Source organism: Massilia sp. HP4 (genome assembly GCF_005222695.1).
In the GTDB taxonomy this organism is placed as follows: domain Bacteria; phylum Pseudomonadota; class Gammaproteobacteria; order Burkholderiales; family Burkholderiaceae_D; genus Telluria.
Genome location: NZ_STGG01000034.1, coordinates 1 through 57671 on the forward strand (window position 1 = coordinate 1; position 57671 = coordinate 57671).

General features: G+C 65.3%; 47 protein-coding genes, 5 tRNA genes and 1 pseudogene (1 of these 53 running past the window's edge). 46 read left to right on the top strand and 7 right to left on the bottom strand.

What is annotated here, in order from left to right; all coding sequences use genetic code 11:
- Positions 1 to 605: dihydroxy-acid dehydratase (locus E8M83_RS12550; RefSeq protein WP_170976782.1), on the top strand; the 605-nt coding region annotated here is incomplete at its 5' end.
- A gap of 4 nt (positions 606 to 609) precedes the next feature.
- Here E8M83_RS12550 and E8M83_RS12555 read toward each other — a convergent pair.
- Both E8M83_RS12555 and E8M83_RS12560 read right to left on the bottom strand, forming a co-directional pair.
- Positions 610 to 4371, bottom strand: coding sequence for an AAA family ATPase (locus tag E8M83_RS12555; RefSeq protein WP_137173698.1), 3762 nt, complete (start codon positions 4369 to 4371; stop codon positions 610 to 612).
- Entirely contained in the window at positions 4368 to 5636 is a 1269-nt protein-coding gene (locus tag E8M83_RS12560) for an exonuclease SbcCD subunit D C-terminal domain-containing protein (RefSeq protein ID WP_137173699.1), read from the bottom strand. Before E8M83_RS12560 ends, E8M83_RS12555 begins: the two co-directional genes overlap by 4 nt.
- A 362-nt stretch (positions 5637 to 5998) precedes the next feature.
- Here E8M83_RS12560 and E8M83_RS12565 point away from each other — a divergent pair, with 362 nt between their 5' ends.
- The 9 genes from E8M83_RS12565 (at position 5999) to E8M83_RS12605 (ending at position 18626) form a co-directional block, all read left to right on the top strand.
- On the top strand, positions 5999 to 6571 hold the full coding sequence (locus E8M83_RS12565; RefSeq protein WP_137173700.1) for a hypothetical protein: 573 nt from the start codon (positions 5999 to 6001) through the stop codon (positions 6569 to 6571).
- Between the two features lie 79 nt (positions 6572 to 6650).
- Entirely contained in the window at positions 6651 to 9317 is a 2667-nt protein-coding gene (locus E8M83_RS12570) for a DUF349 domain-containing protein (protein ID WP_137173701.1), read from the top strand.
- The gene (locus E8M83_RS12575) at positions 9314 to 9772 is read left to right on the top strand and encodes a molybdenum cofactor biosynthesis protein MoaE (RefSeq protein WP_137173702.1); all 459 of its coding nucleotides are present in this window, start codon (positions 9314 to 9316) and stop codon (positions 9770 to 9772) included. The genes E8M83_RS12570 and E8M83_RS12575 overlap by 4 nt, the downstream gene beginning before the upstream one ends.
- A complete protein-coding gene (crcB, locus tag E8M83_RS12580; protein ID WP_170976783.1) occupies positions 9757 to 10143 on the top strand; it encodes a fluoride efflux transporter CrcB in 387 nt (128 codons plus the stop codon). The genes E8M83_RS12575 and crcB overlap by 16 nt, the downstream gene beginning before the upstream one ends.
- 76 nt (positions 10144 to 10219) lie before the next feature.
- Positions 10220 to 12829, top strand: coding sequence for an ATP-dependent chaperone ClpB (clpB, locus tag E8M83_RS12585; RefSeq protein ID WP_137173703.1), 2610 nt, complete (start codon positions 10220 to 10222; stop codon positions 12827 to 12829).
- 352 nt (positions 12830 to 13181) lie between these two features.
- Positions 13182 to 14480, top strand: coding sequence for an isocitrate lyase (gene aceA / locus E8M83_RS12590; protein WP_137173704.1), 1299 nt, complete (start codon positions 13182 to 13184; stop codon positions 14478 to 14480).
- A gap of 127 nt (positions 14481 to 14607) precedes the next feature.
- A complete protein-coding gene (gene rlmJ, locus E8M83_RS12595; protein ID WP_137173705.1) occupies positions 14608 to 15864 on the top strand; it encodes a 23S rRNA (adenine(2030)-N(6))-methyltransferase RlmJ in 1257 nt (418 codons plus the stop codon).
- Positions 15865 to 15998: 134 nt separating this feature from the next.
- Positions 15999 to 17285, top strand: a complete 1287-nt coding sequence (locus E8M83_RS12600; protein WP_137173706.1) for an EAL and HDOD domain-containing protein — start codon at positions 15999 to 16001, stop codon at positions 17283 to 17285.
- 132 nt (positions 17286 to 17417) lie between these two features.
- Positions 17418 to 18626, top strand: coding sequence for a TonB family protein (locus E8M83_RS12605; protein ID WP_170976784.1), 1209 nt, complete (start codon positions 17418 to 17420; stop codon positions 18624 to 18626).
- Between the two features lies 1 nt (position 18627).
- Here E8M83_RS12605 and E8M83_RS12610 read toward each other — a convergent pair whose 3' ends face one another.
- Together E8M83_RS12610 and E8M83_RS12615 are read right to left on the bottom strand one after the other, a co-directional pair.
- Complete coding sequence (locus tag E8M83_RS12610) at positions 18628 to 19377, bottom strand: SAM-dependent methyltransferase (RefSeq protein WP_137173708.1); 750 nt, start codon at positions 19375 to 19377, stop codon at positions 18628 to 18630.
- Positions 19378 to 19393: 16 nt separating this feature from the next.
- Positions 19394 to 20008, bottom strand: a complete 615-nt coding sequence (locus tag E8M83_RS12615) for a Maf-like protein (protein ID WP_137173709.1) — start codon at positions 20006 to 20008, stop codon at positions 19394 to 19396.
- 85 nt (positions 20009 to 20093) lie between these two features.
- On the opposite strand from E8M83_RS12615, the gene E8M83_RS12620 reads away from it, so the two are divergent.
- From E8M83_RS12620 to E8M83_RS12765, 30 genes are all read left to right on the top strand, one after another.
- Complete coding sequence (locus tag E8M83_RS12620; protein WP_137173710.1) at positions 20094 to 20603, top strand: DUF177 domain-containing protein; 510 nt, start codon at positions 20094 to 20096, stop codon at positions 20601 to 20603.
- 239 nt (positions 20604 to 20842) lie between these two features.
- A complete protein-coding gene (rpmF, locus tag E8M83_RS12625; RefSeq protein ID WP_005666806.1) occupies positions 20843 to 21025 on the top strand; it encodes a 50S ribosomal protein L32 in 183 nt (60 codons plus the stop codon).
- Positions 21026 to 21247: 222 nt separating this feature from the next.
- Positions 21248 to 22324, top strand: coding sequence for a phosphate acyltransferase PlsX (plsX, locus tag E8M83_RS12630; RefSeq protein ID WP_137173711.1), 1077 nt, complete (start codon positions 21248 to 21250; stop codon positions 22322 to 22324).
- A gap of 20 nt (positions 22325 to 22344) precedes the next feature.
- A complete protein-coding gene (locus tag E8M83_RS12635) occupies positions 22345 to 23331 on the top strand; it encodes a beta-ketoacyl-ACP synthase III (protein WP_137173712.1) in 987 nt (328 codons plus the stop codon).
- A gap of 45 nt (positions 23332 to 23376) precedes the next feature.
- On the top strand, positions 23377 to 24312 hold the full coding sequence (fabD, locus tag E8M83_RS12640; protein WP_137173713.1) for an ACP S-malonyltransferase: 936 nt from the start codon (positions 23377 to 23379) through the stop codon (positions 24310 to 24312).
- 17 nt (positions 24313 to 24329) lie between these two features.
- Positions 24330 to 25067, top strand: a complete 738-nt coding sequence (fabG, locus tag E8M83_RS12645; RefSeq protein WP_137173714.1) for a 3-oxoacyl-ACP reductase FabG — start codon at positions 24330 to 24332, stop codon at positions 25065 to 25067.
- A gap of 182 nt (positions 25068 to 25249) precedes the next feature.
- Positions 25250 to 25489, top strand: a complete 240-nt coding sequence (gene acpP / locus E8M83_RS12650; protein ID WP_005666812.1) for an acyl carrier protein — start codon at positions 25250 to 25252, stop codon at positions 25487 to 25489.
- A gap of 31 nt (positions 25490 to 25520) precedes the next feature.
- Positions 25521 to 26768 (top strand): beta-ketoacyl-ACP synthase II, encoded by a 1248-nt coding sequence (fabF, locus tag E8M83_RS12655; RefSeq protein WP_137173715.1) that lies wholly within the window; start codon positions 25521 to 25523, stop codon positions 26766 to 26768.
- Positions 26769 to 26890: 122 nt separating this feature from the next.
- A complete protein-coding gene (locus E8M83_RS12660) occupies positions 26891 to 27415 on the top strand; it encodes a protein YgfX (protein ID WP_137173716.1) in 525 nt (174 codons plus the stop codon).
- Between the two features lie 31 nt (positions 27416 to 27446).
- Positions 27447 to 28049 carry an RNA polymerase sigma factor RpoE gene (rpoE, locus tag E8M83_RS12665; protein WP_137173717.1) on the top strand — a complete coding sequence of 201 codons (603 nt, stop codon included), beginning with the start codon at positions 27447 to 27449 and terminating at the stop codon, positions 28047 to 28049.
- Between the two features lie 57 nt (positions 28050 to 28106).
- Complete coding sequence (locus tag E8M83_RS12670; protein ID WP_137173718.1) at positions 28107 to 28418, top strand: sigma-E factor negative regulatory protein; 312 nt, start codon at positions 28107 to 28109, stop codon at positions 28416 to 28418.
- Between the two features lie 163 nt (positions 28419 to 28581).
- Complete coding sequence (locus E8M83_RS12675; RefSeq protein WP_137173719.1) at positions 28582 to 30039, top strand: DegQ family serine endoprotease; 1458 nt, start codon at positions 28582 to 28584, stop codon at positions 30037 to 30039.
- Complete coding sequence (locus E8M83_RS12680) at positions 30036 to 30323, top strand: glutaredoxin family protein (protein ID WP_137173720.1); 288 nt, start codon at positions 30036 to 30038, stop codon at positions 30321 to 30323. Before E8M83_RS12675 ends, E8M83_RS12680 begins: the two co-directional genes overlap by 4 nt.
- 236 nt (positions 30324 to 30559) lie before the next feature.
- Positions 30560 to 32353 carry a translation elongation factor 4 gene (lepA, locus tag E8M83_RS12685; protein WP_137173721.1) on the top strand — a complete coding sequence of 598 codons (1794 nt, stop codon included), beginning with the start codon at positions 30560 to 30562 and terminating at the stop codon, positions 32351 to 32353.
- Positions 32353 to 33282 (top strand): signal peptidase I, encoded by a 930-nt coding sequence (gene lepB / locus E8M83_RS12690; protein WP_137173722.1) that lies wholly within the window; start codon positions 32353 to 32355, stop codon positions 33280 to 33282. The genes lepA and lepB overlap by 1 nt, the downstream gene beginning before the upstream one ends.
- A gap of 12 nt (positions 33283 to 33294) precedes the next feature.
- Positions 33295 to 33696 carry a DUF4845 domain-containing protein gene (locus E8M83_RS12695; protein WP_137173723.1) on the top strand — a complete coding sequence of 134 codons (402 nt, stop codon included), beginning with the start codon at positions 33295 to 33297 and terminating at the stop codon, positions 33694 to 33696.
- Between the two features lie 73 nt (positions 33697 to 33769).
- Positions 33770 to 34546, top strand: coding sequence for a ribonuclease III (gene rnc, locus E8M83_RS12700; RefSeq protein ID WP_373995048.1), 777 nt, complete (start codon positions 33770 to 33772; stop codon positions 34544 to 34546).
- Positions 34543 to 35439 carry a GTPase Era gene (gene era, locus E8M83_RS12705; RefSeq protein WP_137173725.1) on the top strand — a complete coding sequence of 299 codons (897 nt, stop codon included), beginning with the start codon at positions 34543 to 34545 and terminating at the stop codon, positions 35437 to 35439. The genes rnc and era overlap by 4 nt, the downstream gene beginning before the upstream one ends.
- Before the next feature lie 15 nt (positions 35440 to 35454).
- Positions 35455 to 36249: a DNA repair protein RecO gene (gene recO, locus E8M83_RS12710; RefSeq protein ID WP_137173726.1), complete on the top strand. Its 795-nt coding sequence runs from the start codon at positions 35455 to 35457 to the stop codon at positions 36247 to 36249.
- Positions 36250 to 36259: 10 nt separating this feature from the next.
- Positions 36260 to 37033 carry a pyridoxine 5'-phosphate synthase gene (pdxJ, locus tag E8M83_RS12715; protein ID WP_137173727.1) on the top strand — a complete coding sequence of 258 codons (774 nt, stop codon included), beginning with the start codon at positions 36260 to 36262 and terminating at the stop codon, positions 37031 to 37033.
- Positions 37034 to 37453, top strand: coding sequence for a holo-ACP synthase (gene acpS, locus E8M83_RS12720; protein ID WP_137173728.1), 420 nt, complete (start codon positions 37034 to 37036; stop codon positions 37451 to 37453).
- Complete coding sequence (uvrC, locus tag E8M83_RS12725; RefSeq protein ID WP_229491505.1) at positions 37453 to 39426, top strand: excinuclease ABC subunit UvrC; 1974 nt, start codon at positions 37453 to 37455, stop codon at positions 39424 to 39426. Before acpS ends, uvrC begins: the two co-directional genes overlap by 1 nt.
- Before the next feature lie 220 nt (positions 39427 to 39646).
- On the top strand, positions 39647 to 40225 hold the full coding sequence (gene pgsA, locus E8M83_RS12730) for a CDP-diacylglycerol--glycerol-3-phosphate 3-phosphatidyltransferase (protein WP_137173729.1): 579 nt from the start codon (positions 39647 to 39649) through the stop codon (positions 40223 to 40225).
- Between the two features lie 87 nt (positions 40226 to 40312).
- A tRNA-Gly gene (locus E8M83_RS12735) sits at positions 40313 to 40388 on the top strand.
- Between the two features lie 67 nt (positions 40389 to 40455).
- Positions 40456 to 40531: transfer RNA gene (locus tag E8M83_RS12740), tRNA-Gly, on the top strand.
- Between the two features lie 48 nt (positions 40532 to 40579).
- Positions 40580 to 40655, top strand: a tRNA-Gly gene (locus tag E8M83_RS12745).
- 30 nt (positions 40656 to 40685) lie between these two features.
- Positions 40686 to 40761, top strand: a tRNA-Gly gene (locus E8M83_RS12750).
- Positions 40762 to 40836: 75 nt separating this feature from the next.
- A tRNA-Cys gene (locus E8M83_RS12755) sits at positions 40837 to 40910 on the top strand.
- Positions 40911 to 41647: 737 nt separating this feature from the next.
- On the top strand, positions 41648 to 42139 hold the full coding sequence (locus E8M83_RS12760; RefSeq protein WP_229491506.1) for a MarR family winged helix-turn-helix transcriptional regulator: 492 nt from the start codon (positions 41648 to 41650) through the stop codon (positions 42137 to 42139).
- A gap of 66 nt (positions 42140 to 42205) precedes the next feature.
- On the top strand, positions 42206 to 43624 hold the full coding sequence (locus E8M83_RS12765) for a serine hydrolase (protein WP_170976785.1): 1419 nt from the start codon (positions 42206 to 42208) through the stop codon (positions 43622 to 43624).
- A gap of 61 nt (positions 43625 to 43685) precedes the next feature.
- On the opposite strand, the gene E8M83_RS12770 is transcribed toward E8M83_RS12765, so the two are convergent.
- Positions 43686 to 44567: a LysR family transcriptional regulator gene (locus E8M83_RS12770; RefSeq protein WP_137173732.1), complete on the bottom strand. Its 882-nt coding sequence runs from the start codon at positions 44565 to 44567 to the stop codon at positions 43686 to 43688.
- Positions 44568 to 45021: 454 nt separating this feature from the next.
- Here E8M83_RS12770 and E8M83_RS12775 point away from each other — a divergent pair, with 454 nt between their 5' ends.
- Positions 45022 to 45267, top strand: coding sequence for a hypothetical protein (locus E8M83_RS12775; protein ID WP_137173733.1), 246 nt, complete (start codon positions 45022 to 45024; stop codon positions 45265 to 45267).
- 147 nt (positions 45268 to 45414) lie between these two features.
- On the opposite strand, the pseudogene E8M83_RS12780 reads toward E8M83_RS12775, so the two are convergent.
- Positions 45415 to 45552, bottom strand: a pseudogene (locus tag E8M83_RS12780) (EAL domain-containing protein); the annotation flags it as partial.
- 765 nt (positions 45553 to 46317) lie between these two features.
- Between E8M83_RS12780 and E8M83_RS12785 the strand changes: the two are divergent.
- From E8M83_RS12785 to E8M83_RS12810, 5 genes are all read left to right on the top strand, one after another.
- The gene (locus E8M83_RS12785) at positions 46318 to 47520 is read left to right on the top strand and encodes a hypothetical protein (protein WP_229491507.1); all 1203 of its coding nucleotides are present in this window, start codon (positions 46318 to 46320) and stop codon (positions 47518 to 47520) included.
- Between the two features lie 484 nt (positions 47521 to 48004).
- Complete coding sequence (locus E8M83_RS12795; RefSeq protein WP_137173735.1) at positions 48005 to 49441, top strand: glycoside hydrolase family 30 beta sandwich domain-containing protein; 1437 nt, start codon at positions 48005 to 48007, stop codon at positions 49439 to 49441.
- Between the two features lie 262 nt (positions 49442 to 49703).
- Positions 49704 to 52439, top strand: coding sequence for a TonB-dependent receptor (locus tag E8M83_RS12800; protein ID WP_137173736.1), 2736 nt, complete (start codon positions 49704 to 49706; stop codon positions 52437 to 52439).
- Between the two features lie 11 nt (positions 52440 to 52450).
- Entirely contained in the window at positions 52451 to 53914 is a 1464-nt protein-coding gene (locus tag E8M83_RS12805) for a glycoside hydrolase family 30 beta sandwich domain-containing protein (protein WP_137173737.1), read from the top strand.
- A gap of 40 nt (positions 53915 to 53954) precedes the next feature.
- A complete protein-coding gene (locus tag E8M83_RS12810) occupies positions 53955 to 55055 on the top strand; it encodes a LacI family DNA-binding transcriptional regulator (RefSeq protein ID WP_137173738.1) in 1101 nt (366 codons plus the stop codon).
- Here the strand turns inward: E8M83_RS12810 and E8M83_RS12815 are convergent.
- Positions 54973 to 57671, bottom strand: partial view of an ankyrin repeat domain-containing protein gene (locus E8M83_RS12815; RefSeq protein WP_137173739.1) — the 3' portion only. The gene runs 10 nt beyond the window's last position; only the last 2699 of its 2709 coding nucleotides appear in the window; its start codon lies off the right edge, out of view; it ends in the stop codon at positions 54973 to 54975. The two genes, E8M83_RS12810 and E8M83_RS12815, sit on opposite strands and share 83 nt — an antisense overlap.

Here is a 57671-nt window from a genome sequence, read left to right on the forward strand (position 1 = left end):
ACTTCGCGATCATGAAGACCAGCGTGATCTCGCCGGCCTTCCGCGCGCGCTATCTGGCCAATCCGGGCCACGAGAACTGCTTCGAGTGCAAGGTGGTCGTGTTCGACGGCTCGGACGATTACCACCACCGGATCAACGATCCGAGCCTGGGCATCGACGAGTGCACGATGCTGGTGATCCGCGGCGCCGGCCCGGTCGGCTGGCCCGGCTCGGCCGAGGTGGTCAATATGCAGCCGCCCGACCACCTGATCAAGGAAGGCATCATGAACCTGCCGACCCTGGGCGACGGCCGCCAGTCGGGCACCTCGGACAGCCCGTCGATCCTGAATGCCTCGCCCGAAAGCGCGGCCGGCGGCAACCTGGCGCTGCTGCGCACGGGCGACGTGATTCGCGTGGACCTGAACCACGGTCGCTGCGACGTGAAGCTGTCGGATGAAGAGCTGGAAGCGCGCAAGCAGGAAACGCCGCCGGCGATTCCCGCCAGCCAGACGCCGTGGCAGGAGATCTACCGCGCCACGGTCGGCCAGCTGCATCGGGGCGCCTGCATGGAACTGGCCTTGCCTTACCGCGGTGTGGCGCACGATATGCCACGCCACAACCACTAAGGCTTTACTCCACTACTACCGTACTGCTACCACCGCCGGCGGGTCGCACCAGCACCTTGGTCGCGATCCGCTCGGTCATCTCCTGCACGTGCGAGATCACGCCGACCTTGCGGCCCATCGACTGCAGGGCGTCGAGCGCATCCATCGCCACGCCCAGCGTCTCGCTATCGAGGCTGCCGAAGCCCTCGTCGATGAACAGCGATTCGACCCGCACCCGGTTCGACGACAGCGAGGCCAGGCCCAGCGCCAGCGCCAGCGACACCAGGAACGATTCGCCGCCCGACAGCGAGTTCACCGAGCGCACTTCGCCGCCCATGTCCTGGTCGCGCACCATCAGCGCCAGCGACGGCATGCCCTGGTAGCTGACCCGCTCCAGGCGGTAGCGCCGCGCCAGTTGCTTCAGGTGTTCGTTGGCATAGCCGAGCAGCACGTCCAGCGTGAACTGCTGGGCATAGTTGCGGAACTTCTTGCCGTCGCTGGAACCGATCAGCTCCGACAGCTTGCCCCAGCGCTGCTCGAGCGCCTGCTGGCGCTCGATCTCGGCCAGGCTGGATTCGGCCTGGCGGCGCCGCTCGTCGTCCTGCATCGCGCGCAGGCGCAGCGCGGTCGCCGCTTCGATCGCGGCCTGGCGCTCGACGACCAGCGCGTCGAAGCTGGCTTTCACGGCCTCGACCGGCTGGCCATCCGGCGGGCTTGACGCCACGTGCACCGCGCGCTGGGCGCGCCGTTCGTTGAGGATGGCGGTAGCGTTGCCGACCTGGGTCTCGATGGCAGTCAGGGCGCTCCTCTCCTGCGCCAGCCAGGCGGCGCCGACCTGCAGCAGGCGCGCCAGTTCATCGGTGTCCCCGATTTCGTCCAGTTCCTGGTCCAGGCCGTCGGCCTGGCGGCGGTAGTCTTCGAGCCAGTCGGCCAGGGCCGCACTGGCCGCGGCGCCGGCCCCGTCGAGCTCCAGGATGCGCTCGGATAGCTGGGCCAGCGCGGTGCGGGCACGGGTTTCGGCCTGCGTCGCCTCGTTGGCGGCTTGCTGGCGCGCCGTTACCTGCGCGCGCGCGCCACTGACGGCGACGGTCAGTTCGCGTTCTACCTCGGCTGCAGCGCGGCCCTGCCACAAGGTGGCGCGGGTCGCGCGTTTCGCGGCCAACTCGCCGTCGATGCGCTCGAACTCGGCCGCCAGCCGGGCGCCCGTCGCGTCGATCTCGGCGATACGTGCCTGGGCCGCTCCGGCCTCGACTTCCAGGGTCGCGATCGCGGCGGCGCTGCGGGCCTGGACCTCGGTCTGCTCGCGCCATTGGGCGGCCTCGGCTGCACGCGCCTGGCTCCAGCCGGCAGTGTCGCGGCGCCATGCCGCCTGCCAGCCATCGCCGTGGGCGGCGGCCATGGCGGGATCGAGTTCGGCGAGCAACGCATCCAGTTGCGCGCCCGCCGCCTGTTGGCCGGCGTCCAGGGTTTTCAATTCGTTCTGCAGGCGGGCGGCGGCTTCGCGCTCGGCCTCGGCATTCTGGCGCAGCCTGGCCAGCACCGACTGGGCGCCGTCGACTTCACGCTGGGCCGCATCGCGCGCATTGGCGGCAGCGCGCCATGCCTGTTCGCGCTGCGCGAGCGCATCGAGGGCAGCGCGCAAGACGCCGCGTTGCGCGCCGAACCAGTCGCTGCATTCCTGTTCGCCCGGCGCCTCGGTTGCCAATGGATCGGCATCCCAGGCGTCGGCCAGGGCGGCAATGCGCAGATCGATCGCCGCGCGGTCTTGCGAAAGCGCGGCCAACCGCTCCCTGGCGGCGGCGAGGGCGGCGCCCTGGGTCGCCTGCAGCGCGCCATTCTCGCGCACCCGCATGCGGCAGCCGTCGACTTCGGCCCGCAGGCCCGTCAACATCGCCTTGAGCGTCGCATCCTGGTGGGCGTAGGGATGGTCGAGGGCGCCGCACACGGGGCAGGGGTCGTCGTCCACCAGGTTGGCGCGCAGTTGCTCCACATTGGCGGCGCAGGCCAGTTCGGCCGCGCTCAGCGAGCGCTCGGCCTGCGCCATCGCCGCCTCCAGTGCCGGCGCGGCGCCGCGCGCCTCCTGCAGGGCGCGTTCGGCGCCTGCCGCGCCGGTCGCGGCGCGCTCGGATTCGCGCGCCACGCCGGCCAGCGTCTGGCGCGCCGCCGCCAGATCGAGCCAGGTGCGCTCAAACGCCGCCAGCCGTTCGCGGCGACCCTCGAGTTGCCGGCGTTCGGCGCCGATCGCTTCGGCGTCGAAGCCTTCGAGCGCCGCCATCGCCGTGCGCCGGTTCGCTTCCAGGGTGTCGAGGCGCTCGATCGCCTGGGCCAGCGCGCCCGCCGCTTGGGCATCGCGCCCGAGCGCCTGGTCGGCCGCCGTGCGGGTCGCGATCAGCGCCGTTGCGCCGGCGGCGAGCGCGGCTTGCGCCTGGTCGGCCTGGCGCAGCAGGCGTTCCCATTGCTGCCAGCCGGTGGCCACGGCTTCGTGCCGGGACTGGGCCGCCAGCCAGGTGGCGGCGGCGTCGCGCTGGCCGCGTGCGCGCGCCAGCTCGTCCGACTTGGCCCCGTGCTGGACGCGTGCCTCGCGCGCCTGCTGGCGCGCCGCTTCCAGCGCATTCCTGGCCTGGGCATGGCCGGGGGCGAGCGTGTCGAGCGCCGCATCCAGCGCCTTGGCCTGGTCCAGTTGTGGAGCGGCGGCGCGCAGCTGCTCGTCAACGGCGTCCAGGCGCGCGATGGCGGCGTCGACTTCGCCGCTGCTGGTGCGGCGCAATTCGAGCGCCGCCGCCAGCTCGGCTTCCAGCTTGGCCACCGAGGACTGGGCCTGGCGCCGCTCGGTTTCCAGGCGCTGGACTTCGACCGCCAGCGGGCGCGCCGGTTGCACCGCTTCCAGCGTGGCCAGGCGCTGGCGGCGTTCCTGCGCTTCCAGGCGTTGGGCATTGGCGGCGGCCAGCGCTTCCTCGGCCTGGGTTTCGCTGCGCTGGAGCTTGTCGAGTTCGTGGTGCCAGCGCAGCAGCTGTTCCAGCAGGGCGTGGCGGCTGTCGAGCGCCTCGCGCGCCGCATCGGCTGCGCAGCGCTCGGTGTCGAGTTGTACGCGTTCCTCGGGCGCGAGCGGCGCCGCGTTCTCCAGCTTCGCCTGCAGCGCCTGGGTGCGCTGCTGTTCGAGCTTGTAGCGCTCGAAGGCGCGGCGCGAGATCTCGCTGTAGATCGTGGAGCCGGTCAGCGTTTCGAGCAGCTCGCCGCGTTCGTTCTCGTCGGACTTCAGGAAAGCCGAGAACTCGTTCTGGGCCAGCAGCACTGCGCGCGTAAACTGGTCGAACGACAGGCCGACGCGCTGGACGATCTCGGCGGCCGATTCGGTATTGGTGCCGCCCAGCGGGGCCAGTTCGGGCAGGCGATGCAGGGTGACCTTGACCGGCTGCAGCGCGCCGCTGGGCTTTTTGTGCGACCGGCGTACGGCCCAGCGCGCGCGGTAGCGGCCATCGTCGCTGCCGACGAAATCGACCTCGGCCCAGCCCTCCGCCGCGCCGCGGCGCAGCAAGGTGCGCGGATCCTGGGCCGTCACCGTGTCTTCGCCGACGTCCGGCAGGCGGGTGCTCGACCGCTTCAAGAGGCGCGGTGTGTCGCCGTACAGCGCCAGGCACAGGGCGTCGAGCAGGGTGCTTTTTCCCGCGCCGGTCGGGCCGCTGATGGCGAACAGGCCGCAGGAGACCAGCGGTTCGGACTCGAAGTCGACCGCGAACTCGCCTGCCAGCGAAGCCAGGTTCTTGCCGCTGATGCGCAGGATCTTCATCGCGCGTCTCCTTCCACGGCGTGGAACAGTTCGGCGAACGAATCGATCTGCTCGGGCGGCGCTTCGTCGCCATATCGTTGCCGCCACAGGCGGCGGAAGATATCGTCCGGCTGCAGCTGCGCCAGCTGGTCGAGGCTCAGCGCCTCGGGTTCGTCGGATCCGGCCACCAGCTTGCGGGTCGGCTCGATCTTGGCCAGGCGGACCGGCTTGCCGGCCACGACCGCTTCGACACGCCCGCGCAGGCCCGGTTCGGGGCCGTCCAGCAGCACCCGCACCTCGAGATAGGGCCAGGCCTGCTCTGGCAGTCCGGGGTCCAGTTCCAGGCTTTCCAGCGCCGCCAGTGCTTCTTCCAGCGGGGCCGGGGAGGCCGGCACGCGCAGCAGCTGCACCGGGCGCGGCACGAACAATGGCGTGATGGCGCCGGCCTTGCCGCCCTCGAGATCGATGCGCAGCACCTGGTGCCGGTAGTCGACTTCGGAAAACGACAGCGGCAGCGGGCTGCCGCTATAGCGTACGTGTTCCAGGCCGCCGACGCGCTGGGCCAGGTGCAGGTGGCCCAGCGCCGCATAGGCGATGCCCGGGTCGAACATGCTGACCGGCAGGGCTTCGCTGCCGCCGATCACGATGCGGCGCTCGGAGTCGACCGATGGTTCGCCCTTGGCCATATGGCAGTGGCCCATGGCGATGATGGGTTGCCCGGCCGCGGCCCGCTCGCGCGCCAGCGCATGCGCCTGGCGGTACAGCAGGGCGGTGCCGTGCAGGTAAGGGTCGCGCGGGCCTTCGCCGGCCGCTTCCTCGCCTTCGGCGCGCAGGCGCGGCAGGTCGCCGGGGCGCAGGAAAGGCACGGCCAGGCACCAGGCCGCGACCTTGCCGTCGCGGTCGTGCAGCGGCACCAGCAGGCGTTCCAGGTCGATCTCGCCATCGCCGCGGCGCAGGACATTGCCGACCACGATCGTCCCGTGCGCTTCGAGCAGCGGCGCCGGCGCTTCGAGCCGGCCGGGCGAATCGTGGTTGCCGGCGATGACCACCACCTGCAGCTGCGGCACGCGCGCCCTGGCCTGCTGCAGGAAGCGGTACAGCTGGCGCTGGGCGCTCGAGGACGGATTGGCGGTATCGAAGATGTCGCCCGCGATCAGGAGCACGTCGATGCGCTCTTCGACCAGGGTGTCGGCCAGCCAGTCGAGGAAGCACTGGTGTTCGTAGGTCCGGTCGTGATTGTGCAGGGTCTGGCCGAGGTGCCAGTCGGAGGTGTGCAGCAGCCGCATGAGAGACTCGAGAAAAGTGAAACGACAAATCGGCGCCTACTATAGCGCAGCCTGCGGCTGGGCTGCTGGAGAAACCATGTGACGCGGCCGAAACAGGCGGCGCGCGCCGGCTTTCAGTAGCATGTTGAAGGGACATTTGGTACAGGAAATTAACCCCGCCTGACCTCGCTCGCATTGTGAAATCGGGTTTGAGCAATGTCAAACCCGCCTACCTCCTTCTCTCTACACTACGAAGTTCTTGTCGGCCGGCGCCAGACCAAACCAATAGCCGGCCACCCCCTATATAAAGCATCCCCGGCCGCCCCAGGCGTGGACAGTCCACGCCCGCCGGAGGAGCGACGAGAGCATCTAGAGGAGACACCATGCTGACATCAACCTATACGCTGGTCGCCTTGTCCGTCGAGCAGGCTCGCACGCGGATCGAGGTGCAGGCCTTGCTCGAACGCTGGCGCCCCGGCGCCTGGTGGGGCGAGCCGCCCGCCATGCGCCAGTACGAACAGGCTTGCGACGCCCTGCGCCAGGTCAGCGAATCCTGCCACTGGCGCAAGCTCGACAAGTTCGTGCTGCCGGCGTTGCGCCGCCGCGGAGAGGATGCCGCCAGGCTGGTGGCCGAGCTGGATGGATTGAGCCGGCAGGCGTGTGACGCGCGCCAGGCCGCCCAGGCCGCCGCCCTCGAGGGCGATCCCGGCTGCCTGGCGGCGCTCGAGCGTTGCTGCCAGCTGCTGCTCGAACGCCTCGAGCGCGAAGAGCGCGAACTGCTGCCGTTGGCGCGCACCATGATCCCGGGCGAGACCTGGTTCGCGATCGCCAACCAGATGCTCGCGCATGACGCCCACCAGAACGAGAACCGGGGCGCGGGCATGGCGGCGGCACGCGGCATGCCGCCGCAGGAGCTTTCTTCAAAGCAAAATCACGCCTTGCCGGTGGTAAATTAGGGAGGACGGCCGGCCCGTGCATGCCGATCGATACCGTGGTTCTTTGCTATGATGGGAGTTTTGGAAGTGCGATTTCATCATGTTCGAATTCCTATTCAAGCGGCAGGGCGGGAAATCGGCCGCATCCGGCGCCAAGCCTGCCGCGAAGGCCCCCGCCGCGGCGGTCGGCAGCGCCAGGGCTGGTTCGGGCAAGTCGGGCAATGCCGGGTCGACTGCGGCGCCTGCGCATGACGCGCATGCCGCCCGTGATGCCCGTGCAGCCCTCGCCGACGCCCGCGAACGCCAGGCCGAACGGCTCAAGCAACTAGGCGCCGACGAAGCGGCCGTTGTCGATTTTCTCCTCCAATCCGAATTCTCCGAGCTGCGCCTCGCCGCGGCCGAGCTGGTCCACGGACGCGAACAGCTCGAGCGCGTGCACACGGCGATGCGCAACGTCGACCGCCGCGTCGCCAAGCTGGTGCAGGGCAGGCTGGACGCGATCCGCCACCACGATGCCGAACTGCGCCGCGGCCAGGAAGCCCTGTCCCAGGCCAGGACGCTGCTGGGCGAGGCCCTGCTGACGCCGAACCACGTTGCCGAGCTCGACCGCAAATGGTCGGTCATCCGCGCCCCCGGGCTGGCGCCCGAGTTCGACGCCGTGCGCGCCGAACTCGGCCAGCGACTCGCATCGCAGGTCGCCTTGCAGCGCGCCATGATCGACCGCCTGGCCGTGCTGCGCCAGCTGGAAACGGGCGGCCTGGATGCGGCCGCGCTGGCCGCACGCCTGACTGCCTTGCAGCAAGAGCAAGAAGCCGCGCTGGTCGATCCCGGCCACGCTTCGCTGCCACGCGCGCTGGTGGCCGAATTCGCGACCGAACACGCACGCCTGGGTGCGAGCCTGGCTGCGAGCCTGGCGACGCTCGAGCAAGACCAGGCCGCGCTCGCCGCACGCGAGGCCGCGCTGGCCGCATGGGAAGCCCAGGTCCCTGCCGAGCTCAAGCCCGATACGCTGCGCAAGGAGTGGCAGCGCCTGCCGGCCTTGCCGTCGAACGGCGCCGGCGCCGCCCTGGAGGCGCGCTTCGCGGCGCTGCGCGCGGCCTTGCCGCCCGAGCCGCAGAAACGCACATCGGCGCCCGCCGCGGTGAAAGAGGGCTCCAGGCCGGCCGCGCGCGGCGCCGACCAGGCCTTCCTCGACAATATGGACGCGCTGGAGGCCGCCTTGCAACAGGGTTCGCTCGGCACCGCCGCCGAGCTCGACAAGGCACTGAAGGAAGCCAAGGACAAGGGCACGCGCCTGTCCACGCCGCAGGCCGACCACCTGGCCCATCTGCGCGCCGAACTCAAGCGCTTGTCGGACTGGGCGCGCTGGGGTGGCAACGTATCGCGCGAAGAATTGATCAAGACGGTGGAGTCGCTGCCGGCCCAGGGCCTGGCGATGGCCGAGCTGGCCAAGAAGGTGGGCAGCATGCGCGAGCGCTGGAAAGCCCTGGACAGCCTGTCCGGATCGGCGCCGCGCAGCCTGTGGGAGCGTTTCGACGCCGCCTGCAGCGCCGCCTACGCGCCGGCCGCGGCCCACTTCAGGCAATTGGCCGATGAACGCCACAGCAATGCGGCGCGCGGCCAGGCCCTGGTCGAGGAAGCCCAGGCCGAGGTGGCGCGCCTGGCGTCGAACGAAGCCGACTGGAAGCATGTGTCGGGCACCGTGCAGCGCCTGCGCACCGCCTGGAGCCACCTGGGCGCGGTCGACCGCAAGGAAAAGAAGCGCCTCGACACGCTGTTCTCCGAGGCCCTGACCACCTTGCAGCGACCATTGGAAAACCAGCGCAAGGTCGAGATCGCGGTGCGCGAGCAGCTGATCGAAGAAGTGCACAAGCTCGACCCGCACGAGCGCCACGCGGTCGACCTGCTGCGCGAACTGCAGGCGCGCTGGCAAGAACATGCGCGCGCGCTGCCGCTCGAGCGCAAGGCCGAGCAGGCGCTGTGGCAGCGCTTCCGCGGTGCCTGCGACGCGCTGTTCGCGGCGCGCAAGGAACACGCGCACGCGGCCGACAGCGAACGGCGCGCCCACGAGGTGGCCAAGGAGGCCGTGTGCGAGCGGCTCGAAGCCGCCGCGGCAGAGGCCACGCCTGCCAACGTCGGCAAGCTGCTGCGCGAAGCGGCCGCCGAATGGCAGGCGATCGGCCCGGTGCCGCGCGCCCACGAGGCGCGCATCGACAAGCGCTACCACGCCGCGATCGCCAGCGTGCAGCAGCATGCCGGCGCCGCGCGCCGCGCCCAGGATACGGCGCTGGCCGGGGCCGTGCGCGACAAGCTGCGGCTGGTGCAGGCGCTCGAGACGGCGCTGGCCAATCCCGACGCCCACACCCAGGCCGCCGACTGGCGCGGGCGCTGGGATGCCTTGCTGCCGCTCGAGGGCGGCTATGAGCCGATCCTGCAGGCGCGCTTCGTCACCGCGCTGGCGGCGCTCGAGGCGTCCGAAGGCGAGCGTGCGGCGTACGTGCGCCAGATGGAAGGCAACCGCGAACGCCTGCTGAACGAGCTGCTGCGCCTCGAGATCGCCGCTGGTATCGACAGCGGCGCCGAGTTCGCGCGCGAGCGCCTGCGCCTGCAGGTCGAGGTGCTGCAAAGCTCCCTCAAGTCGGGCCAGAAGCCCGGCGCGCACACGGCCGAACTGCGCGCGCTGCTGGCCCTGCCGGCCGTGCTCGACGTACGCACCGAAACGCGCATCGAACATTTGCTGCTGCGCCAGCCGAAGGACCATCCATGAACGAAGTACGGGTACAAGCCGGGGATTTCGACCTCGGCCTCGAAGTGGCGCGCCTGCGCGCGAACGATGCGCGCATCGGCGCGGTGGTGTCCTTCGTGGGCACCGTGCGCGACCTGAACGACGGCGCCCGTGTGTCCGAGATGGAGCTCGAACACTATCCGGGCATGACCGAAAAGTCGCTCCAGGAGATCGCGGCGCGCGCATGCGCGCGCTGGCCCCTGTACGGCACCCTGGTCGTCCACCGCGTCGGCCCGCTGGCGCCGCTGGACCAGATCGTGCTGGTGGCCTGCAGCGCCGCCCACCGGGGCGATGCCTTCGCGGCCTGCGAGTTCATCATGGACTATCTCAAGACCGACGCGCCGTTCTGGAAGAAAGAGCAGACACCGGATGGCGCGCGCTGGGTCGACGCCCGCGTCACCGACGACAGCGCCCGGGCCAAGTGGGAAGCTCGCTGAGTTTCGCCGCGGTCGGCCTGGGCGCCGCCCTTGGCGCCTGGCTGCGCTGGGGCTTCGGTCTCTGGCTGGGCAGCCTGCACGGCTTCGTGCAGGTCGGGACCCTGGCCGCCAACCTGCTCGGCGGCTTTCTGGTCGGCCTCGCGCTCGGCTTCTTCACTGCCCAGCCGCAGCTGGCGCCCGAGTGGCGCCTGTTCATCGTCACCGGCTTCCTGGGCGGCCTGACGACCTTCTCCAGCTTCTCGGGCGAGTCGGTGACCCTGCTCCAGCGCGGCGAAGTCGGCTGGGCGTTGGCGCACACGGCGCTGCACCTGTTCGGTTCGCTCCTGCTGTGCGCGGCGGGCTTTGCGACCTGGCGCGCGCTGCGTGGCTGAGTTGCGCATCTTGAAAAGTGTCTTGCCGATCCCTATCTTGTTCTCGAACTAAGAACAACCTCTAGGGAGCAACACCATGCGGCAAGACAAATTGACGACCAAGCTCCAGGAAGCCCTGGCGGATGCCCAGAGCCTGGCGGTCGGCAACGATAACCAGTACATCGAATCCATCCACCTGCTGGCGGCCCTGCTGAACCAGGACGACGGCGCTCCGCGCTCGCTGCTGCAGCGCGCCGGCGTCAATGTCGGCGCGCTGGGCAATGCCCTCAAGCTGGCGCTCGAGCGCCAGCCGAAGGTCACCGGCGCCGGCGGCAACGTCCAGGCCGGGCGCGACCTGATGGCGCTCCTGAACCTGTCCGACCGCGAGGCACAGAAGCGCGGCGACCAGTTCCTGTCGTCCGAGATGGTGCTGCTGGCGCTCAGTGACGACAAATCCGACGCCGGCCGCCTGGCGCGCGAGAACGGCCTGGCCCGCAAGTCGCTGGAGTCGGCCATCTCGGCCGTGCGCGGCGGCGAGTCGGTCAATTCGCCCGAGGCCGAAGGCCAGCGCGAAGCGCTCAAGAAGTACACGCTCGACCTGACCGAACGCGCGCGCGCCGGCAAGCTCGACCCCGTGATCGGCCGCGACGATGAGATCCGCCGCGCGATCCAGGTGCTGCAGCGGCGCAGCAAGAACAATCCGGTGCTGATCGGCGAACCGGGCGTGGGCAAGACCGCCATCGTCGAGGGCCTGGCCCAGCGCATCGTCAACGGCGAGGTCCCCGATTCGCTCAAGGGCAAGCGCGTGCTGTCGCTCGACATGGCGGCGCTGCTGGCGGGCGCCAAGTTCCGCGGCGAGTTCGAAGAAAGGCTCAAGAGCGTGTTGAAAGAGCTGGCGCAAGATGAGGGCCAGACCATCGTCTTCATCGACGAGATCCACACCATGGTCGGCGCCGGCAAGGCCGAAGGCGCCATGGATGCCGGCAATATGCTCAAGCCCGCGCTGGCGAGGGGCGAATTGCACTGCGTCGGCGCGACCACGCTCGAGGAGTACCGCAAGTACGTCGAGAAGGACGCCGCGCTGGAACGCCGCTTCCAGAAGATCATCGTCGACGAGCCGAGCGTTGAGGCGACCATCGCCATCCTGCGCGGCCTGCAAGAAAAATACGAGCTGCACCACCAGGTTGACATCACCGACCCGGCGATCATCGCCGCGGCCGAGCTGTCGCATCGCTATATCACAGACCGATTCTTGCCCGACAAGGCGATCGACCTGATCGACGAGGCGGCGGCCAAGATCAAGATCGAGATCGATTCCAAGCCCGAGGTCATGGACCGTCTCGAACGCCGCATGATCCAGCTGAAGATCGAGCGCGAAGCCGTGCGCCGCGAGACGGACGAAGCCTCGCAGCGCCGCCTGGAGCTGCTGGGCGAGGAAATCGCGCGCCTGGAGCGCGAGTACAACGATTATGAAGAAGTGCTGAAGGCCGAGAAGGCGGCGGTGCAGGGCACCACCCATATCAAGGAAGAGATCGAGCGCATCCGCTACCAGATGGAAGAAGCGCGGCGCCAGAGCAACTGGCAGCAGGCGTCCGAGCTGCAGTATGGCCGCCTGCCGGAGCTCGAAGCCCAGCTGCGCCAGGCCGAGGAAGCCACGGCGCGCGCCCACGCCGATGGCCAGCAGCCCAAGCTGCTGCGCACGCAGGTGGGGGCCGAGGAAATCGCCGAAGTGGTGGCGCGCGCGACCGGCATCCCGGTGGCGCGCATGATGCAGGGCGAGCGCGACAAGCTGCTGCACATCGAGGACGAGCTGCACAAGCGCGTGGTCGGCCAGGACGAGGCAATCGAGGCGGTGTCGGATGCGATCCGCCGTTCGCGCGCCGGCCTGTCGGATCCGAACCGCCCGTACGGCTCCTTCATGTTCCTGGGGCCGACCGGCGTCGGCAAGACCGAGCTCTGTAAAGCGCTGGCGGCCTTCCTGTTCGACACCGAGGACGCCCTGATCCGCATCGACATGAGCGAATTCATGGAGAAGCATTCGGTGGCCCGCCTGATCGGCGCGCCGCCGGGCTATGTCGGCTACGAGGAGGGCGGCTACCTCACCGAGGCGGTGCGCCGCAAGCCGTATAGCGTGATCCTGCTCGACGAGATCGAGAAGGCGCATCCGGACGTGTTCAACGTGCTGCTGCAGGCGCTGGACGATGGCCGCATGACCGATGGCCAGGGCCGCACCGTCGACTTCAAGAACACGGTGATCGTGATGACCTCGAACCTGGGCTCGCACCGGATCCAGTCGATGGACACCGACGAACCGGCGGTGGTCAAGCTGGCCGTGATGGCCGAGGTGCGCGGGCACTTCCGTCCCGAGTTCATCAACCGGATCGACGAGATCGTGGTGTTCCATGCGCTCGACGAGAAGAATATCGGCGCCATCGCCCGCATCCAGCTGCACAACCTGGAAGGACGCCTGGCCAAGATGGAGATGACGCTCGATATCGACGACGCCTCGCTGCAAAGAATCGCCGAGGCCGGCTACGATCCGGTATATGGCGCGCGGCCGCTCAAGCGCGCGATCCAGCAGCAGATCGAGAATCCGCTGTCGAAGGCGATCCTGGCAGGTCGCTTCGGGCCAAAGGATGTCATCCCGGTGCGGGTGCGTGGCGGCGAGCTGGTGTTTGGCGAAGAGACGGTCGACCTGGCCAAGTAAGCGCGGCGGGGTGGTACTGACAAAGGGCGCGGCAACTGCCGCGCCCTTTGTCGTTAACGGCCGCGCGCTTGCCATATTTCTTGACGGGAAATAAGACGCAATTTTTCAGGATGCGAAATGATGATCCTGCCATGCGGAATGCGCAGCAAATCGCAAACACTGTCTTGTTCTCATTGTAAGAAATATCATTCCGCATGCCGAAATTGCACATATAAGTCTCTGAAAATTAAAGAGAAAAATTTACTGATCTGTCTTATATAAGAGTGATTGTGCTGTGCACAAGCGGGCTATGATTTGTTCAAGGGAATTCGCATTACCGTCAATCGCATCACCCACCTCCAGGAGAGACACCATGACTAGCCGTGAACAGCAAATCGCAGAACTGCAGCAAGACTGGGACACCAACCCGCGCTGGAAAGGCGTGGTCCGCAACTACACGGCGGCCGACGTCGTCCGCCTGCGCGGTTCGGTCGCGATCGAACACACGCTGGCAAAGCGCGGCGCCGACAAGCTGTGGAACCTGGTGCACGACGAACCTTACGTCAACGCCCTCGGCGCCCTGACCGGCAACCAGGCCATGCAGCAGGTCAAGGCCGGCCTGAAGGCAATCTACCTGTCGGGCTGGCAGGTGGCGGGCGACGCCAACGCCGCCGGCGAGATGTACCCCGACCAGTCGCTGTATCCGGCCAACTCGGTGCCGCTGGTCGTGCGCCGCATCAACAACACCTTCCAGCGCGCCGACCAGATCCAATGGTCTGAGGGCAAGGACGACATCGACTACTTCGCACCAATCGTGGCCGATGCCGAAGCCGGTTTTGGCGGCGTGCTCAATGCCTACGAGCTGATGAAGTCGATGATCGAGGCGGGCGCTGCCGGCGTGCATTTTGAAGATCAACTGGCCTCGGTCAAGAAATGCGGCCATATGGGCGGCAAGGTGCTGGTGCCGACCCGCGAAGCGGTCGAAAAGCTCAACGCCGCGCGCCTGGCGGCCGACGTGATGGGCACGGGCACCCTGGTCATCGCCCGCACCGATGCCGAGGCGGCCGACCTGCTCACGTCCGACGTCGATGCCAACGACAAGCAATTCTGCACCGGCGAACGCACGGTCGAGGGCTTCTTCCGCGTCAAGCCGGGTATCGAGCAGGCGATCTCGCGCGGCCTGGCCTATTCGCCGTATGCCGACCTCGTGTGGTGCGAGACCGGCAAGCCCGACCTTGAGTTCGCGCGCCGCTTCGCCGAGGCGATCCACGCCAAATTCCCGGGCAAGATGCTGGCCTATAACTGCTCGCCATCGTTCAACTGGAAAAAGAACCTGGACGACGCCACCATCGCCAAGTTCCAGCAAGAGCTGGGCGCCATGGGCTATAAATTCCAGTTCATTACGCTGGCCGGCTTCCATTCGCTCAACTACGGCATGTTCAACCTGGCGCACGGCTATGCCCGCAGCGGCATGTCGGCCTTCGTCGAGCTGCAAGAGGCCGAATTCGCCGCCGCCGAGAAAGGCTTCACCGCCGTCAAGCACCAGCGCGAAGTGGGCACCGGCTACTTCGACGCCGTGACCCAGGCCATCCAGCAGGGCCAGAGCTCGACCACCGCATTGCATGGCTCGACCGAGGACGAACAGTTCTTCGAAGAGAAAAAGGTGGCGTGATCGTTGGGGCGGCACGATACCCGCCGACCCAATTGGAATTCCCAGCCGTAGTCGGTTGTAGTGGATAATGGCGCCTATTCTGCCGCCACCTTTTCCGCGGCAACGACTCTTTTAGGAATTCCAGCTTATGTTGAGCTACCGCCACGCCTTCCACGCGGGTAACCACGCCGATGTCCTCAAGCATTTTGTACAGGTGCAGCTGCACCTGTACATGAACCAGAAGGACGCCGCCTATACCTATATCGACACCCACTCGGGCGCCGGCGTGTACTCGCTCGACAGCTTCCAGGCGAACAAGACCGCGGAATTTGAAACCGGCATCGGCCCGCTATGGAACTGCACCGACGTTCCAGCCCCACTGAAGGAATACCTCGACCTCATCAAGGGCATGAATCCGAGCGGAAAGATGCGCTACTACCCGGGTTCTCCCTGGGTGGCCGAACAGATGTCGCGCGAGCAGGATCGCCTGCGCCTGTTCGAACTGCATCCCGCCGACTGCAAGATCCTGGCCGATAACTTCCGCAAGCTCGACGCACACAAGGCCGAGCAGGGCGAGCGTTCGCGCGGCCGTCGCGTGATGATCGAGCACGGCGACGGCTTCCACAGCATGAAGGCGCTGCTGCCGCCGCCCTCGCGCCGCGCGCTGGTGCTGATCGACCCGCCGTACGAGATCAAGGACGACTACAAGCGCGTGCGCGATGCGCTCGATGAAGCCCTGGCGAAATTCCCTAGCGGCATCTTCGCGATCTGGTATCCGGTACTGCAGCGCATGGAGTCACGCCAGTTCGCCGACCGCCTCAAGCGCCTGCCGGCCAAGGAATGGCTGAATGTCACCCTGACGACCGCTACCCCGACCCCGGACGGCACCGGCCTGCACAGCAGCGGCATGTTCATCCTGAACCCGCCGTACACGCTCGAGCCGATCCTGCGCGAAGTCATGCCCTACCTGGTGCGCGTGCTGGGCAAGGATGCCGGCGCCCGCTTCACGATCGAGAAGGGCGCGCAGGTGACCGGCGCCGCCTCCGGCCGCATGGTGGGCGACACGCCGCGCGCGCCGGTGGGCAATGCGCGCCGCGCCAGCCCGCTGTCGGGCAAGGGCAGCCTGCGCCTGCCGGGCCAGAGCATGCCGCGCGCCGACGAGGCGCCGGCCCCGGCCGCCAAGCCGGCCCGTGCCGGTGGTCCGCGTAACGCCACGCCGCGCGAGACTGCGTCTCCTGATGGCGCACCGCGCGCCCCGCGCAGCGCTACCTCGCGCAACGCCGCGTCGCGCGATGGCGCACCGCGTGACGCCAATCCGCGCACTCCGCGCAGCAGTCCCGCACGGCCGTCGGCCCCAGGTGCGCCGCGCAATGGCCGCAACCGCCAGGGTGGACGCGAAGGCTGACCACCAGCCCAATTCGATTCGATTCGATGTCGAAATGCTAAGATTGGCGTTTTTGTAGTATAGTCGGCATGGGTGGCGCGTGCCGTCCACCGGGCGCGGCGCGCTGCCGTGACTGTTTCCAGGAGTATTTTTCGATGCATGCCGATGCAACGGCAGCGGTCTCCGTGCCGTCCGATGATTTCTTTCTTGCACGTCAGCCCATACTCGGGCGCGACCAGCATCTGGTGGCGTTCGAGCTGCTGTTTCGCGCCGCCGGCGAGGATGACGACGCCAAGCTGACCGACGGCGCCGCGGCCACCGCCGCCGTCATCTCGCATGCCTCCCAGCTCGGCATGGAGCAGGTGGTGGGCGACCAGCTCGCCTTCGTCAATGTCGACGAAGTCGTGCTGATGAGCGACTTTGTGCGCTTTTTGCCACCCCACAAGGTCATCCTCGAAATCCTCGAGACCGTCGAGCCGACGCCGGCATTGCTGGCGCGGGTGGCCGAACTCAAGGAACTCGGTTTCAAGTTCGCGGTCGACGACGTGGTCGAGCATTCGAGCGAGCTCGACAAATTGGTGAAACTGGTCGACATCATCAAAGTCGACGTCAAAGGCGTCGCGCCGAACGCGCTGGCCCAGCTGGTCGATTCGCTGCGCGGCACCGGCAAGCGCCTGCTGGCCGAAAAAGTCGAAACCATCGACGAATTCAAGCTGTGCATGGAACTCGGCTTCGAATACTTCCAGGGCTATTATTTTGCGCGTCCCGTGATCCTCAGCGGCCGCAAGATCACGCCCTCCGAGATCACCATCCTGCGCCTGCTGGAACTGGTCAACTCGAATGCCGACAGCCAGGCGATCGAGACCGCCGTCAAGCGCGACGCCCTGATCAGCCTGAACCTGCTGCGCCTGGTAAACAGCCGCGCCGTGGCTGGCCCGCGCATCGAATCGCTGTCGCAGGCCCTGGTCCAGCTGGGGCGCCGCCAGCTGGGACGCTGGCTGCAGATCCTGCTGTACACGGCGGCCGGCGCCCGGGTCGAGCTCAAGTCGCCCCTGCTGCAACTGGCCACCACGCGCGGCAAGCTGCTCGAATTGATGACCTTGCGCGTGCGGCCGGGCGACACCGCCAGCGCCGACCGCGCCTTCACGGTCGGCATCATGTCGCTGGCCGAGGCCCTGTTCTCGGTGCCGATGGCCGACATCCTGGCCCATGTCGATATCGCGCATGACGTGCGCGAAGCGCTGCTCGAGCGCGAAGGCGATTTCGGCACCATGCTGCGCATCGCCGAACTGCTCGAGGCGGCCGAGGGCGGCCGCAAACTGGCCAGCGCGCTCAGGAAGATCGGCCTGACCGTGGCCGAAGTGCGCGAGATCGAGCTGGCAGCCTTCGACTGGGTGCGCGAACTGACCAACGACGCCCAGCACCCTTCGCGCGATGCGTGACATTCCGTGAAGGTGTAGCGCCTCGCAAGGCGCTACAGTCATGGGATGAGTCTCGCCATCCTTTTCCTTGCCGCCGCCGCGGCGACCCTGTCGGTTCATGATTCTGCAGAGCAGGAGCGCATACGGCAGGCGATGAAGCTCGATCTTTACGCCTGCACCCGTCCTGCCTATCCGCGCGCCGCGCTGGCCGATAGGGCCGGCGGCAAGTCGATGCTGGAGATCCAGCTCGATGCCGAAGGCAAGGTCGCCGACGCCCGTGTCGCCGTTTCCAGCGGCAGGACCGATCTCGACACGTCGGCGCTGACCGGCATCCGCACATGCACCTTCCATGTGCTGGCCACACTGGGCAAGCCGCCCGGCAAACGCTACCGGGCGCAGTTCGTCTGGACGCCGGGCGAAGCGCCGCGGCCGCTGGATCCCGCACTGGTCGCCAGCACGCAGGAGTTGGCGGAAGAAGGCGACCCTGCCGCCCAGACCACACTTGGCACCTGGCATGAGCAAGGACGCTTCTTCAAGCGCGACATGGCGCAGGCCGCGGCCTGGTACCGGCGGGCGGCGGATAGCGGCCACGCCCAGGCCCAGAACAATCTCGGCGTGCTGTATTACCGTGGCAATGGCGTGCCTGGCGACCGCCGGAAGGCGGTCTACTGGTATGCGAAAGCGGCCGTGCAGGGGCACGGCTGGGCCCAGGACAACCTGGCCTGGGCCTACCAGTATGGCGCCGCGGGCGAGCAAAATATGGACAAGGCGCTGCACTGGCTGACCCGCTCGGCCGAGGGCGGACTGGCGCCGGCCCAGGTGCGACTTGGCCTGCTGTTGCTCGATCGCGCGGATTCTGCAGAGCAGCGCGCCGAAGCCGAGGCCTGGCTGGCACGCGCCGCCACGCGCGACGATCCGAAGGGGCGCTATTACCTGGGACGTGTCTACGAGCGGGGGCTGGGCACCGTGCAGGACGATGCGCAAGCCGCGGCCCAGTACCGCAAGGCGCTCGGGCGCAGCAGCGGGCGGGCCGAAACCGCGCTGGCGACTTTGATCGAGGCCGGCCGCGCCAGGGCCGAGACGCCGGACGAAGCGCTTGCGCTGTTCGATGCGGCGATGCGCGCGCGCGATCCGGCCGCCTTTTATGGCTACAGCGCCGCGCTGGCGCGGCGCGGCGACAGCACGCTGGCGGGCGCGATGTTACAACACGGTGCTGACAAGGGGCATTGCGAGGCGGGCATACGCCTCATGCAGATCCGGATGGCGAGCGACCCCGACTACAATGCCACGTGGCGACGCATGGGCTGGCCAACATCCCTGGCAGTGTGCGACCGCCCCCTCGAGTCGAGGCCACTGTTCTGAGCTACTGGCCCAGCAACAGGAACACGGTCGGCTTCTTGTGGAAGTCCGGCCCCTTGTTGGCCGCCAGCGCGGCCTTCCACTTGGCCGCCGTCAGGGTGCGCACCGACTCGCTGGGTAGCGACAGGTCGGTCGCCACGCAGATCAGCGTGCCCGGCTGGCAACTGGCCGCCAGCGCTTCCAGCATGGCGCCGTTGCGGTAGGGCGTCTCGATCAGCAACTGGGTCTGGCGCTCGTTGTGCGACCGCTTTTCCAGGTCCTGGATGCGCTTGGTGCGCTGCGCCGCGTCGGTCGGCAGGTAGCCGTTGAAGGCGAAGCTCTGGCCGTTGAGGCCGCTCGCCATCACGGCCAGCAGCAGCGACGACGGCCCGACCAGCGGACGCACGGCGATCCCGTGCTGGTGGGCCAGGCGCACCAGGTCGGCGCCGGGATCGGCCACCGCCGGCACGCCGGCCTCCGATACCAGTCCGGCGTCGCGCCCCGCCAGCAGCGGGGCCAGCAACTGCGCCAGCGCCGCCGGCGGCGTGTTCACATTCAGTTCCGCGATGGCGATTTCCTGCAGCGGTTTCGCCAGCGGGTGGTCGATCGCGATCAATTTCAGGAAGGCGCGGGCGGTCTTGGCGTTCTCGGCCACGAAGTAATCGAGCGTGGCTGTCAGCGCCTGCACCTGGGTCGGGAGCAGGGCGTTCAACGCGCCGGGAGCGGCGTCGGTCGGGCCGAGGGTGTTCGGGATCAGGTACAGGGTGCCGGGCATGGTGGAATAAGTGGAATCAGGTGCCAAAAAACTGTACGCCGGCCTTGCGCAACATGCCGGTGAGGGCAATCAGCGGCAGGCCGGTGAGGGCGGTCGGGTCGTTCGATTGGATGCTGTCGAGCAGGGCAATGCCCAGCCCTTCGTTCTTGGCGCTGCCGGCGCAATCATAGGGCTGTTCGATGCGCAGGTAGGCGTCGAGTTCGTGGTCGGGCAAGTCGCGGAAAGCCACGCGTACCTGCACGTTCTCGACTTGCGCGGCCTGGCCAGGATCGGCGAGGCGGCCATCCCACAGGCACAGGGCGGTGTGGAACACGACTTCTCGCCCGCGCATCAATTGCAGCTGGGCCAGGGCGCGCGCATGGTCGCCTGGTTTACCGATCTGCAGCCCGTCCAATGTGGCGACCTGGTCGGAACCGATCACCAGCGCGCCGGGATGCAGCCGTGCAATGGCTTGCGCCTTCGAGCGCGCCAGGCGCAGCGCGGTGGCGTGCGGGGTCTCGCACGCCAAAGGCGTCTCGTCGATATCGGGGGCGATCGCCTCGAAGGGCAGGCCGAGCCGTTGCAACAGTTCGCGGCGGTAGGCCGAACTTGACGCCAGGATCAGGCGTACACGCGAGGGGGGCAGTGTCATGGGGCGGTGAGAAGAAAACGACGGTTTTTTGACGCTGGCGCGAAAAGCCTGCTATTATCGCAGGTTTTCCGGGGTAACTTTCCAAATGAGCGCTTTTGTCATCGACGCCTTCGAGTTTTGCAAGAACGACGGCCATCGTGAAGGCGCTACGCCCCTGGTCGACATGCGTCGCCTGGCCGCGGAAAGTGTGGAAAAGAGCGGCGATATCAGCTGGTCGATCCAGGGCGGCAAGACCCGCCAGGGCTATCCTGCCCTGACGCTCGCGGTCGCCGGGCACGTCAAGCTGGTATGCCAGCGCTGCCTGCAGCCGCTCGACTACGAGATCGATTCGTCGACCATGCTGGTGCTGGGCGAGAACGATGAAGACGCCGATGCAATCGAGGTCATCCTCGACGACGAAAGCATCGACGTGATCGTCGGCAGCCGCACTTGCGACATCCGCGAACTGCTCGAGGACGAGGCCTTGCTGGCCTTGCCGCAGTCGCCGCGGCATGAAGTTTGTCCGGATACGGGCTTGCTCGATCGCCTGAAAACCGATAAAGTGTCGCCTTTCGCCGCCCTCAAGAACTTGAAGGCCGGCCCGGAAGAGAAGTAACAGCAAGAACAATCAGCAGCACAGGATTCGCAGTACGGTGGCGGCAGCGTAGAAACAATGTCGTCCAAATTCTGCAAACAAACGTGTCAAACGCGTGCAATCGAGTATGGCATTCGCGGTAGTTGTAGCAGCGTTCAACATGTCGGCAGCCGTCAAGGCTTGCCGCCGAGATACTCGACTTGCATCCTTTTTGCATATCGAATGTGTTAAAATTTTAGAACTTTGTACTAGGAGTTATCATGGCTGTTCAACAGAATAAGAAATCCCCATCGAAGCGCGGCATGCACCGTTCGCACGATTTCCTGACCGCCCCTAACCTGGCAGTCGAGCCGACCACCGGCGAAACCCACCTGCGTCACCACATCTCGCCTAACGGCTTCTACCGTGGTCGCAAGGTCCTGAAGACCAAGAACGACGAGTAATCGACGTTCTGGCTTTTAGCATCATGAAAGCGGCGCAACGTATGTTATCTGCGTGGCGCCGCTTTTTCTTTGGCATCTGCTCAGTAACCGGCTGCATCCCCGGAGCCCGTTTCAACGCTCCTGGCACCGTCATGTTGAACAGCCTGGATCCCGTGCGCATGCGCGCCACGACCCGATCCCCTCTGGCCGCCCGTCTTGTGTGAGCCGCGGCATCTCCAACAAATGACAATTAAAATTTCCATTGACTGCATGGGCGGCGATCACGGCCCCTCAGTCACCATTCCGGCAGCCATCTCCTTTCTCAAAAAGCAAGCTGACGCCGAGCTCGTGCTCGTTGGCGTCGAAGATGTGCTGCGCGCAGAACTCAAGAAGCACCACGCGGACGATCACCCGCGCCTGACCGTCAAGCATGCCTCCGAAGTCGTCGCGATGGACGATCCGGTCGAAGTGGCCCTGCGCCGCAAGAAGGATTCGTCGATGCGGGTGGCGATCGAGGCGGTGAAGGACGGCAGCGCCAATGCCTGCGTCTCGGCCGGCAATACCGGCGCCCTGATGGCCGTCTCGCGCTATGTGCTCAAGACCATGGCCGGCGTCGACCGTCCGGCGATCTGCTCGATCATGCCGAACCAGAAGGGTGGCCCGACCTATATCCTCGACCTCGGCGCCAATGTCGACTGCGAGCCGGATCACCTGCACCAGTTCGCCATCATGGGTTCGGTGCTGTGCTCGGCAATCGAGGGTATCCCGCGTCCGACCATTGGCCTGCTCAACGTCGGCACCGAGGAAATCAAGGGCAACGAGGTGGTCAAGGCCACTGGCGTGCTGCTGCGCGCCGATGCGGAGCGTGGCAAACTGAACTTTTTCGGCAATGTCGAAGGCAATGATATCTTCAAGGGCACGGTCGATGTCGTCGTGTGCGACGGTTTCGTCGGCAACGTCATGCTCAAGGCGATCGAGGGCCTGTCGCGCTTCATGAAGACCACGTTCAAGGAAAGCATCATGTCGATGCTGGGCGCGGTATTCGCGCGCAAGGCGCTCAAGAAGCTCAATCCCGAGCGCTACAATGGCGCGGGCCTGCTCGGCCTGAAAGGCCTGGTCTTCAAGAGCCATGGCGGCGCCAACGCCTATGCCTTCGAGTGGGCAATCAAGCGCGCCTACGATGCCGCGCACAATAATGTGCAAGAGCACCTGTCGGCCCTGATCGCCGAACTGATGCCGAGCTCCCCGGTAACGGCTCCGGCGGCCGTGCCCGCAGCGGCGCCGGCGCCCGTGCTCGATGGCCAGCGCCAGGCGCAATAACCCAGCAGGATGGTGAAGCAATGACCTTGTATAGCAAAATCACCGGCACCGGCAGCTACCTGCCAGCCAACCGCGTTACCAATGACCAGCTCGCCGCGCAATTGGCCGAGAAGGGCGTCGAGACTTCGCACGAGTGGATCGTCACCCGCAGCGGCATCGAGGCGCGCCACTATGCCGCCCCCGACGAGCTGTCGTCCGACCTGGCCGTGCACGCCGCCCGCGGCGCGCTCGAGATGGCCGGCAAGACCGCCAGCGACGTCGACCTGGTGATCGTCGCCAGTTCCACCCCCGATTTCCACGGCAGCTTCCCCAGCACGGCCTGCATCGTGCAGCAAAAACTGGGCATGGCCAACGGCAGCGCCGCCTTCGACGTGGCGGCCGTGTGCAGCGGCTTCGTGTATGCGGTCGCGACCGCCGACGCCTTCATCCGCGCCGGCAACCACAAGCGCGTGCTGGTGATCGGCGCCGAAGTGTTTTCGCGCATCGTCGACTTCAACGACCGCACCACTTGCGTGCTGTTCGGCGACGGCGCCGGCGCCGTGCTGCTCGAAGCCTCGAGCGAGCCAGGCATCCTCGGTTGCAAGCTGCATGCCGACGGCAGCCATGCCGACATCTTGTCGATTCCGGGCAATCTGGCCAATGGCGCGGTGGCCGGCAGCGGCTTTTTGCACATGGACGGCCCGGCCGTGTTCAAGCTGGCCGTGTCGGTGCTCGAGAAAGTCGCGCACGAAGTGCTCGACCATGCCGGCGTTTCCGCCGAGCAGGTCGACTGGCTGGTGCCGCACCAGGCCAATATCCGCATCATGAACGGCACCGCCAGGAAGCTCGGCCTGCCACAAGAAAAGATGGTCGTCACCGTCCATGAGCACGGTAATACCTCGGCCGCCTCGATCCCGCTGGCGCTCGACCAGGCGGTGCGCGATGGCCGCATCAAGCCGGGCCAGAACGTGCTGATGGAAGGCGTGGGCGGCGGCTTTACCTGGGGCGCGGTGCTGGCGCGCATGTAAGCGCCGGCCGCACTCCCGATAACAACAACACTACGGAAAACAACGATGAGCAAATTCGCATTCCTGTTCACCGGACAAGGCGCCCAGGCAGTGGGCATGCTGAACGGCTTTGCCGGTAACCCGGTCGTCGACCAGACCGTGCAAGAAGCGTCCGATGCCCTGGGCTTCGACCTCAAGCGCCTGATCGCCGAAGGCCCGAAGGAAGACCTCGATCTCACGACCAATACCCAGCCGGTCATGCTGACCGCCGCGGTCGCCGTCTACCGCGCCTGGATCGCGGCCGGCGGCCCGGTGCCGAACGTGGTCGCGGGCCATAGCCTGGGCGAATATTCGGCCCTGGTCGCGGCTGGCGTGATCCCGTTCGCCGACGCCGTGCCGCTGGTGCGCTTCCGCGCCCAGTCGATGCAGGACGCGGTGCCGGTCGGACAGGGCGGCATGGCCGTCATCCTCGGCCTGCAGGCCGACGACGTGCGCGCCGTCTGCACCGAGGCAGCGCAGGGCGAAGTGGTCGAAGCCGTCAATTTCAACGAGCCGACCCAGATCGTGATCGCCGGCCAGTCCGCCGCCGTCGAGCGCGCCTGCGAGATCGCCAAGGCCAAGGGCGCCAAGCGCGCCATGAAGCTGTCGGTGTCGGCGCCATTCCACTCGTCGCTCCTGAAACCGGCATCGGACCGCCTGCGTACCTATATGGCGGAGCTGAAGTTTGCCGCGCCACAAATCGACGTCATCAACAACGTCGACGTCGCCGTGCTGAGCGACCCCGAACAGATCAAGGATGCGCTGGTGCGCCAGGCCGCAGGTCCAGTGCGCTGGGTCGAGACCATGCAGAAGATGGCTGCCGAGGGTGTGACCCAGGTCATTGAATGCGCGCCGAGCAAGACCCTGATCGGCATGGCCAAGCGCATCGACGCCAACCTCGTCGGCGAAGCGCTGGTCGACCAGGCCGCGCTGGAACGCGTGCTGGCCTCGTTCTCCGAATAAAAGATAAAAGGAAACCCATGAATCTGCAGAACCAAGTCGCGCTCGTCACCGGCGCATCGCGCGGCATCGGCAAGGCCATCGCGCTCGAACTGGCGCGCCAGGGCGCCAAGGTCGTCGGCACCGCCACCAGCGAATCGGGCGCCCAGGCGATCTCCGATTACCTGGCCGAATTCGGCGGCAAGGGCGTCGTGCTGAACGTGCTCGACGCTGCCCGCTGTGCCGAAGTGGTGGACGAGGTGCAGAAGGGCTTCGGCAGCCTGGCTATCCTGGTCAACAATGCCGGCATCACCCAGGACAACCTTGCCATGCGCATGAAGGACGATGAGTTCGACAGCGTGATCGCCACCAACCTGACCGCCGTCGGCCGCCTGTCGCGCCTGGTACTGCGCGGCATGATGAAAGCCAAGGCTGGCCGCATCATCAGCATTACCTCGGTGGTCGGCGCGGCCGGCAATCCGGGCCAGATGAATTACGCCGCGGCCAAGGCCGGCGTGGCCGGCATGACCCGCGCGCTGGCGCGCGAGATCGGCAGCCGCAACATCACCGTCAACTGCGTGGCCCCGGGTTTTATCGACACCGACATGACCCGCGCACTGGGCGAAGGCCAGCACGAGGCCTTGCTGACCCAGATTCCGCTGGGCCGCCTGGGCCAGCCGGAAGACATCGCCCATGCGGTGGCTTTCCTTGCTGGTCCGCAAGCCGCGTACATCACGGGCACCGAGTTGCACGTGAATGGCGGCATGTATATGAACTAATAAGTAAAGTAAGACCCGCGGCCATATCGTCCCCGGTAAACCGGGTCCGATATGGCCGCAATCTCGACTTTTAGCAGGACTTTCCGGCGAATTGGCCGCAGTCGCCGAAAATAGTTTTTCGGGTCGCAAACCTGATAAAATGCGCGCACTTTCCGCAACACATACCTTAATGGAGCTACAACATGTCGGATATCGAACAACGCGTTAAAAAAATCGTCGCTGAACAACTGGGCGTTGCAGAAGCAGACATCAAAATCGATTCCTCGTTCGTTGACGACCTCGGCGCTGACTCGCTGGACACCGTCGAACTGGTGATGGCACTGGAAGACGAGTTCGAAATGGAAATCCCTGACGAGCAGGCTGAGAAAATCACCACCGTCAAGCAAGCCATCGACTACGCAACCGCGCACGTCAAGGCCTAAGTAGTCGCTTTACAGTTTTTGGGAGAATCGCTTGAGTCGTTCACGCAACCGCCGTGTCGTCGTCACCGGCCTGGGCTGCATTTCACCAATCGGCAACACCGTTGCCGAAACGTGGGACGCGGCACTGGCCGGCAAGTCGGGCATTGCCAACATCACCAAGTTTGATGCAGCGCCATTCACGACCCACTTTGCTGGTGAGGTCAAGAACTTCAACGTCGAAGACTACCTGCCCGGCAAGGAAGGCCGCCACATGGATACGTTTATCCATTTCGGCATGGCAGCCGGCATCCAGGCCCTGCAGGATTCGGGCCTGGAAGTCACCGAAGAGAACGCGGACCGCATCGGCGTGGTGATCGGTTCGGGCATCGGCGGCCTGCCGATGATCGAAGCGACCAAAGAGGAATACGCGAACCGCGGCGCACGCCGCATCTCGCCGTTCTTCGTGCCGGCCTCGATCATCAACATGATCTCGGGCGATCTCTCGATCAAGTTCGGCCTGCGTGGCCCGAACCTGTCCATCGTCACCGCCTGCACCACCGGCCTGCACAGCATCGGCGCGGCAGCGCGCCTGATCGAGTACGGCGATGCCGACGTGATGATCGCGGGCGGCGCCGAATCGACCGTGTCGCCGCTGGGCCTGGGCGGTTTCGCCTCGGCACGTGCGCTGTCGACCCGCAACGACGATCCGGCTACCGCCTCGCGTCCATGGGACCGCGACCGCGACGGCTTCGTGCTGGGCGAGGGCGCCGGTGTCATGGTGCTCGAAGAATACGAACACGCTGTCGCGCGTGGCGCCAAGATCTATGCTGAAGTCATCGGCTTCGGCATGAGCGCGGATGCCCACCACATCACCTCGCCGGTCGAGGATGGCAGTGGTGCGGCGCGTTGCATGGTCAATGCGTTCAACAACGCCGGCATCAATGTCGACCAGGTGCAGTATGTCAATGCGCACGGCACCTCGACCCCGCTGGGCGACAAGGCCGAGGTGCAGGGCATCAAGCGCGTGTTCGGCGACCATGCCAGGAACCTGGTCGTCAACTCGACCAAGTCGATGACCGGTCACCTGCTGGGCGGGGCCGGCGGCCTGGAATCGGTGTTCACCGTGCTGGCGATCCACAACCAGGTCTCGCCACCGACGATCAACATCTTCAACCAGGACCCGGAGTGCGACCTGGACTTCTGCGCCAACACGGCGCGCGAGATGCAGATCGACTACGCGGTGAAGAATTCCTTCGGCTTCGGCGGCACCAACGGTACGCTGATCTTCGCCAAGGTCTGAACCCGATCGCCCCATCCCGGTCCAACGGGATGGGCGCTTCCTGAAAACCTGCCCATCGGGCAGGTTCCCTCCAGTTTCATCCGTCTCCACCCGCTCGTTTTTCCCTTTGCTGGGCCTGCCTCATGTCGCTCGCAGTGTCCGTCATCATCGCGCCGTCGCGTCGCTTGCGTTGCCTGCTTGCCGCCTTCTGCGCGTCCCTGTGCGCGGCCGGCCTGGCCGTGGGACTGCTGCTGCCTGAACGCTTCGCATTCGGCGGCGCTGTCGCATGCGTGCCGCTGCTCGCCGCGTTGTCGCTTCTGCGCCCGCTTTTGCACGCGATTGCAACGGTGCGCCGGATTGATATTTCTGGAGTTGGGCAGCTTGGCCTGACGGTACAACATGAGTGGCGGAAGGGCAGGGCGGCGGCCGCATTTGCCGCATCGGGCTCACCCATGACGCTGCTGCCCGGCGCCACGGTCTGGCCTTGCTGCATCCTGCTGCGCCTGCGCGCCGAGGACGGTGCGACCTGGCCATTGGTGCTGCTGCCAGATGCCGTGCCGCCCAGTCAGTACCGCGCATTGGCGGTCGCCGTGCGTGCGCTTGCCAATGGGGCTGCAACAATACCAATACAAAACAGTGTGAACTTATTGCAGGGGGCCAACTCTTAAGAATGGGTGGGCCGCCAATGGGGCATGGTCCGTGACGACAGAACGCGAGTGTGATCAGTTGTTGGTAGAGCGCGTCCAGGCCGGGGACCAGGGGGCTTTCGATTTGCTCGTCTCCAAGTACCAGCGTCGCCTGATGCGCCTGGTGTCGCGTCTCGTCCACGATCCGGCCGAAGCCGAAGACGTGGTGCAAGAGACCTTCATCAAGGCATACCGGGCCCTGCGCCATTTTCGCGGGGATTCGGCTTTTTATACATGGCTTTATCGAATAGGAATCAACACAGCCAAGAATTTTTTAGTCACCCAGGGAAGGCGCGCACCGACCTCGACCGAGACGGATGCCGAACGCGCCGAAGGATTCGATGATGCTGACAGCTTGCGCGACATTAGTACACCAGAATCCATGCTCGCCAGTAAGCAGATCGCCCATACAGTCAACGCGGCCATGGAGGCATTGCCGCTCGAACTGCGCACGGCGATCGTGCTGCGCGAAATCGAAGGACTCAGCTATGAGGAAATCTCTGAAGTGATGGCCTGTCCAATAGGTACGGTGCGCAGCCGGATTTTCCGCGCGCGCGAAGTCATCGCCGAGAAATTACGCCCTTTACTCGATTTCCCGGTTGACAAACGTCGGTAGGTAGCGGGATCGTACGAACACATATTGAACACGCCGACGACGTCGACGGATATACCGATGGACACCAACAAGAAATTACGCGAGCAGATCTCTGCCCTGAAAGACGGCGCCTTGCCCGAGGCCGACCTTGAACTGGCCCTGGCCGCCCTGCAGGGCAGCGATGGCCGGCAGGCATGGGATCTGTACCACCTGATCGGCGACACCTTGCGCGACGCATCCGCCCACGCCTCGGGGCCGGCATTGTCGCCCGATTTTCGCGCCCGCCTTGCCGAGCGCCTGGCCGGCGAAGCGCCGCCGTTGCGGCGCGCGACGGTCGCCGCCGAGCCCACCGGCCTGGCGGCGCTGCTCGCCAAGAGCGTTTCGTCCTGACTTAGAGCCTACCGGGGTAGGCTCTTACTTACTCCACGCTTAAAATCCCTCCATCCTTGGGCCAGGACGCCGCTTTTAGCGGCGGCGCGGCATGGTCACGGCGCGACAAAGCGCGCAATTTGGCTTACCATTCAGTCAATCTTAGCCATTCAATAGCGAATCCATGACCAGTAAAACTGCCAGCCTGCTCCTGTCGGCGCTGCTCGTGTCCGGCGCCACGGCCTTCATCCAGCCCGTCCACGCTGCCGCCCCCGTTCCAACCCCAACCGTCTCCGGCCTGCCCGATTTCACCGACGTCATCGACAAGGTCGGCCCGGCCGTCGTCAATATCCGCACCACCGAGCGCGTGCGCAACCGCGGCGGCGCGCCGGGCGACGAAGAGATGCAGGAATTCCTGCGCCGTTTCTTCGGCGGCCAGATCCCGCGCGGCGGTGGCGGCGGCCGCCGCGCGCCACAACAAGAAGAAGAACGCGAAGTGCAGCGCGGCGTCGGCTCGGGCTTCATCATATCAAACGACGGCTTCGTGCTGACCAATGCCCACGTGGTCGAGGGCGCCGACCAGGTCACCGTCACGCTCTCCGACCGCCGCGAATTCAAGGCCAAGGTGCTGGGCGCCGACCGCCGCTCCGACGTCGCGGTACTCAAGCTCGATGCGACCAACCTGCCTTACCTGCGCACCGGCGACTCGAGCAAGATCCGGGTGGGCGAGTGGGTACTGGCCATCGGCTCGCCATTCGGCCTCGAGAACACCGTGACCGCCGGCATCATCTCGGCCAAGTCGCGCGATACCGGCGATTACCTGCCGCTGATCCAGAGCGACGTGGCGGTCAATCCGGGCAACTCGGGCGGCCCGCTGATCAACCTGCGCGGCGAAGTAATCGGCATCAACTCCCAGATCGCGACCCTGTCAGGCGCCTACAACGGCATCTCGTTCGCGGTGCCGATCGACGAAGTCATTCGCGTGTCCGACCAGCTCAAGGCCACCGGCAAGGTCACCCGTGGCCGCCTGGGCGTGCAGATCAGCGAAGTCACACGCGACGTGGCCGAATCGCTGGGCCTGGGCAAGGCGCGCGGCGCCGAAGTCTCGATGGTCGAGCCGGACGGCCCGGCCGAGAAGGCGGGCATCAAGGTCGGCGACATCATCCTGGCCTTCAACAAGCAGCCGATCCAGAGCACCGGCGACCTGCCGCGCCTGGTCGGCGCCTCCAAGGTCGGCAGCCGCGCCAGTGTCACCGTGTGGCGCCGTGGAGCCCAGGTCGAGGTGCCGGTCACCATCGTCGAGCTGCAAGAAGAGCGTCCGACCCAGGGCCGCCAGCAGCCGAAGAAACCGGCGCCGGGCGCCACGCCTGACGCGCTGGGCCTGCACCTGGCGAATATCGCCCCAGCCGACCGCAAGGAGCTGGGCATCGACCACGGCTTGCTGGTCGAAGAAGCGCAAGGCCCGGCCGCCACCGCCGGCATCCAGCCGGGCGACCTGATCCTGCAGTGGAACAATACGCCGATCACCAGCGTCGAGCAGTTCAAGGCCTTGCTGGCCAAGCACGACAAGTCGAAGGCCGTGGCCCTGCTGGTGCAGCGCGAGGAAACCACGCAGTACATCACGCTCAAGCCGCGCCAGTGACGCAGCAAGGCAGGGCGCCGCAGTTCACCCTGTACTCGCGCAGCTGGTGCCACCTGTGCGAGGACATGCTGGCGGCGCTGCGCGCGCTTGAGCCGCCCGGGCAGCCGTTCGACGTCGCCGTGCTGGACGTCGACGCCGACCCGGCGCTGGTGGCGCGCTTCGACGAGCTGGTCCCGGTGCTGTATGGCGATCCCGGCCAGCCCGAGCTGTGCCATTACTTCCTGGATGAAACGGCGGTGCGGGCATACCTGGCCGCCTGCGCCGGCGCGCAGGCCGCAACCTAGGCATCCCTCTGGAAACCGGCCTTTCTGCCTCGAAATCCGGTAAAATGCCGGGTCGGAGCGGTAATTGCATACCTTCCATAGAATTCCAAGGCGCTCGCCTGGGGACCGGCACGGCCCCCGACGCAGCGCTTTTTCGTATTGCGCAACCCGTTCGCACCGCAGCACGGTGCACCTGGCAGAGCGCCATACTTCGTCGTCGCCGCCTTGCGCGGCCTTTTTGGTTTTGAGCTTTGCTAATGAACAACATACGTAACTTCTCCATCATCGCCCACATCGACCATGGCAAATCGACCCTGGCCGACCGCATCATCCAGCTGTGCGGCGGCCTGTCGGACCGCGAAATGGACGCGCAAGTGCTCGATTCGATGGACCTGGAACGCGAGCGCGGCATCACCATCAAGGCCCAGACCGCGGCGCTGTCGTACAAGGCGCGCGATGGCCAGGTCTACAACCTGAACCTGATCGATACCCCGGGCCACGTCGACTTCTCGTACGAAGTGAGCCGCTCGCTGTCGGCCTGCGAAGGCGCGCTGCTGGTGGTCGACGCTTCCCAGGGCGTGGAAGCGCAGACGGTCGCCAACTGCTATACCGCGCTCGATCTGGGCGTCGAAGTGGTGCCGATCCTGAACAAGATCGACTTGCCGCACGCCGACCCGGACAACGCCAAGAAAGAGATCGAGGACGTGATCGGCATCGACGCGTCCGACGCCACCGTGTGCTCGGCCAAGACCGGCCTGGGCGTGGAAGACGTGCTGGAAACCCTGATCGCCAGGGTGCCGCCGCCGAAGGGCGATCCGGACGCGCCGCTGCAGGCGCTGATCGTCGACTCCTGGTACGACCCGTATGTCGGCGTCGTGATGCTGGTGCGCGTGGTGAATGGCACCCTGCGTCCGAAGGACAAGATCCGCCTGATGGCGACCGAGTCGGTGAACCTGGTCGAGAATATCGGCGTGTTCACCCCGCGTTCGGTGTCGCTGCCGCAACTGACCGCCGGTCAAGTGGGCTTCATCATCGCCGGCATCAAGGAACTGACCGCCGCCCGCGTGGGCGATACCGTGACCCTGGCCAGCCGTCCGGCGCCAGCGCCACTGCCGGGCTTCAAGGAAGTGCAGCCGCAGGTGTTCGCCGGCCTGTTCCCGGTCGAGGCCAACCAGTACGACGCACTGCGCGATTCCCTGGAAAAGCTCAAGCTGAACGATGCGGCCCTGATGTACGAGCCCGAAGTCTCGCAGGCGCTGGGCTTCGGCTTCCGCTGCGGTTTCCTGGGCCTCTTGCACATGGAGATCGTGCAGGAGCGCCTGGAGCGCGAATTCGATATGGACCTGATCACGACGGCCCCGACCGTTGTGTATGAAGTCGAAATGAAGGACGGCAGCATCATCCGCGTCGACAACCCGTCGAAGATGCCCGAACCATCGAAGATCAACGAGGTGCGCGAGCCGATCGTCGACGTCAACCTGTACATGCCGCAAGAGTATGTCGGCGCCGTGATGACCCTGTGTAACGGCAAGCGCGGCATCCAGATGGACATGGCCTACCATGGCCGCCAGGTCAAGCTGCACTACGAGATCCCGATGGCCGAGATCGTGCTGGACTTCTTCGACCGCCTCAAGTCGACCTCGCGCGGCTATGCCTCGATGGACTACGAGTTCAAGGAGAATCGCGCGGCCGACGTGGTCAAGGTCGATATGCTGATCAATAGCGAGAAGGTCGATGCGCTGGCCATCATCGTCCACCGTGCCAATGCGCCTTACCGCGGCCGCCAGGTGGCGGCAAAGATGCGCGAACTGATCCCGCGCCAGATGTTCGACGTGGCGATCCAGGCCGCGATCGGCGCGACCATCATCTCGCGCGAGAACGTGAAGGCGCTGCGCAAGAACGTGCTGGCCAAGTGCTATGGCGGCGACATCTCGCGCAAGAAAAAGCTGCTGGAGAAGCAAAAGGCCGGCAAGAAGCGCATGAAACAGGTCGGCTCGGTGGAGATCCCGCAAGAAGCCTTCCTGGCCATTCTCCAGGTGGAAGATAAATAATGAACCTGCAACCCATCCTGGGCAATTTTGCCCTGATCCTGTTCGTCGCCATGGTGATCACGGGCATCATCTGGTGCCTGGACACATTCTATCTGGCGAAACAACGGCGCCGCGCCGCCGATGCCGCCCTGCGCGAATACGATGCGCGCAACGCCAAACTGGCGGCGGATGGGATCAAGGTCGACCACAACGGCAACCGCGCCGCGATCGAGCAGGCCAACCTGCGCCAGCCGACCTGGATCGAGTATTCGGGCAGCTTCTTCCCGGTGATCGCGCTGGTGTTTATCTTGCGCTCTTTCTTGTGGGAGCCGTTCAAGATCCCGTCGTCATCGATGGTGCCGACCCTGCTGGTGGGCGACTTCATCCTGGTCAACAAGTACACCTACGGCATCCGGCTGCCGATCATCAACAAGAAGATCATCCAGATCAATAATCCGGAACGCGGCGATGTGATGGTGTTCAAGTATCCAAAAGATATGAACCAGGATTACATCAAGCGCGTCGTTGGCGTGCCGGGTGATAAAATCAGTTACGAAGACAAGCGCCTGACGGTCAACGGCAAGCCGGTCGAGTACACCGCACTGGACGACTACCTGGACGACCAGCATCCGGTCTACCACAAGCAGTTTGTCGAGAAACTGCCGAGCCCGGGCGGCGTGACCGATCACCGCATCCTGAACACGGCCGACAAGCGCAATATCGACCTGGGCAGTGTGGAAAACTTCCCGCTGCGCGAAAACTGCGATTACACCTACGACAAGTTCACCTGCGTGGTGCCGGAAGGGCAGTATTTCATGATGGGCGATAACCGCGACAATAGCGCGGACAGCCGTTACTGGGGTTTCGTGCCTGACCGCAATATCGTCGGCAAGGCCTTCGTGGTCTGGATGAACTTCAGCAATCCGAAACGTGTCGGCGGTATCCAATAACAAGGGGCGCGCATGGATCGCAGCAAGCTGTTCAAGAACAAGCAAGCCGGCATTTCGCTGTCCGGCCTGATCCTGGCCCTGGCCGTGATCGGCGTGGCGGCGATCTTTGCCATGCGCATGGTCCCGGCCTATATCGAGTATAACGCGATCAAGTCCGCCATCGTGACCGTCAAGGACGGCGGCGGCACCATCCGCGAGATGCAGCAAGCCTTCAACCGCCATACCAGCGTCAACGACGTGGAAGCGGTGCGCGGACAAGACCTGGTGTTTACCCGCGACGGCGATGCCGTCGACATCAGCTTTGCCTACGAAAAACGCCTGCCACTGATGGGCAACGTCAGCCTGCTGATCGACTTCGAGGGCACCACCGACCCGAGCGGCGTGGTGGCCGAGGCCGACAGCGCTGCCCAGTAGGGCTTTATAGAAATACCGTGGCCCAGCCACGTTGACGACATCGACAATGAATCTTCAGTTATTGCAAACACGCTTGGCTTATACGTTCCGGGACATCGGCCTGCTGCAGCAAGCCCTGACCCACCGTAGCCATAGCAGTCTGCATAACGAGCGCCTTGAATTCCTGGGCGACTCGGTCCTGAACTGCGTCGTGGCCTCGGTGCTGTACGAACGTTTCAAGACGCTCGACGAGGGCGACCTGTCGCGCCTGCGCGCCAACCTGGTCAAGCAGCAGGCGCTGTTCGAGATCGCCCAGAAGCTCGACCTGTCGCAATTCTTGCGCCTGGGAGAGGGCGAGCTCAAGTCGGGCGGTTTTCGTCGTCCCTCGATCCTGGCCGACACGCTGGAAGCCTTGCTCGGCGCGATCTTCCTCGACAGCGGCTTCGACAGCGCGCGCGATGTGATCCGCGCCTTTTATATTCCGCTGCTGGACACGGTCGACCCGGCCACCCTGGGCAAGGACGCCAAGACCCTGCTGCAAGAATTCCTGCAGGCCAAGCGCATTGCGCTGCCGACCTATAATGTGGTGGCGACCCACGGCGCTGCCCACAGCCAGGAATTCGAAGTCGAATGCCTGGTGCCCAAACTGAGCGTGCAGGTGTTCGGCCGCGGCGGCAGTCGCCGTGCGGCGGAGCAGGCTGCCGCCAGCCTGGCCCTCGAAGCGGCCCAGAAGGCGCTCGCCAAGGCGCCGGGCGCGCGCAAGCCGCGCCAGCGCGCGGCGCAATTGAAGCTGGCCGGCATCGGCACCAACCAGGGCGACGCCGCATCCGGCGCGCCCCACGCAGCACAACCAGGAACAGAAAAAGCATGAACGCCATCCCCGACAACTTCCGCTGCGGCTATATCGCCATCGTCGGCCGCCCGAACGTCGGCAAGTCGACCCTGATGAACGTCCTGATCGGCGCCAAGGTATCTATCACCTCGCGCAAGGCCCAGACCACGCGCCACCGCATCACCGGCATCCAGACCCATGACGACGCGCAATACATCTACGTCGACACCCCGGGCTTCCAGACCCGCCATGCGAACGCGCTGAACAAGACGCTGAACAAGACCGTCTCGAACACCCTGACCTCGTCGGACGTGATCCTGTTCCTGGTCGAAGCCGGCACCTTCGGCCCGGCCGACCAGCAAGTGCTGGACATGCTGCCAAAGAACGTCCCGGTGGTACTGGTCATCAATAAATCGGACCGCGTGAAGGACAAGGCCGTGCTGATGCCCTTCGCGCAAAAGATCGCCGGCCTGTTCGACTTCACCGCCATCGTGCCGGTCTCGGCCAAGCTGCGTTTCCAGGTCGATGCACTGGAAACCGAGATCAAGCGCCACCTGCCCGAGAACCCGCCGATCTTCGGACCGGACGACATCACCGACCGCAGCGAGAAATTCCTGGCGGCCGAGATCGTGCGCGAAAAAGTGTTCCGCCTGCTGGGCGACGAACTGCCGTACACCAGCACCGTATTGATCGAACAGTTCGAGCAAGAGGGTAATTTGCGCCGCATCTTCGCCGCGATCCTGGTCGAGCGCGACACCCATAAATCGATGATCATCGGTAACAAGGGCGCGCGCCTGAAAGAGATTTCCACGCAATCGCGCCTGGATATGGAGAAACTGTTTGGCGGCCCGATCTACCTGGAAATCTGGGTCAAGGTCAAATCCGGCTGGGCCGACAACGAAGCGGGCCTGCGCGCTTACGGTTACGAGTAAGGGCAGGGGACGCTAGTGTCCAGCCACGATCAATTCATCGACGACCTGCCCGAGCAGGCGGCGCCCGCCGCGGGCAAGCGCCCGCGCGCGCCGAGCCGCGACAATCGCATCGTCGGCCAGCCCGGCTTCGTGCTGCACAGCTATCCCTATAAAGAAACCAGTCTCATCATCGACATGTTCACCCGCGACCATGGGCGGGTGGGGCTGGTGGCGAAGGGCGCCAAGCGGCCATTCTCCAAGCTGCGTGGCGTGCTGCAAACCTTTCAACCGCTCTCGGTGTCGTGGAGCGGCAAGTCGGAGCTGCGCACGCTGATCGACGCCGAATGGGTGGGCGGCATGCTGCCGCTGGAACGCACGGCGCTGCTGTGCGGCTTTTATCTGAACGAATTATTGGTGAAACTGCTGGCGCGCGATGACCGCCATCCGGCCCTGTTCAACCACTACGTCTCGACCCTGAACCAGCTCGCCCACGGCGAACCCGCGCAAATCGTCTTGCGAAAATTCGAACGGGCCTTACTTAAGGAGACGGGCGTGGCCGCCGATCTCGGCCGCTGCACGAGCAGCCGCGACCGGGTCGAGCCCGGGCGCGACTATGTGGTCGATCCGGAACGTGGCGCGCGCGTGGCAGGCGCCGGCGAAGTCTGGCCCGTCGTTTTGGGCAAGACCCTGCTGGATATGGAGCGCGAGGACTATACTGATCCGGCGACCCAGGCGCAAAGCAAGCAATTGATGCGTTTCCTGCTGGCGCACCACCTGGGCGGGCAGCCGCTCAATACGCGCCAGATTTTGATCGACTTGATGCAACTGTAAAAAGAACACTATGAGCTTCCTGCAACCCGCCGGCCAGGTGATCGACCTGGGCGTAAACATCGACCACATCGCCACCGTGCGCAATGCGCGCGGGACGGCATACCCGGACCCGCTGCGCGCCGCGCTGCTGGCCGAGCAGGCGGGCGCCGACCTGATCACCTTGCACCTGCGCGAAGACCGCCGCCACATCAAGGATGCCGACGTGCTTGCGCTGCGTCCGCTGCTCTTGACGCGCATGAACCTGGAAGCGGCCGTGACCCGCGAGATGATCGACTTCGCCTGCCAGGTGAAGCCGCAGGACGTGTGCCTGGTGCCCGAGCGGCGCGAGGAAGTGACGACCGAGGGCGGCCTGGACGTGGTGCGCTACTACAACGAGGTCGAGGCGGCGGTGAAGCAGTTGAAACAAGAGGGCGTCCGCGTCTCGTTGTTCATCGATGCCGATGCGCGCCAGATCGAAGCCGCAGCAAGCGTCGGCGCGACCGTGATCGAGCTGCATACGGGGCGCTATGCCGAGGCTGAAGGCGGTGAGGTGGCGCCTGAACTCGAGCGCATCAAGCTGGGCGTGCACGAGGGCGCCAGGCGCGGCCTGCGCGTGAACGCCGGCCACGGCCTGCATTACACGAACGTGCAGCCGATCGCGGCGATTCCCGACCTGCACGAGCTGAACATCGGCCACGCCATCGTGGCGCATGCCTTGTTCGCGGGCTGGGAGAACGCGGTGCGCGAGATGAAGGCGATCATGGTCGCGGCGCGCCTGGGCGTGCAGTACGGAGCGGGTGCTTAAATGATCTATGGCATCGGCACCGACATCGTCCAGATTTCGCGTGTCGAGGCGGCGCTTGCGCGCAGCGGCCCGCGCTTTGCCGAGAAGATCCTCGGCCCGCAAGAGCTCGAAAAATACCATGCCCGCAGCGCCAAGAACGCGGTGCGCGGCCTGCGCTTCCTGGCTACACGTTTTTCGGCCAAGGAGGCGTTTTCAAAGGCCATCGGCATGGGCATGCGCATGCCCATGACCTGGCGTTCCGCCCAGATGCTCAATGACCCGAGCGGCAAGCCGGTCATCGTCTGCAGCGGCGCCCTTGGCGACTTCATGCGCGAGCACCGGCTCAGCGCCCAGGTGACGATCAGCGACGAGGCCGACTATGGCGTCGCCTTCGTGATCGTGACCCAGGCGCCGGCCCCGTCCACCCCTTTGGTTGATTAATGTCCGAAGCAAAACCAGTTGCAGCACCTTCTGTTGAAGTGACCCCTGAACTCGCGGCCCGGCTGGGCCGTGAGCGCCTGTTGGATGCGCGTGAAGAGTCGCGCGCCGAAGCCAACCGCGAACTGAGCCCGAAAGTCGATGTCGACGTACGCGCGCAAGTGCTGGCGGTCGTCAATCGCCTGCCGGGCCTGCCCGGCGTGTACCGCTATTTCGACGCGGCCGACAATGTGCTGTACGTCGGCAAGGCGCGCAATCTCAAGAACCGCGTCTCGAGCTACTTTCAGAAGAACCTGGCCAGCCCGCGCATCGCGATGATGGTGTCGCAGATCGCGCGCCTGGAAACGACGGTGGTCTCCAGCGAGGCCGAAGCGCTGATCCTGGAAAACAACCTGATCAAGACGCTCAAGCCGCGCTACAACATCCTGTTCCGCGACGATAAGTCTTACCCCTACATCAAGATCACGGGCGGCGAGGCGCCGCGCATGGCGTACTACCGCGGCGCGCTGGACAAGAAGAACCAGTACTTCGGTCCTTTCCCCAGCGCCTGGGCGGCCAAGGAATCGATCCAGCTGCTGCAGCGCGTGTTCATGCTGCGCACGTGCGAGGACAGCGTCTACGCCAACCGCACGCGGCCCTGCCTGCTACACCAGATCGGCCGCTGCAGCGCGCCCTGCGTGAACCTGATCGCGCCCGAGGAATACAAGCACGACGTCGAGAATGCGGCGCGCTTCCTGCGCGGGCGCCAGAGCGAAGTCATGGCCGACCTCGAGCAAAAGATGCAGGCCTATGCGATGGAACTGAAATTCGAGCAGGCGGCCTCGGTGCGCAACCAGATCCAGGCTCTGTCGAAGGTGCTGCATGCGCAGAGCATGGAGACGACGGGCGACGCCGACGTCGACGTCATCGCCGTGGTGGTGCAGGGCGGCCGCGCCTGCGTCAACCTGGCCATGGTGCGCGGCGGACGCCACCTGGGCGACCGCGCCTACTTCCCGAGCCACGTCGGCGAATCGCTGGGTGAGTGTCCGATCGAGGTCGAGGTGCTGTGCGCGTTCTTGGCGCAACATTACGCCGGCCAGTTCATCCCCGGCACCTTGATCATGAACGTTGAATTCGACCAGCCAGAGCTGATCATGGCCTTGCAAGAGCAGTGCGGCCACCGCATCAGCCTGGTGCTGCAGCCGGGCGGCCAGCGCCGCCAGTGGCTCGAGATGGCCTGCAAGGGCGGCGAGATCGCGCTGGCGCGACTGCTGTCCGAGCAGGGTTCGCAGCAGGCGCGCACGCGCGCACTGGCCGACACGCTGCAGCTCGACAGCGAAGACCTGGACGCCCTGCGCATCGAGTGCTTCGACATCAGCCACACGGCGGGCGAGGCGACGCAGGCCTCATGCGTGGTGTTCCACCACCACCAGATGCAGAACGGCGAATATCGCCGCTTCAACATCAACGGCATCACGCCGGGCGACGATTACGCGGCCATGCGCCAGGTCTTGATGCGCCGCTACGAGAAGGTTGCGGGCGGCGAGGGCGTGATGCCCGACATCGTGCTGGTCGACGGCGGCAAGGGGCAAGTCGAGATGGCGCGCCAGGTATTTACGGAGCTAGGGCTGGACATCGCGATGATCGTCGGCGTGGCCAAAGGGGAAGGGCGGCGCGTGGGCCTGGAAACGCTGATCTTCGCCGATGGCCGGCCGGCCCAGGAGCTGGGCAAGGAATCGGCTGCACTGATGCTGGTGGCCCTGATCCGCGACGAGGCGCACCGGTTTGCGATTACGGGCATGCGCGCCAAGCGCGCCAAGGCGCGCCAGGCCTCGCGCCTGGAAGAGATCGAGGGCATCGGCGCCAAGCGCCGCCAGCGCCTGCTGGCGCGTTTTGGCGGGCTGCGCGGGGTGGTCGACGCCAGCGTGGAGGATTTGATGACGGTCGAGGGAATCTCGAGCGCGTTGGCGGAAGAGATTTACAGGCAGTTGCATTGATATGCACATGTGGCGTGGACGGCCCTGCCGTCCACGCGTTCAACCATCCTTCGCGTCACCCATACCGCATCAATATTTCCACATGGTCAACCCAAAACACCCGCCAACCGTTGAGCCCCCAAGCGCCCATCCCGCCGCATACAGATGAGTCAACTGGCCCAAACCCCCATACCCATGTAGACTAACGGCCAAGCATTTTTCCACGGTAATCAGCTCTCTCATGCCCTTCAATATACCGATTCTCCTGACCTGGTTACGCGTCGCGCTCATTCCCCTCGTTGTCGGATTGTTCTACCTGCCTACAGACTGGATGACGCTCCCGGAACGCAATCTCGCAGCCACCGCGGTCTTCATCATCGCCGCCATCACCGACTGGTTCGACGGTTTCCTGGCCCGCCGCTGGAACGAAACCTCGGCCTTCGGCGCCTTCCTCGACCCGGTCGCGGACAAGCTGATGGTGGCCGGCGCGCTGCTGGTGCTGGTCCAGCTCGACCGGGTGGACGCCATCATCGCCGGCATCATCATCGGCCGAGAGATCACCATCTCGGCCCTGCGCGAATGGATGGCCCAGATCGGCGCCACGCGCTCGGTGGCGGTCAGCTCGATCGGCAAGATCAAGACCGCGGCCCAGATGACGGCGATCCCGATGCTGCTGTTCCACGACCGCCTGTTCGGCATCGATATCCACTTCTGGGGCGAGTACCTGTTGTGGGTGGCGGGCGTGCTGACGGTGTGGTCGATGTTCTATTATTTGCGCCGTGCCTGGCCCTTGATCAAGGAGAAAGGCGGGGCGTTTTAATTTGTTTCGTGGCATCCTTGACGTACAGAATAGAATCTCTATAATGCCTGCCTGTTGCGACAACAACGCAACAGAATGAAAGACGAAGCGGGAGTAGCTCAGTTGGTAGAGCGCAACCTTGCCAAGGTTGAGGTCGAGAGTTCGAGACTCTTCTCCCGCTCCAAAGATTGCAAAGTTGTAAAGCGATCTTGGAAAAACGTCAAAGTTCTGTCATAATCGTTGTTCTGTACGCGGGAGTAGCTCAGTTGGTAGAGCGCAACCTTGCCAAGGTTGAGGTCGAGAGTTCGAGACTCTTCTCCCGCTCCAGTCTTTCAAGGCTGGGGCGGCAAGCGGTAGTAAAATGTAAGACTCCATGCGGGAGTAGCTCAGTTGGTAGAGCGCAACCTTGCCAAGGTTGAGGTCGAGAGTTCGAGACTCTTCTCCCGCTCCAGGTTTTGCATATAAGTGGTAACACTCCTAAGCGGGAGTAGCTCAGTTGGTAGAGCGCAACCTTGCCAAGGTTGAGGTCGAGAGTTCGAGACTCTTCTCCCGCTCCAGAATTCTTGGAAGATCTTCTTCCCTTGTTGATGCGGGACATAACCGCTCTCGTCAATAAGCGCACTATATCCTCTGGCGAGGTAGCAAAGCGGTTATGCAGCGGCCTGCAAAGCCGTCTAGGTCGGTTCGACTCCGATCCTCGCCTCCAAATAATAAACGGACGGGCCTCAATAGAGGCCCGTTTTGTTTTTTGCGGTCGCGTAGTAACCAAATTCAATTTGTCAGCGGTCGAGCCAAAGTCGATAGCTCATGTTTGCGGCCTACCAGGCCGCTGCAGATGGGCTCAAAGGACTCGGCAGTTAGGCTGCAAAGGCTTCAATCATATTTGAGCCCGTTTCGTTATGGGTTCACGCCTGCTGAAACTCAAGGCATACCTCAGTCCTGCACTTTCGCGGAAATGTATGAGAACAGTGCGCTGCCATGCGATGAGAGACGACGCATATCTCGGTGCCACGGGACCGCTGAGAAGCACAACCCGTTACATAGCGCTCGCGCCATGCATCTGAATAAATCCTATGTTCGTACCAACGAACAAGTCCAGCATGTCCTCAGCTGTACAAAGCTCAGTGCCCATCTAGCTCGTCTACTCCGGAAATGTGCAAGTTTGACTCCCAACATGGCGCAATGCAGCTCATGAGCGAGTCCACCATATCCTGCCCGGACGCGAGAGCGCGAATGCCGCTGCGAGCAAGAACGCAGGGCGCATGTGACGAGCGATCAGAGAAGTCAGTCACCGACAATATTTCCACTCACCGGCTCTTGACCTTCTCGTAGCCGTCATCTACTACCAAACAAACATGAACGTGTTCAATTACCAACTTTTTATATAAGTGCTTATATAATTAATGCTATACTGCGTTCATGAAAAGAGGACTTGGCACGCAATTGCGGCATCTGATCGAGTTGCTTGACGGAGCCGTCGAGCAAGCCTACGTGGACGCAGGATTGGATTATCGGCCGCGCTACACGCCGGTGATGCGCGTCCTCGCCGAGCAGGACAGTGCGACGATTGGAACGTTGGCAGCGCTGGGCGGGCTCACGCAGCCCGCCGCCACCCAGACAGTGGCATTAATGGCAAAGAAAGGCCTGCTGACAATCGCTGCCAGCGGCGAAGACGGCAGGCAGCGGATGGTCAGTCTCAGTGCCGACGGCAAAGCCTTGCTGCCGCGTCTGCAGGTGTGCTGGCAGGCGACGAAGTCTGCCGCTGACAGCCTCGATGCGGAACTGGCGTTTCCCCTGTCTACCTGCCTCGAACAGGCAATCGCGGTATTGGAGCGACGCCCCTTCGGCGCGCGCATCCGCGACGCAAACTTGCCGGGCCGGCATGACGACTCGCCACCGCAAGAACCCTCCACACAGCCATCGAACGATAAGTAGTCCAATTTGGGAGCGAGTATGTCAGGCACGATGAAGTTTGCGTCAAGCGTAGCAGGGAGTATTTTATTGTCGTTTTCCGCGTTCGCAGCGGAGCAGGGCCCGTCGATCGCGCATTCCTCGCATGCCGGCGAGCGTGACGCCATGGCGCGCGTCGAGGCCGGCCTGCGCCCACCGGTTGCGCTGGCCGATGCGCCGGTCAGCACAGAGACGCTACAGCAAGCGATGGCACGCCTGAAGGTGCCGGGCGTGAGCGTGGCCGTGATCAAGGATGGCAAGGTGGCCTGGAGCCGCGGCTACGGCGTGGCCTGGATTGGCGGGCCGGCGGTGACGCCGCACACCCTGTTCCAGGCGGCCTCGATCAGCAAGCCGGTAACGGCCATGGCCACCCTGCGCATGGTCGAGCAGGGCAAGCTGGATCTCGACGCCGGCATCGACGCCGCGCTCACCAGCTGGAAGCTGCCATCCAAGCACGGACAGCCGAGCGTACGCCAGCTGCTGTCGCACACCGGCGGCACCACCGTCCCGGGATTCCCCGGCTATGCAGCGGGTAAATCCGTGCCGACGCTGGTGCAGGTACTGGACGGCGCCTGGGCCGCCAATACCAAGGCGGTCAGGGTCGACACGGCGCCCGGGACCGCATGGAGCTACTCGGGCGGCGGCTATACCGTGCTGCAGCAGGCCATGATCGACCGTGCCGGCAAGCCGTTCGAGGTCTTGATGCAGGAGACGGTGCTGGCGCCACTGGGCATGCTCGGAAGTACCTTCGCCCAACCGCTGCCGGCCGCATTGCAGGCCACGGCTGCCCGTCCCCACGACCACGAGGGCAAACCCTTCTCCGGTGGCGCCTACACTCACCCCGAGCAGGCCGCGGCGGGCCTGTGGAGCACACCGGCTGACCTGGCGAAGTTCGCGATCGCGATCCAGCGGGGAGCGGCCGGCGCCGACAACGGCGCCATCTCGCCAGCGATGACACGCACCATGCTCACGCCGGTGAGGGGCACTTACGCGCTCGGCCTGGATATCCAGGACAAGGGCAAGCGCTTCGGCCATAACGGCAGCAATATGGGCTTCAAGTCGATCATGGTTGGCGCGATCGAAGGCGGCGACGGTGCGGTGATCCTGACGAACGGCGATAATGGCGACGAGCTCGCTGCCGGCTTGCTGCGTGCTATTGCCCACGAATACAAGTGGGTTGGAAACCGGACCGTGATACGTCCAGCGGTGGCCCTCACGCCGCAGGCGCGCAAGGCCCTGGTCGGCAAGTACAGGATTGCGGGTTTGGGCGATTTCCATGTGGCTGAACGCGACGGCCAGCTGATGATCGCCCTGCGCCCCGGCCAATGGGAACCGCTGTATGCGGAGTCGGACAAACTGCTGTTTGTCTTGTCGCACAACGTGGAAATTCGCCCCATCGATGCCAACAGCGGCCATTCTGTCATGGGATCGTCCTCGAAGAGCTATACCCGCGTATCTGGCCTGTGGTGACACGCAGGAGCACTGTCGTTGTCGCACGATTGCGCGGGTCGAAGCGATGCCAACCACCGCCTTACGGCAAGCGCTCCAACAGTTCTTTCGCGAGCAAATGGGCGTGCGGGGTCAGCGCCGTGAAATCGCGCGCGCACAGGTAGAGCCGTCGTGCTGCCCAGGTTTCTGCCAGCGGCAGGATCACCAGATCGCGGCGCAGCGTCTTCGCTACCGCGTCGGAGAAGATCGAGATGCCGATGCCGGCCTCGACATGCATGGCCACGTGCTCGGTATTGCGCAGCTGGATACGATAATCCAGCTGGCGGCCGAGACGGGAAGCACGCTCTGCCAGGTGCATCGTAATCGCCGTATCGGCCATGCCGACGATCGGCTCGGCAAGCACGTCGGCGAAGGTCACGCTGGACCGCCGGGCAAACCGGTGCGACCGGCTGGCGACAACGACCAGCTGGTCGTTGGCAAGCAGGTGGGACTGCAAGGCGCCGAAGTCCGTGACATCCGACACGATGCCCAGGTCGGTTCGCTTGTTCAGCAGCGCCTGCACGATCTCGATACTCGGCCGTTCTTCGACGTCGACCGACAGGTCGCGATGCGCTGCCAGGAACCGGCACAGGTGATGCGGCAGGAAACCCGCCATCGCTGCAGTATTCGACAGCAGCCGTACGCGGCCCTTCAAGCCGGTGGCATAGGTGCGCAGCTCACCGTGCATCTGTTCGACCTGTTCCAGGATCGACCGTCCATGGCGAACCAGTGCTTCGCCTGCCGGCGTAACGCGGACACCGCGCCGGTTACGCTCGAGCAGGGGCGCACCCAGCACTTCTTCCATGCCTGAGATACGCTCGCTGGCCGATGCCAGTGCCAGGTGCATCGCGCGCGCGCCATGCGTCAGGCTGCCGCCCTCCACTACGGATAAGAACAGTCTTAGGTCGGTCAGGTCGAAACGCATGGGAAATCGCTCAGTTTTCGGAATATCCGAACTCTAACAGCGGAATTGCCAGATTGCCACAGGGCTGCTACCCGCTTAAGCTCACTACCCATGATCCTCGTTAAGCAGGGGCAAGCTTCGCCTGGGCCGAAGTGACCTGCCGCCCGTTCACAAAAGGAAGAATGATGCTTGATGTTTTGCTGGTAGTGGTCGGCGTGCTCGGGATTGTGCTCAGCATCGCTGTAAAACTTGTCAAACGGCCGCCAGGCCAGGCGTCGGATCAAGACGTCGTCCCAGGAAAGCGAGGCGTCATCGTGAGCATCTCGACAGGTCGTCGTCCCAAAGGGCGCTCCCCCGACACTGGACGATCCTGATCCAGCCTGATGGGCGCTGTCCGGCACCAGCACCCGTGACACTATGGGCCAGTCATACCCCGTAAAATGCGGCATTGATCCACCACGTAAGAAATGTTCTCATGGAAACCATCGACCAGCGTTACCTCGTCCAGCAAAACAAGCGCAGCGACGAGGGCAAGCCGCCCGTGTTCGCCAAAGTCATGCGCAGTAAAGAAGGCAGGTTCGAAGGCGTCTCGTTCATCAGGAACAAGGAGAAGGCGACCGTCATGACGGTCGCCGACGCCCAGCAAGTCATCGACTGGGCTGCAAGCAAGAAGGGAAACGCCCACGAATATGAGACCAGGATCATCTGCGTTGGCCAGTAGGCCGGTGCGCGCCGTCCATCTCATGCAGCAACCGTTCCACATCCGCGGCCGGCATCGGTTTCGCGCATGGATAGCCCCGGCAAGCCTGGCACCCGCTCTCGAACAAGCAATCGCGTTGGGCCCTGGTCTCCACGCCTTCGGCCAGGGGAGCCCGACGGCTTCGGCCACCGGGATGAACTCGGCCGGCGACACCAGCCCGCGCCCCGGGTGGCGCCAGCGCACCAGGGCTTCCACGCCGACGATGCGCCAGTTAAGCCCGACCTGCGGCTGGTAATGCAAGAAGAACGCAGGACGCGTGTTTCATCCGAGACGAACATGCGGCGGTCGCTGACCCGCATCTCCCACAATCCGACTGGGCCACGCGCTGGATGACGGCGAGGCGCTCCGCGAGCGTCGAACTCGGCACTGATGTGCGAGAAACCGCGAGACCGGATGCTGGCAAGGACATCGGATGGCCGCCGCTAAGGATGGACGCATGACTGCAAGGGCATGGCGATGGCGCAAGATTGGGGCGATGCGACGCGGGTGACACGTCAGGCAGACCCTCTTTTTTGTATCGCCGTGCCCGTGGTGCTGCAGGCGCTCGTTTGCAATTGCCCGCCTGGGAACACTCACGGTAAATTGCAATATAAATAAGAACATTTGTGCAAATAGTTTTGCGGCGCTATAATGGGCGTTTCCGCTGGCGACTGTTTTTCGGTTGCCGTGACTCCAGTGGGGCCAAGCGCAGCTTTCGCCCCATCCGCAGCCTCTCGTCACACGAGCGTGTGGCCCGGATCCGCGCAGCCCAGGCAGCCGATCCATGCAGGCATCACCCATCCGCAGTGCGCGGAAAACAATTCGGATACGCGGCGCAACGCGCCTGGCCCCTCGCATTGCCGAGGCCAGCCGGCCTGCCGCGGGCAGCAGGCGATGCCCAGCAGGCGATGCCTGCTGCTCGCTCGCCGCCGATCCCTCGAACAGGAAATCGTCATGAACCGACATTTCGGAAGCAATCCCCAATGCCTTGCCACGCCACGCGCAAACGCCGCCAACAGCCGCAGGATTGCGATGAGCGCGAGCGCAAGCCTGTGCGCGGTCGCGATGGGCATCGCTTTCCTCGCGCCCGGCGCCGCCAGCGCGCAGGAAGAAAGCGCGTCGCCGCTGACCATCGGCGGCGCGGTCCGCTTCAACTATGTGCACAAGAGCTGGCAGGACGAGTACCGCAGCGGCTTCTTCGGCCTGGACACCGCGCGCGTGGACGTCAAGTATGACGACGGCACGCTCATCGGCTCGGGCCAGTACCGCTACAACAACTATCCGGACGGCCAGGGCGGCTACTGGCAGCATTTCCTGCAGCATGCGTGGGTCGGCCGGCGTTTCGACGACCGCAGCGAATTGCACGTCGGCCTGGACCAGCTGCGCTTCGGCCTGCAGCCGTTCGCATCGAATAACTTCTATGAATCGATCGCCTTCTACGCCGGCCTCGAAGACAACTACTCGCTGGGCCTGACCTACCTGAGCCGTCCCGGCCCCGTCGAATGGCAGCTCGGCTTCTATCCGCGCGACGGCGGCTCGTATGGCGGTGGCAGCAATACGGCCGGCAAGTCGAACCGCTACTCCTACGATATCGTGCCCGACGACGACGAGCAGGGCTACGGCACCGGCCAGACCGACAGCGAGCGCAATACCGTGGTCGGCCGCCTGGCCTGGCATGTCGGCGCGGACCAGAACCACGAGTTCGGCATCTCCGGCCTGACCGGCGAGATCGACAACGGCCGTGGTACCGATACCCGGCGCAATGCCGCCGCGGTGCACTACCGCGGCAGCCATGGCCGGTTGGGCGTGATGCTGCAGGCGACGCGCTACCGCTACCACACCGCGCACGGTCCCGAGCAGACCTATGGCGGACTGGATCCCAACAGCTTCTTCATGGTCGGCGGGTTCGGCTACCCCTATCCGGTGGCGTCGCGCGGCGACATCTACGTTGCCACCATCAGCTACGACCTGCCCGGCAGGCTCGGGCCGTTCACCGATTTCAAGCTCTATAACGACTACAGCGTCCTGCGCAAGCGGAAGACCGCCTACCGCGATTCCGTGCAAAACGTCACCGGCATGAGCTTCTCGTCAGGCAAGTGGTCGTTCTACGCCGACCTGATGATCGGCAAGCACCATCCCTACCTGTCGCCCGACCTGGGCGGGCTGGCGTCGACCTCGACCGAGCACCAGGGTTTTACCCGCCGCATCAATCTGCAGGCTGGCTATTATTTCTGAGTCAGCAGGACTGAAGAAAAGCGGGATTGATACCGAAACAAGTATCGACCCCGTCAAACTCTTGATCGGAACACGATCGTAGAAGGCTCCATCATGCGAGGCTGGGCCATCGCCGAGCGCCTCGCCGATGCCCCAGGCGGTGCAGCTGCCCTACCTGATCGTGGCGGGCGTGCCGGCTTCACGCTCGGCATCAGGGGGCTGGGGCCGCCGACCGGGGAGGGCGCGGGCCTGTTGATCATGGCGATCGCCGGCGGGGCCCTGGTCATCGCCAGGGCTGGCTGGCCGACACGGTCGGGCTGCAACTGTCCTTCCTGCTGACGGCGGCGTGCGAGCTGTACGTGCTGTTCTATGCCGTGTGGGGAGCGCGTACCGCCAACCACGCCTGAAGCGACGCGAGGGCCCACATTGCCGCGCAGGCATGCTATATTGATTTGGCAACGTTTCCACTTCGAGGAGACGTGATAATAAAAGGAGACCAAAGACAATGTACAAACCTGCCCTGATGCTCCGCGGCGCCATCCTGGCGGCGCTGCTCGGCGCGAGCGTCCCGCCATCGATGGCGGCCGAAAATGCCGGCGCCGTCCAGGCCTGGCTGACGACCGGCGACCAGGCCAAACTGATGGCGCGCGGCCCCGACGCCCGCTTCGGCCGCGCCAAGCCGGCCGCGCTCGTCATCGACATCGATCCCGCCACCCGCTTCCAGGAAATGCAGGGCTTCGGTGCCTCGATCACCGACGCCTCGGCCTACCTGATCCAGCAGCGCATGAACCCGGCGCAGCGCGAAGGCCTGCTGCGCGAGCTGTTCGGCCGCAATCCCGGCCTCGGCATGTCCTTCACGCGCCTGACCATCGGCGCATCCGATTTTTCGCAGAGCCACTACAGCTTCAACGACATGCCGCGCGGCGAGAGCGATCCTGGCCTGACCCGCTTTTCCATCGAGCCGCACCGCGCCAGCGTGCTGCCGACCATCCAGCGCGCGCTGGCGATCAATCCGCAGCTGAAGGTGATGGCTTCGCCCTGGAGCGCGCCGGGCTGGATGAAGACCAGCGACAGCCTGGTCAAGGGCTCGCTCAAGCCCGAGGCCTATGACGCCTTCGCCCGCTACCTGGGCCGCTACGTGGGCGCAATGGAGAAAGAGGGCGTGCCGCTGTTCGCGCTCACGCTGCAGAACGAGCCGCACTTCGAGCCCGAAGACTACCCGGGCATGCGCGTCGATCCGGCCAGCCGCGCCGCCTTCATCGGCGGCCATCTCGGCCCCTTGCTGGCGCGCGAACACCCCGGCACCACGGTCATCGACTGGGACCACAACTGGGATGAACCCGACTCGCCCGCGACCGTGCTCAAGGACCCGGTAGCCGCCAACTACGTGAGCGGCGTGGCGTGGCACTGCTATGCGGGCAATGTGGCGGTGCAGGCCCAGGTGCATGCGCAGTTCCCCGACAAGGACACCTGGTTCACCGAATGCTCGGGCGGGCGCTGGTCGCCGGACTGGGCCAAGAACCTGATGTTCTTCACCAAGACCCTGATCATCGATTCCACGCGCGGCTGGGCGCGCGGCGTCCTGCTGTGGAACATGGCGCTCGACGAAAACGATGGTCCGCACCTGGGCGGCTGCAAGGATTGCCGCGGCGTCGTGACGATCGACTCGCGCAGCGGCGAGGTCACGCGTAACGTCGAATACTACGCCCTGGCCCATGCCAGCCGCTTCGTCATGCCTGGCGCCCGGCGCATCCAGTCGAGCGAAGGGGTAGGGGAGCTGTCCAACGTCGCCTTCCGCAACAGCGACGGCTCGCTGGCGCTGGTCGTGGCCAACGGCGCGCAGAAGGAGCAGACGTTCTCGGTGCGCATCGCAGGGCAGAGCTTCCGCTACACCTTGCCAGGCCTGAGCGTCGCCACGTTCGCCTGGGGCAGTCAACAATAATACGACAGGCGTTGCGATTATATTGACAACGAATTAGTCGCGGCGCAATAATGTCCCAAGTAATTTGGCAACGTTTCCAAATTTTTTTGATTGGATTTGGCAACGTTTCCAGTTTGTGATGTGCGGCGGGCTGGGGAGGGGCAGGATAGCCAGCCGCACAGGGTATCAAGCGCAGCAAGCAGGGAAACTCCGCCAACCAGCGCAGCGATTTGGCAACGTTTCCAAATGCGATGTTCAATTATAAAAAACTCAGGAGACAGGTATGACTCGTTTTGGCAACGTAGCAGGCGCCGCTTCGGCCGGCCGCCATGCGCTTTCCCTCACTCCCATCGCGGCCGCCTGCGCGCTGTGCCTGTGGAGCGCATCGGTCCAGGCCCAGGTGCAGTCCGAGCCCGTGGCACAGGACAGCGCGCCGGCCCAGGTGAAGGTGACCGGCATCCGCGGCAGTATCGAAAGCTCGATCGCGATCAAGAAGGAATCCGACTCGATCGTGGAATCGATCACCGCCGAGGACATCGGCAAGCTGCCCGACCAGTCGATCGCGGAATCGATCGCGCGCCTGCCGGGCCTCTCGGCCCAGCGCGTGGCCGGCCGCGCCCAGGTGATCTCGCTGCGCGGCCTGGCGCCCGACTTTGGCGTGACCCTGCTCAACGGCCGTGAACAGACCAGCACCAGCAACGACCGCAGCGCCGAATTCGACCAGTATCCGTCGGAGCTGCTCAGCGGCGTGGTGGTCTACAAGACCCCGGACGCGAATATGACCGCGTCCGGCCTGTCCGGCACCATCGACCTGCGCACCGTGCGTCCGCTGGACCGCAAGGGCCGCACCATCGCCGTCAATGTACGCGGCGAGCACAATAGCAATGGCGAACTCAATAGCGGCTCGTCGACCAGGGGCAAGCGCGTGTCGGTGTCGTACATCGACCAGTACCTGAACAATACCCTGGGCCTGGCCATCGGCTATGCCCATCTCGATACGCCCGGCCAGCAGAAGGAATACAAGTCCTGGTGGTGGGGCAATAACAACAACCTGCCGGCGGGGAACGAAGACGTGATCGCGCTGAAGGGCGCCGAAGTCACCTCGACCTCGCGCAAGCAGGTGCGCGACGGCCTGATGGCGGTACTCGACTGGAAGCCGAACCGCGACCTGCGTTCTACCCTCGACCTGTACTACTCGGAGTTCGACCAGGAAGAAACCATGCGCGGCATGATGTGGAACTCGGCCGACACGGTCAGCTACCGCAACCCGCGGATCGAGACCATCGGCGGCGGACGCATGCTGACCGGCGGCACCCTGGTCGGCATGGAGCCGATCGTGCGCAACGACTACAACGAGCGCCGCGACGAAATGGGCGCGGTCGGCTGGAATACGAAGCTGCGGGTCAACGACCGCTGGTCGGTCGACGGCGACCTGTCGTACTCCACCGCCAAGCGCTTCGAGACCACCTCCGAGACCTATGCCGGCCTGGGACCGGCCGGTTCCGGCGCCACCGACGACGATTTCGGCTTCAGCATCCCGGTCGGCGCCGGCTTGCCGCAGTTCGCGCCGAGCAAGAACTTCGCCGATCCCAACCTGATCCGCCTGACCGACGTCGGCGGCTGGGGCCACGACGCCACCATGCACCATCCGCGCGTCGAAGACCGCCTCGGTGCGGCCAAGCTGAACGTGCGCCGGGAGCTCGATGGCTGGTTCAGCAACCTGCAGGCGGGCCTGAGCTATTCGAAGCGCGAGAAGTCGCACGAAGACGTCTCGCAGACCTACTGGCTGAAGAACGACCGCGCCCTGACCGCGGTCCCGGCCGACATCATCGGGCCGACCACCTCGCTGTCCTGGGCCGGCATCCCGGGCGTGCTGTCGTTCGACCCGCGCGCGGCGATCGACCGGCTCTACGACAAGCGCCCGGTCGACACCGATGTCGCCCAGCAGGACTGGGAAGTGAGCGAAAAGCAGGCCATCGGCTACCTGCGCCTGGCCATCGACACCGACCTCGGCACGGTGCCGCTGCGCGGCAACCTCGGCGTGCAGTACGTCCACGTCAACCAGGAGGGCATGGGCAAGGCGGTGAACGGCAGCCTGGTCACGTCGCTGCGCGACGAGCACTCGTACAAGGACGTGCTGCCGAGCCTGAACCTGAACTTCGACTTCGGGCACTACCTGCGCGACACCTACCTGCGCATGGGCATGGCCAAGACCGTCGCGCGGCCGCGCATGTCGGACATGCGCGCCGGCATAGCGGCCGGCGTCGACGCGACCACCCGCATGTGGAACGGCAACGGCGGCAATCCCAAGCTGGAACCGTGGCGCGCCAACTCCTTCGACCTCTCGCTCGAACACTATATGGGCAAGGGCAGCTATGTGTCGGCCGCCTACTTCATCAAGGACCTCAAGAGCTATATCTACAACCAGCAGCGCCCGTTCGACTTCAGCGCGTTCCCGAATTCCAGCGCCGTGATCCCGATCTCGAATATCGGCACCATCAACCAGCCGAGCAACGGCCAGGGCGGCTTCGTGCGCGGCATCGAGTTGAGCGGATCGCTGCAGTTCGGCTCCCTGTGGCAGCCGCTGGATGGTTTCGGCGTGCAGGCCAGCGTGTCGGGCACCGAGAGCTCGGTCAGCCCGAACGGGCCGGGCACCACCGAGAAGCTGCCGGGCCTGTCCGGCGTGGTGCGCAACATCACGCTGTTCTACGAGAAGCACGGCTTCTCGGCGCGCGTGGCCCAGCGCTACCGCTCGGCCTTCCGCGGCGAAGTCACGGGCCTGTTCGCCCAGCGCGCGTTCAGCGAGATCCTGGCCGAGGACCAGGTCGACATCCAGCTGGGCTATGAATTCCAGGACGGCCCATTGAAGAACCTGGGCCTGCTGCTGCAGGTGAATAACCTCGGCAACGAGCCTTACCAGACCAGGCAGGGCAGCCCGTTTGCCAGCGGTGCCTATGCGCCCGAGCGCTACACGACCTATGGACGGCAAGTCCTGTTCGGCGTGAACTACAAACTGTGAGAGGAGACCGGATGACGACGAGACGACATGCGATGCGCGTGGTGTGTGGAGTGGCGCTGACGATGATGGGGGCGGGGGCGATGGCGGCACCGGCGGCGCCGGCCGCGGGCAGCCCGTGGCAGGTAGTGACCACGGCGCAGGGCGGTGCGCAGCGCTTCGCGCTGCAGGCGCTTGGCGCGCCGCAGCCGGCCGGGCAGCCGCTGGAGACCGAGACCGCGGTCTTCGTCGACACCCGCCAGCGCTACCAGGAGGTGTTCGGCTTCGGCGGCGCCATCACCGACGCCGTGGCCGAGGTCTATGACCGGCTCACGCCGGCCGCGCAGAAAACCTTCCTGAAGGCGTATTTCGACCCGCGCGAAGGCCTGGGCTACAACGTGCTGCGCACCACGATCCACAGCTCGGACTTCAGCAGCGCCAGCTACACCTATGTCAAGGATGGCGACCGCTCGCTGGGCTCGTTCAGCATCGAGCACGACATGCGCCACCGCATCCCGCTGCTGCGCCAGTCGCTGGCCGCCGCGGGCGCGCATGGCACCGACATGCGCGTGTTCGCCAGCCCCTGGAGCGCGCCGGCGTGGATGAAGTCCAATAACAGCATGCTCAAGGGCGGCAAGCTGCTGCCGGAAAACCGCGACCTGTGGGCCAGCTACATCGTCAAGTTCGTGCAGGCCTACGAGAAGGCGGGCATCCCGCTGTGGGGGCTGTCGGTGCAGAATGAACCTATGGCGACCCAGACCTGGGAATCGATGCTCTACACGGCCGAGGAAGAGACGCGCTTCCTGGGAGACCACCTGGGGCCGGCGCTGGCCAAGGCCGGCATGGGCGACAAGAAGATCATCGTCTGGGACCACAACCGCGACCTGCTGCCGCAGCGCGCCGCCCACATCATGTCGGATGCGAAGGCGCGGCCCTACGTCTGGGGCATCGGTTTCCACTGGTACGAGACCTGGGCCAAGGGCCAGCCGATGCACCGCAACGTCGCCGCCGTGCACGCGGCCTACCCGGACGTGAAGCTCCTGATGACCGAGGCGACGGTCGAGAAATTCGATCCGGCGCGCCTGCAGGACTGGGCCAACGGCGAGCGCTACGGCAGCGAGATCATGGCCGACCTGAACGCCGGCGCGTCCGGCTGGATCGACTGGAACATGCTGCTCGACAGCCAGGGCGGGCCGAACCACGTCGGCAACTTCTGCTTCGCGCTGCTGCATGCGAGCGACGACGGGCAGCTGATCTACACGCCGAGCTATGCGTATATGGGCCACTTTACCCGCTACATCAAGCCGGGCGCGCGGCGCGTGGGCGCCACCACCAGCCGCAGCACGCTCGATACGGTGGCCTTCCGCAACGGGGACGGCAAGCTGGCGGTGGTGGTGATGAACCGCCTCGACGCGGCCCAGCGCTATCGCCTGATGATCGACGGCGTCGAGACCGCGGTCGACATTCCGGCCCGCGCGATCCAGACCGTGCTGTTGTAGACTGCTCATCAAGCAGCTCAGCAACGGCATCGGGAGGGATGTGGCGACAATCAAGGAGGTGGCCCGCATGGCCGGGGTGGGGACCGGGACCGTGTCGCGCGTGGTGCGCGGCAAGGGCTCGGTCTCGGCCGACAAGCTGGAACGGGTCAGGCAGGCCATCGAGACGCTGGGCTATCGGCCCTCGCATACGGCGCGCTCGCTGCTGTATGGCCGCTCGCGCATGATCGGGGTCTATATCCCGATGCTGGCGGGGACCTTCTATACCGCCATCCTGCAGATCATCGATACCGAGCTGCGCGCCGCCGGGCTGCACATGATGATGGGTTTCGGTACCGGCACCAGCAGCGGCGCCGGCACCGGCCGGGCCAGGCAGGACGCCGTCGAGGGCGTCAACCTGCTGTTCGCGCGCGGCTGCGACGGCGTGATCGTGCTCACCAGTGCCCTGCAAGAGGAAGACCTGGCGCTGTTCGGCGCGCACGGCAAGCGGCTGGTCGCGCTGAACCATGCCTTGGGCAGCATCCCGGAGCAGTGCTTCACGGTGGACCATGTGCTGGGCGGCCGGCTGGCGGCGCGCGCGCTGCTCGACCATGGGCACCGCGAGATCGCGGTACTCGGCGGGCCGACGGCGGTGCAGGACAACGTCGACCGGATCGGCGGCTTCCTGCGCGAGCTCGAAGGCGCCGGCATCGACACCGGCGCCATGTGGGTCAGCGAACACGATTTCTCTTCCAGCGCGGGATGGGCCGGGGCGCAGGCCCTGCTGGCCTCCGGCACCCGCTTCAGCGCGCTGTTCTGCGCCAACGACGAAATGGCGCTCGGCGCGATTTCGTGCTTCTACGAAGCGGGCATCCACGTCCCGCGCGACGTGTCGGTGGTCGGCTACGACGACACGCCGAGCGCCGCCTACGCCGCGCCGCCGCTGTCCTCGGTGCGCATCCCGTGGCGCGAGATGACGGCCAGCGGCGTGGCCCAGCTGCTCAACCTGTGCGACGGCGGCAGCCGCCAGGTGGTCCGCAGCTTCGAGGTCAGCCTGGCGCTGCGGGCCTCGGTCGGGCGGGTCAGGCCGAAAGGGCGTCGAGGCGCGAAACAATCGCCTGGAAGTCCTCCATCGATCCGCTCCGGCGGTTCTGCCGCCGCATGAATTCACGCCATCCATCGTAATCGGCAAGCAGCGCGCGCGCGGTCTCCAGCGGCGTCTTGCCGGCGTGGTTCCTGGTGTCCAGCCGGCAGGGAAACGCATCGGCAATGAGCGAGACCGCCTTCAGGTTCCCGAACCGGACCGCGGTATGCAGCGCCGTCTGTCCTTCGTCGACGGTCACCTTGCTGACGTCGGGATTCCGGTCGAGGACGATGCCCACGCATCGAACCGAGCCGCCGGTGACCGCGGCGTGCAAGGCAGTCCTGCCCAGATAGTCCTGTGCATCGATGTCTGACCGGCTGGCAAGCAGCGCAGCCAGTCCGGCGTCGCCGTCGTCGGCGGCAATCATGAGCGGCGTCTGCTGCTTGAAATCGACAGCCTTCGCCTGCTCCGGCCAGAGTTCCACCAGCACACCGATCGCTCGTCGCATGGCTGTTCCAGGCGCCGCGCGGGCCGGCCGCAGGGCGCCGAGCGAGACCGGCCGGCGCACGATGCGCTCCATATTCGACAGCAGTTTCATCCACAGCAGCAGGAGATTGTCCTTGCGGACGTCTTTCATCCCGAGGTTACGCAACTGCTTCTCGTGCTGCAGCAGCCAGGACCCGAGCCGATGCATGTCGGCGCCCTGGATGAGCGCCACGGACTCGGCAAGCAGGTCCTTCAGCACCGTTGTCGCCTGGCCGGTCCTGGCCTCGGTGCCTTCGTAGGGTTGGTACAGCTGCGCCCAGAAGAAATCGTCGCAACCGACGGCCATGTCCTCGAACGAGGGGCGCGCGTCGGTCATCCAGGTCGGTGGAACGAGATGGCGATACCAGAAGTCCTGGGTCTTGCGGACCCAGCCCCGCATTGCCACCTCGGTCGCCAGGCCCTCTTTTGCGATCTCTTCCCGCAGCGGCCCATGGTTGTGCGAGAGACAAGCTTGCAGGGCCTCGCGCAAGTCGTTGGCTGCGCCTTCGAAGTCGTTCAGCGCAAGACGGTGCCTCGCCCGGAAGCGCAGGAACGGCGCCCTGAACGGCCCTTGCGTATCGGTGACGCCGAGTTCGCGCAGCAGGCTGTCGATACGGGCTTGCGCGTCCTCGCTCCGTGCGGGAACCGGGCCGTCGGCCAGCAGGGCCAGTTCGGCCACCTGGGCTCCCGCACGCTGGGTGGGTGATCCGGCCAGTGCATGCATGCGCGCGGCGGCCAGCAGGCGCGCGTGCGCCGACAGGGCGCCATCCACCGCGATCTGGCTGACGACCAGATAACTGCGTTCGGCATCCAGCGCCTGCCCGAGCGCGGGAGGCGGGAGCGAGGCGGCCAAACGGAGCCGGTCGATGCGCGCATTCTCGTCGGCCTCGGCCTCGAGCATCCGGATCCGCGCCAGCACCGTGGCCGAAGCCTGGTCCTCGTCGCCGAACGGAACCAGGTCGGGCAGGGATTCATCGGCGCCAAGCGCCATGAATCGTCGTGTCAGGCGTGCTCCCAGCATCCGATAACCGAACCCCCTGGCCGACGGCATGATGGAAAGCAGCAGGTCGGCGCGGTCCCATGGAGCGATCTTCGATTCGAACCAGGCGTCCCGCTCTTCGTCGGTTTCTCCCTGCCCGAACGACTGGATCGTGAGGTTGTACACGGTCTGGAAGAGTGCGAGCAGCGGCAACACCCGGTTTTGCGACGGTTCCGCGCATCCTGGCGCCATGCCCGGGCCGCACAGCGCTGCCTGCAGGCGGCGGTAGGCGTCCTGCGACATCCGGGCCACGCGCAGCCGTTGGCGTACCGACCGCATCGACGGCGCCGCGTAGCGGATGGCGAGGGCCAGGACGAAGGCGTGGTTGTCTTCGGCCGGTGCGCCGCCCTCCAGGATCGCCTGCAAGCGGGTGGCCCGGATTGGTATCTCGTGTTCGAGCAGTTCCGGCGTCAGGCCCTTGCGACGCACGAATGCGATGGCGGCGCCAAGCTGTTCTTCGTCTTTGGGGGGCAGGTCGAAGCTGCCCAGGAAATCCAGCGCCGCGTCGTCGTGAAACAGTTCATCGATGACCTTTGCGCTCTGCGGGAGCCGTCCCTCCAGCCGCCAGCCCTGCAGCGTGCGCAGCGCGTGCATGTTCTTGCGCGCCGCCTGCTCGCGCTGGAGCGCACCGGCGACGTGTTCGAGCGATTGGTCTCCCAGCAGGTCAAGCAGCCATGCGAGTACACCTTCCATCGGTAGCCGCACCGTTTCCCCGGATGGATTCCAGTCCGGGAGAAACCAGAACGCGCCGCCAGGCATCCCGGCATCGAAGGGGACGCCCCTGCGGGCGCCTGCGAGGCTCCAGAACGCCAGGCGGCGCGCCAATCCCGGCACCCAGGCATAAGCCAGCAAATGCCACAGTACCTGGCGCTGGCTGGCCCCATGGGTCCAGGTGTGCGCAGCGGTGGCGACGTCGAACGTGCACCATTCGCGGAGATTGCTCCATGCGTCTTTACGGGCCTGTTCATCCATTTCCAGCGCCGAGAAGATGTTCTCGACCAGCTCTTCCAGGAACGCTTTCTGGCGCGGCAGCGGAAAGCCCAGCTCGGTGAACTGGTCGATATGTTTCGTGGGCGGGCGATCGAGTCCAAGACTCTGGAGCGCCTCGATGAGCATCTGTTCGGGAGAAGGAA

Coding starts and splice junctions, on each gene's coding strand:
- E8M83_RS12775 (WP_137173733.1), top strand. CDS start 45,022: ATGGAAACCATCGACCAGCGTTACCTCGTCCAGCAAAACAAGCGCAGC.
- E8M83_RS12770 (WP_137173732.1), bottom strand. CDS start 44,567: ATGCGTTTCGACCTGACCGACCTAAGACTGTTCTTATCCGTAGTGGAG.
- aceA (WP_137173704.1), top strand. CDS start 13,182: ATGACTAGCCGTGAACAGCAAATCGCAGAACTGCAGCAAGACTGGGAC.
- rlmJ (WP_137173705.1), top strand. CDS start 14,608: ATGTTGAGCTACCGCCACGCCTTCCACGCGGGTAACCACGCCGATGTC.
- E8M83_RS12785 (WP_229491507.1), top strand. CDS start 46,318: ATGAGCGCGAGCGCAAGCCTGTGCGCGGTCGCGATGGGCATCGCTTTC.
- E8M83_RS12800 (WP_137173736.1), top strand. CDS start 49,704: ATGACTCGTTTTGGCAACGTAGCAGGCGCCGCTTCGGCCGGCCGCCAT.
- E8M83_RS12615 (WP_137173709.1), bottom strand. CDS start 20,008: ATGACACTGCCCCCCTCGCGTGTACGCCTGATCCTGGCGTCAAGTTCG.
- E8M83_RS12675 (WP_137173719.1), top strand. CDS start 28,582: ATGACCAGTAAAACTGCCAGCCTGCTCCTGTCGGCGCTGCTCGTGTCC.
- fabG (WP_137173714.1), top strand. CDS start 24,330: ATGAATCTGCAGAACCAAGTCGCGCTCGTCACCGGCGCATCGCGCGGC.
- acpP (WP_005666812.1), top strand. CDS start 25,250: ATGTCGGATATCGAACAACGCGTTAAAAAAATCGTCGCTGAACAACTG.
- pgsA (WP_137173729.1), top strand. CDS start 39,647: ATGCCCTTCAATATACCGATTCTCCTGACCTGGTTACGCGTCGCGCTC.
- E8M83_RS12695 (WP_137173723.1), top strand. CDS start 33,295: ATGGATCGCAGCAAGCTGTTCAAGAACAAGCAAGCCGGCATTTCGCTG.
- E8M83_RS12570 (WP_137173701.1), top strand. CDS start 6,651: ATGTTCGAATTCCTATTCAAGCGGCAGGGCGGGAAATCGGCCGCATCC.
- E8M83_RS12555 (WP_137173698.1), bottom strand. CDS start 4,371: ATGAAGATCCTGCGCATCAGCGGCAAGAACCTGGCTTCGCTGGCAGGC.
- E8M83_RS12670 (WP_137173718.1), top strand. CDS start 28,107: ATGGACACCAACAAGAAATTACGCGAGCAGATCTCTGCCCTGAAAGAC.
- E8M83_RS12635 (WP_137173712.1), top strand. CDS start 22,345: ATGACCTTGTATAGCAAAATCACCGGCACCGGCAGCTACCTGCCAGCC.
- E8M83_RS12610 (WP_137173708.1), bottom strand. CDS start 19,377: ATGCCCGGCACCCTGTACCTGATCCCGAACACCCTCGGCCCGACCGAC.
- E8M83_RS12560 (WP_137173699.1), bottom strand. CDS start 5,636: ATGCGGCTGCTGCACACCTCCGACTGGCACCTCGGCCAGACCCTGCAC.
- E8M83_RS12575 (WP_137173702.1), top strand. CDS start 9,314: ATGAACGAAGTACGGGTACAAGCCGGGGATTTCGACCTCGGCCTCGAA.
- E8M83_RS12620 (WP_137173710.1), top strand. CDS start 20,094: ATGAGCGCTTTTGTCATCGACGCCTTCGAGTTTTGCAAGAACGACGGC.
- rpmF (WP_005666806.1), top strand. CDS start 20,843: ATGGCTGTTCAACAGAATAAGAAATCCCCATCGAAGCGCGGCATGCAC.
- lepA (WP_137173721.1), top strand. CDS start 30,560: ATGAACAACATACGTAACTTCTCCATCATCGCCCACATCGACCATGGC.
- clpB (WP_137173703.1), top strand. CDS start 10,220: ATGCGGCAAGACAAATTGACGACCAAGCTCCAGGAAGCCCTGGCGGAT.
- lepB (WP_137173722.1), top strand. CDS start 32,353: ATGAACCTGCAACCCATCCTGGGCAATTTTGCCCTGATCCTGTTCGTC.
- era (WP_137173725.1), top strand. CDS start 34,543: ATGAACGCCATCCCCGACAACTTCCGCTGCGGCTATATCGCCATCGTC.
- E8M83_RS12565 (WP_137173700.1), top strand. CDS start 5,999: ATGCTGACATCAACCTATACGCTGGTCGCCTTGTCCGTCGAGCAGGCT.
- pdxJ (WP_137173727.1), top strand. CDS start 36,260: ATGAGCTTCCTGCAACCCGCCGGCCAGGTGATCGACCTGGGCGTAAAC.
- E8M83_RS12795 (WP_137173735.1), top strand. CDS start 48,005: ATGTACAAACCTGCCCTGATGCTCCGCGGCGCCATCCTGGCGGCGCTG.
- plsX (WP_137173711.1), top strand. CDS start 21,248: ATGACAATTAAAATTTCCATTGACTGCATGGGCGGCGATCACGGCCCC.
- fabD (WP_137173713.1), top strand. CDS start 23,377: ATGAGCAAATTCGCATTCCTGTTCACCGGACAAGGCGCCCAGGCAGTG.
- uvrC (WP_229491505.1), top strand. CDS start 37,453: ATGTCCGAAGCAAAACCAGTTGCAGCACCTTCTGTTGAAGTGACCCCT.
- E8M83_RS12600 (WP_137173706.1), top strand. CDS start 15,999: ATGCATGCCGATGCAACGGCAGCGGTCTCCGTGCCGTCCGATGATTTC.
- E8M83_RS12805 (WP_137173737.1), top strand. CDS start 52,451: ATGACGACGAGACGACATGCGATGCGCGTGGTGTGTGGAGTGGCGCTG.
- acpS (WP_137173728.1), top strand. CDS start 37,034: ATGATCTATGGCATCGGCACCGACATCGTCCAGATTTCGCGTGTCGAG.
- E8M83_RS12660 (WP_137173716.1), top strand. CDS start 26,891: ATGTCGCTCGCAGTGTCCGTCATCATCGCGCCGTCGCGTCGCTTGCGT.
- E8M83_RS12605 (WP_170976784.1), top strand. CDS start 17,418: ATGAAGCTCGATCTTTACGCCTGCACCCGTCCTGCCTATCCGCGCGCC.